A 57,671-nucleotide genomic window follows, 5' to 3' on the forward strand; every position below is an offset into this window, starting at 1 on the left:
TCTCACTCTGCTACCACATTCGCTCTCATCACTGTAATACCGATGAACAGGAGGATACAGACGAATAGTGAGAGCATGGGAGCAAAACTCATATTAAATCTATTGGGAGAGATAAATTAGTTGAAACAGAGTTAAGTTCAACCGATTTCCTCTTCATTCGACTTCGTTTGTTCTGTTTGTAATTCTTTCAATTTTATGATTTCTATAGCATTCTGAACATATTCCCGTGTCAATACCAAACGGGCCATAACACGATCCGAGCAGGGTGATGCATCATCTACAAACTCATCAATAAGGACATTAAGGAAACAAAGTGTGCAATTAAGATCCTGTTTTGACGACTCATCAATACTTTCAATTTGTCCAAAACTGGGCCAGTTGTCTTTAAGAAAGGCAAGTTTATCGGTGGTGTTCTGCAAATCAGTCTTCATCAAGCAGGTACCGGAACAAGTAGGGTCATCCATAATTATTTGTTTTTTTATTTGTGTGTATTTCCGCACGCTTTCAAAAGAAAAGCGTGGAAACTATTACCACATTACCCCTCGCTGGCTCTGGTAGGGCCGTACTCGAATAATAAGCAATAGCTCCACACCCATGAGGCATATAACATATATATATACAACAGAGACGTGGAGAATGGTTACTTATTATCTGCGAGCTTCAAATTTACCAGATTTGCGAAACAGATAATAAATACGCTATCCCCAAAATAAAAAAGCGTAGCTCCTTTGCAGAGATACGCCACAAATATAGTTATATTTTCCGATATTGAAACTTTGGTGAGTACTATTTTGCCATCTGATTTAGTTGGAATACTGCCATATCGCTATTCGTCCCTATTCTGAAAGGAGGTCCTCACAAAGATAATCCGCTGGATAAGCAGACAGCAAGTAACTCCCAACGCATAATAGAAACCGTGATTCAGCGATGGTACAAACAACTTCGTCACATCGGCTATCAACAAAGCAAAAATCATATACAAGGTAAATACCAGCCATACCGAACCGATGTGAAACATGGATTTCGACAATAGAACAGGCATATCAATGTGACGGGTCAGCATAGCGATTACCAGCGAGAACGCTACCAGCCAGTAGATGACAGACAGCAGCACCTTCATCCCCAGTGAGAAACCGGAGAGCATCTGTAAAGCACGGATAAATATGTAGACATTGCCTCCTACATAGGCAAGTATAAATATCAGGAAAAATATCCGCATAATCGTTATAAGTTAAAATGGTTATCAAATACATTATCGCCCTTCTCCGTAGTCAGGCAGTGGAGTGTCTGCATATTTTTGTGAGGTATTTGTCAGGAATCGAAGTCTATATTTGCTAAAATAAAGATTATGCAGCAGAAACACCATGTTTCTACTACATAATAATTATAATTAGGTTTATGCGAGACATTCAGCAATACTGCTATCTATTGTTGACCGCCTGCTCCAGTTGCTTCAAAGCTTTCTCCAGCGTAGCACGTGGACAAGCGATATTCAACCGCATAAATCCTTCACCCTCTTTGCCGAAAGTCGTTCCTTCATTCAAAGCTAAATGAGCATCTTCCACAAACAGGTTGTTCAGTTCTTTCTGATTCAATCCCAGTTCGCGGCAATCCAAAAAGATAAGGTAAGATGCTTGCGGACGGATCATTCTGATGGCAGGAATATGTTCCTTCAGATAATTTTCGGTAAAGTCAATATTTGCTTTTATATAAGCTATGACCTGATCCAGCCATTCAGTACCATGACTGTACGCCGCCGCTACACTGAGATAAGCAAACAAGTGTCCTTCGCTAAACTCGCCAGCTTCCATATATACCTGAAACCGGTGACGAAGCTCGTCATTCTCGATGATTGCATAAGAGCTTGCCAGTCCGGGCATATTAAATGCCTTGCTCGGAGACATAAATACAAGTGAATTCATTCGCGCTTTCTCCGAAATCAAGGCAAAGGCAGGATGCTTGTAAGGAGGTAAAGTCAAGTCGGCATGAATCTCGTCAGAAATCACCAAGGTACCGCTTTCGTAGCAGATATCAGCAATCTGTGACAATTCCTCTTTCGTCCATACCCGTCCGCCCGGATTATGGGGATTGCTTAGAATAAGCAGTTTACATCCTTGTACATCTTTACGGAAACGGTCAAAATCAATATGATATTGTCCCTCTTTCAGCACCAGCGGACTGAATACCACTTCACGTTCATTCTTCTGCGTCACCAGGAAGAAAGGATGGTACACAGGAGGCAGCACCATCACTTTATCTCCTTTCTCCGTGAAGCAATGGATAGCAAAAGCCAGTCCACGGACAATACCGGGAGTAAACGTCAGCATTTCTTCACGAATCTCCCAGCCATGCCGTTCTTTCAGCCAGTTGACAATGGATTCCGCCCACTCTTTGCAAGCAAAGGTATACCCCAACACTTCATGATCGAGACGTTTCTTTAAAGCCTCGATAACAAAAGGAGCCGTACGAAAATCCATATCGGCCACCCACATCGGAATCAAATCATTACGTCCCCAACGTCCTTGTACGGCATCCCATTTTACGGAATCCGTACCGTTACGGTCTATTATTTCATCAAAATTATAGTTCATACTGCATAAGTTTTTATGTATCTTGAAGCAAAAGTACACAAAAACTCTGAGTTTGTATCTTAAAACTCTGTAACAGACGTTTTCTATCCTGCCGGTCTGTCAAATTTGTCTCGTTTCTGATACTCCCTTACCCCTCAATCGGAAGGTCTTAAGATTCGTTTCATGTCTTACTTTGTTATGTCAAATTTCACATCATATACCGGAGCTATGCGTATCCCTTGCGAAGATAACTCTAACTTCTTTCTGACAGATGGGTCCAGATAAATATTCACTTCCGGTGCAAAGGGAATTATCTGCAATAAATATTCCTGACTGCCCTGCCGCTTCATTCTGCCGGTGTCAAACATCATAGGACCTCCCCAATAGTAATCATCGGCTATCAATGCACCTTTATTATACAGAGCTCCGGTATCTCCCGTATAGTCTATCATCAAATAGGCATTTTTCACGGAAACAGGCAACTGAGGAACACTAACCGCATAATACAATGATGAGGGGACAGGCTTGAAATTCACAAAATACTGAGGTCCCGGACAAGACTCAGGAGTTTCTTTCAATCTGTTGTCTTCAGGATAAACCGGTTGCTGCGGAACATAAGAGTCCGGGTTCTGCTCTTTCCGGCAAGAGACCTGTAAGGGAACTGCCGGAACTTCAAAACGAATGACTTGAAATTCTCCCTGCTTACGTTTCTTCACACTGATTCCCTCCCGGACTTTCCAGCGGCTGTCCGCCGGATATATCTGCATTTCAAATTGATTCCTGTCGACATTGCGAACGGTTATTTCTTCCGAAGAAGGAATGACCTGCGAAGAAGTGATACATAAGAGATCTTCATTCCCTTTCTGTATCTTCCAGCTCCTACGGGCTTGCTCCTGAGTCAGCAGCAGAATTTTAGTCTGCCTGCCATTCACTGCCGACAACACGATCAGATGTTCTTTTTCCTGTCCGCACTTCAAGAGGTATTTATCGCCTGTATTCTTTACCGGACGACCATCCATCATCACTTTCTTCAACTGACCGGCAGAGAAAACCAGCTCTGAAGCAGTGGCCGGATGAGAAAGAAACACGTAAGTCGGCACCTTGTTTTTCAGAATATAGAGTGGCTGAACCGTTGCATAATGCAGTAAATGCCCGTTAATGTCTATATTGAAAGGCATAATCAGTTGCTCGCCGGATGCGATGTTCAGTGGCGGGAAAAGCAATTCTGTACCGCCTTGCTGCTGAATACGGATACGAATATCACTTAAATCCTTCATTTCCAGCAAACGCTGATAGTTATTGATAAAAACATAACCGCTATTTCCATGACTGCTCACGCTCATTCTCAACGTTTCATTGTCACCCGGTTTCAACGGACGTTTGTCGGGGAAAGTAGTCACTGTAGTTGCCAGGTGCGGTCCGAAATCATTCAGGAAGGCATGCAGAGTTTTCAGATCGTAATATGATTCATTCAATTGCCCCCACTCACCTATCGGTGCATTAAAATCGTAATTGATAATCGGATAGTCGTTGGGGTATTTGGTTGCTTTCGATTCTTGCAGCGTGCTGTATTTGCCTATGGGATTGGAGCCGCCATGATACATATAATATCCCATCATATTAGCTCCCGAACCTACTTTGACATAACTCTGGGCTACCACATCTTTGGCAGCGATCACAGGACGGCGATGGTAAGTGATCTGATTTCCTCCTCCCATCTCGGCTGTGCTATAAGGATATTGAAGTCCTTTGGACGTCGTATTTTCCTGCTCGCCCAGCAAATCGGCGCCCACAGCAGGATCACTAGCCCAGGAACTGAACAAGTAATTTCGTGACAAAGCCAGTTCGGTGACTTTTGAACTCCAGGGAGCTTCGGGATATCCTCCCCAGACAGGAATCAGCTCGGTCTGCTTCAAATCCGACTTAGGCCAGCCGGTAGCTGTATAATAAGGAACATCCATGCCGGATTGTATGGCTATCCGCTTCAGGTTCAGCATATGATTTAACCGCGTTCTGCTATCAAAACGATATTCGTTCTCGATCTGCAAGCCGATGACGGGACCTTCATTCTTAAAGTACATTCCTTCCGCCTGTTTGCCTATTTCATTGAAAAACCGCTCCACATGTTTCAGATAAACCGGATTATCTTTACGCACTCCTCCCTCAATGCCCATCAGCCAATCGGGAAAACCACCGTAACGAACCTCACCATGACACCACGGTCCGATTCGCAGCCACACATACATGCCATGCTGATGACATAGTTCCAGAAAATGACGCAAATCCTTATTACCTTCCCAAATATACGTATTCTCCTTTTCTTCATGATAGTTCCAGAAGACGTAAGTCGCTATGACAGTTACCCCGGATGCTTTCATTTTCAGGATGGATTCTTCCCAGTCGGCACGGGGAACACGACCGTAATGAATCTCACCCATTACAGGATACCAGGGTTGCCCGTCTTTCAGATAATACAGGTTGTTCAAAGAGAAGGAATGACCGGAAGGAGAAAGGTGAGTCCCCTGTTTCAAATGTCCTTCTATCAGTGGAGATTCCTTTGGCAAAACAACTGTATAGTCTTTTTGCGACCATACATACGTACTCATTAACAAGCTTATGCAAAGCAGTAGCAATCGGGATAATCGAAAATTCATAATACGTCATTTTTAGTTACATCACAAAGGTATGCCTAAATAACTCCCCCGAAGAGGAGAAAATGAACGGATAGCAAAACAAAATGAAAAAAGACAAAAGGAAATGGACAGCCAAGGGTACTTTTCAGACAAAAGCCCATCCTTACATATTTTCCATGTATTGTCTGGGAGTTTTTCCGTATTTCTCCACAAAGCATTTGGAGAAATAAGAAGAGTCGGAAAAGCCGACCATATACATGACTTCCGAAATCATAAACTGTTTCTTGGCAAGAAGCATCGCAGCCTTTTTCATCCGTATACCTTTTATATATTCAACTGTGGTATAGCCGGTCAGTTGTTTGACACGGCGATAAATCTGTTTTGAATGATAACCTGACAGTTCTGACAGTCTGGTTACATTCAAATCGGAGTTTGAAAGATTTTGCTCAATGACCTCCGTTATGTAAGTCAGGAACTTCTCATCCGGAGATTCTGTGATTACCGTATCTGTTTCCAAAGAAATGCCTTCCTCTTTCAGTTTACGCACTAACCGGTACTTATTACGGAGAATCCTATCGATATGCGCTACCAGCTCTTTGATATCAAAAGGCTTGGAGATAAATGCCTCGATTCCCAGTGACAACAGATTATATTCGGTCTTCTTGTCATCTTTTGCCGTCAGCATGATTACAGGGATAGTAGATGTCGTCAGGTTCGCCTTCAGTTGCTTTACCATCTCTACCCCGTTCATTACAGGCATCATAATGTCCGCAATGATCACATCGGGAGAATACTGCAGAGCCATCTCCATCCCTTTCTTGCCATTGTAGGCCAACAGGCATTCGGCATTATGCAGGCTATTCTCTCCCGAGTGATGATAATAATTCTCATCTGCCACATACAGTTTTCCTTTTTGGGAAAGCAGTTTCTCTTTATTGACTACGAAAACTCCTCCGCAATAAGCTACCAGATATAAATTACTATGATTATCGCCATTGATATAGTAAGTCCAGTTTGCATTCCGGGTATGTGTAGAATCTGCTATCTGATAATTCTCAAAGGTTTCCGTCGCATAGTCAAATCTGTTTATTCCACCATCGGTGGCAATCCATAAATCCTTGTCCCAATCTTCGTAAATATGCCGGATACGATTATGACTGATGGAATATTTACCCCGGTTCATCTTGAACCATAATGATTTGTTCTTAGCCGGATTATAATAACACAACCCATTGCTTCCTCCCCACCAATAATTATCGAGGGAATCCCTGTAGATGCAATAAATATCATTGCCTTCGTCAGACCTTACCAGACTATCCCATGAGTACGTTTCCACCATATGCGAATTGTAATACAGAGAAATGCCCGATCCTGTACCCAGCCATATATTCCCATCCCTGTCCTCAAAAATATGCCATATTATATTGTTTACCAGTGATTTCGTATTCTGAGAACTATGAACCGCATGCTCATAACGATTCAAACTTTCATCATAGATATACAATCCATTGTCCGTACCCAGCCACAACAAGCCATCAGCACTGATGTGCATATTCTTAACAGGAGTATGGGGGAACGGTGTGATGCGGGTAAACTTCCCCGACGAAATATCATATTTCCACAGTCCGTTCTCCCTGCCTATCCATACCCACCGGTTAGCGGAATCGACTTCTAATGAAAGTATTAAAGAAGATTCTTCGGAAGGCACAGACAAATATTCATAAGTATCTGCGGATTCATCATAAAGGTACAGCCCTTGATAGTTGGCAATAAGGAAGCGACTTTTGTCCAGCCTGACAATCGGATTAGTAGGCAATTGAGGTATTTTATCGACGGGCTGAAACGTATTCCGCCCGGTATCATATTTAATGAGACCGTTCAATGTGCCCAACAGAATGACCGAGTCATTCATCTGCTCAATGGCTCTTATGGACATAGTGGGAGAAGAAAGCAACTGACACGTATCTGACTTCAGATCCAGCAAATAAAGTCCTTTTTCTGTTCCCAAATAAAAATGGACATCATCTTGTTTCAGCGTACAATAAATGAAAGTTCCTTTTAAAACGTCACTGCCATCCAGCACCTTGTGTCTGCATACTTTCTGACCATCAAACATACTCAATCCGTTGGAAGTCCCCATCCATATAACGCCTTTCTCGTCCTGAAAAAAACAGTGGACAAATGCTCCTCCCTTATCGAAGTTCACAAACTCACGTGTCCTTTCTATCTGGGCATAAGAAGAGATACATAGCTGCAACAGCAAGAGGGAAACCAACATGTGTTTTATCATAATATTCAAGTATATATTCGTTTTACTCCTACAAAAATAGTACATTTGTACTCAATTCAAAAAGGAATCTATGACGAAAGCTTTATTTTTTGATATAGACGGAACGCTGGTTAGTTTCGAAACACATCGTATCCCGTCTTCTACTATTGAGGCATTAGAAGCCGCCCACGCAAAAGGGCTTAAAATATTTATCGCTACCGGACGTCCGAAAGCGATTATCAACAATCTTTCCGAATTGCAGGACCGGAACCTTATCGATGGATATATAACCATGAACGGGGCCTATTGCTTTGTCGGAGAAGAGGTGATTTACAAAAGTGCCATTCCGCAGGAAGAAGTAAAGGCAATGGCTGCTTTCTGCGAAAAGAAAGGAGTACCCTGCATCTTCGTGGAGGAACACAACATCTCTGTTTGTCAGCCGAATGAGATGGTGAAGAAGATCTTTTATGACTTCCTGCATGTCAATGTCATCCCAACGGTTTCGTTTGAAGAAGCAAGCAATAAAGAAGTAATCCAGATGACTCCTTTCATCACGGAAGAAGAAGAAAAAGAGGTGCTTCCCTCTATACCGACGTGTGAAATAGGACGCTGGTATCCGGCCTTCGCGGATGTCACAGCCAAAGGCGACACCAAACAGAAAGGCATTGACGAAATAATCCGGTATTTCGGTATCAGGCTGGAAGAAACGATGTCATTCGGCGACGGAGGAAATGATATCAGCATGCTTCGTCATGCAGCTATCGGGGTTGCCATGGGACAGGCCAAAGAGAATGTAAAAGCCGCAGCTGATTATGTGACAGCCCCCATTGATGAGGACGGCATCAGTAAGGCTATGAAACATTTCGGTATTATCTAATTTTATTTATCCGGTCGGTATCTCTGCCTATCCGTCACAAGTTTTATGAGCGTAGACATTAATAACGCAGCTTTTCAGGACGCCCTGAACCTTATCCAATATACCCGCCAGTCGGTTTTCCTGACCGGAAAAGCGGGTACAGGTAAATCTACATTCCTACGTTACGTCTGCGAACATACCAGAAAGAAACATGTTGTACTCGCACCTACCGGTATTGCCGCCATCAATGCCGGAGGGAGTACAATGCACAGTTTCTTTAAACTCCCTTTCTATCCGTTACTGCCGGATGATCCGAACTTAAGTCTTCAGAGAGGACGCATCCATGAGTTCTTCAAGTATACCAAACCGCACCGGAAGCTGTTGGAACAAATAGAACTGGTCATCATAGACGAAATCTCGATGGTACGGGCGGACATCATTGATGCTATCGACCGTATTTTACGCGTATATTCTCATAACTTACGGGAACCTTTCGGCGGAAAACAGTTATTATTGGTAGGTGATGTTTTCCAGCTGGAACCTGTAGTTAAAAACGATGAGCGGGAGATTCTGAACCGTGCCTACCCTACTCCGTACTTCTTCTCTGCAAAAGTATTCAGCCAGATCGACCTGGTATCCATCGAACTTCAGAAAGTGTACCGACAGACTGACCCCGTTTTTGTCAGCGTTCTCGACCATATCCGTACCAACACTGCCGGAGCCGCTGATCTTCAGCTGCTGAACACCCGATACGGAAGTCATATAGAGGAATCGGAAGCCGATATGTACATCACACTTGCCACCCGAAGGGATACAGTCGATTCGATCAATGAAAAGAAACTGGCTGAACTTGCGGGTGATCCGATCACTTTTGAGGGAAACATTGAAGGAGATTTCCCTGAAAGCAGTCTGCCAACCTCACAAGAACTCGTCTTAAAAACGGGTGCTCAAATCATCTTTATCAAGAATGATTTCGACCGCCGATGGGTAAACGGCACTATCGGAGTGATCGCCGGTATCGACGAGGAAGAAGAAACGATATACGTCATCACCGATGACGGCAAAGAATGTGATGTAAAACGGGAATCATGGCGTAACATCCGCTATCGCTACAACGAAAAGACGAAAGAGATTGAAGAAGAAGTCCTAGGCAGTTTCACACAATACCCTATCCGGCTGGCTTGGGCCATTACCGTTCACAAGAGTCAGGGACTGACTTTCAGCCGTGTAGTCATTGACTTCACAGGAGGGGTGTTTGCCGGCGGACAGGCGTATGTAGCCCTCAGCCGCTGTACCTCACTGGATGGTATCCAGCTCAAAAAGCCTATCCACCGGGCAGATATCTTTGTACGACCGGAGATTGTAAACTTTGCCGGACGGTTCAACGACCGGCAAGCTATTGACAAGGCACTAAAACAGGCGCAAGCGGATGTTCAATACGCTGCTGCCGCACGTGCATTCGATAAAGGGGATATGGAAGAGTGCCTGGAACAATTCTTCCGCGCCATCCACTCCCGTTATGATATAGAAAAACCTGTTCCCCGCCGTTTAATCCGCCGGAAACTTGGTATTATCAATACTTTGCAGGAACAGAACAAAAAACTGAAAGAACAAATGCGGGAACAACAGGAACGTCTGCGACAATATGCACACGAATACCTGTTGATGGGAAATGAGTGTATCACCCAAGCTCACGACGCCCGTGCCGCCATAGCCAATTACGATAAGGCGCTTAGTCTCGATCCTAACTATATAGACGCCTGGATACGAAAAGGAATCACCCTGCTCAACAGCAAGGAGTATTTTGATGCGGAAAACTGTTTCAATACGGCTGTCAGCCTCCACCCGGCAAACTTTAAAGCGGTATACAACCGTGGCAAACTCAGACTAAAACTGGAAAATACCGAAGGAGCCATAGCCGATCTGGACAAGGCAACCAGCCTGAAACCTGAACATGCCGGCGCACATGAACTTTTTGGTGACGCCCTGCTGAAAACCGGAAAAGAGGTAGAAGCCGCCATACAATGGAGAATAGCGGAAGAACTCAGAAAGAAGAAGTCATAAATAAGTACAAACATCCCTTTCGGAAAAGATACAGTTCTTTCCCCACTCAAAATGCTTCAGAAGCCTTCCGATTGTGAAAGTTGCTGAATATCACTTTACATCAAAAACTTTTTATTAACTTTGCCTTCGTATGTACGTCAAACTCTTAAAAGAAAAGCAAATGAAAAAAGGTTTGAAAATCGCAGCTATCATCGTAGGAGTAATTATCATTCTGATGCTCCTCCTTCCTTTCGCCTTCCAGGGAAAGATAGCAGGTATTGTAAAAACGGAAGGCAATAAGATGCTTAATGCACAATTTGACTTTAAGAAACTTAACATTAGCCTGTTCCGTAACTTCCCACAGGCTTCTGTCACTCTCGAAGATTTTTGGCTGAAAGGTGCAGGAGAATTCGCCAATGACACGCTTGTACAAGCCGGAGAAGTAACCGCCACCATCAATCTGTTCTCTCTTTTCGGAGACAGCGGCTATGACATTTCCAAAGTATTCATAGAAGATACCCGCCTGCATGCCATCGTTCTGCCGGACGGACGTGCCAACTGGGATATCATGAAACCCGATACAGCAGCTACACAGGAAACACCTGCCACGGAAGAAGAAGCTTCTCCTTTCAAAATTAAGCTGCAACGTTTCGTTATCAAGAACATGAATCTGATCTATGATGATCAACAAGGAAAAATGTATGCTGACATCCGTGATTTCAATGCGCTTTGTGCCGGAGATTTAGGCAGTGACCGCACGACTCTGAAATTAGAGGCTGAAACTAAATCACTGACTTATAAGATGAATGGAATTCCATTCATCGCAAATGCCAATATCTCCGCCAAAATGGATGTGGATGCCGATCTTGCCAACAACAAGTATACTTTGAAAGATAATGTTATCCGCCTCAACGCTATCCAGGCAGGTATCGACGGCTGGGTAGAACTGAAAGATCCTGCGATCGACATGGATCTGAAACTGAACACGAATGACGTAGGATTCAAAGAAATTCTTTCGTTGATTCCTGCTATCTACGCAACCGAATTCTCCAGCCTGAAAACTGACGGAACCGCCACTCTTACCGCATCGGCAAAGGGTATGCTACAAGGTGACACCGTTCCTGCCTTCAACATCGATATGCAAGTCAAGAACGCCATGTTCCGTTATCCGGCATTACCGGCAGGAGTCGACCAGATCAATGTCAGTGCCAATGTTCAGAATCCGGGTGGAAACATCGATCTGACCACTATCAAGATCAATCCGTTCAGTTTCCGTCTGGCAGGCAATCCGTTCAGTTTGATTGCAGATGTGAAAACCCCGGTCAGCGATCCTGACTTCAAGGCTGAAGCAAAGGGAGTACTCGATCTGGGAATGATCAAACAAGTATATCCACTGGGGGATATGGAACTGAATGGTACCATCAATGCCGATATGCAGATGGCCGGACGCCTTTCTTATATAGAAAAAGAGCAATATGACAATATGAAAGCATCCGGAACGATCGGCCTGACCAATATGAAACTGAAAATGCAGGATATGCCGGATGTGGATATCAAGAAATCGCTCTTTACCTTCACTCCGAAGTATCTGCAGCTAAGTGAAACAACCGTCAACATCGGCAAGAATGACATTACCGCCGACAGTCGTTTCGAAAATTATATCGGCTACGTCCTGAAAGGTACTACGCTGAAAGGAACGCTGAACATTCATTCCAATTATTTTAATCTGAATGATTTCATGACGGCTTCTGCAGACAGTACTGCAACTGCCGACGCTGCAACTACAGACTCCACTACTGTTACCGGTATCGTTGAAGTTCCTAAGAACATCGATTTCCAGATGGATGCCAACCTGAAGCAAGTATTATTTGACAAGATGACATTCAACAATATGAATGGTAAACTTGTGGTGAAAGACGGAAAAGTGGACATGAAGAATCTTTCTATGAGCACTATGGGTGGCAATGTGGTGATGAACGGTTATTATTCTACCGCCAACGCCAAGAAGCCGGAAATGAAAGCCGGGTTCAAACTGACCAACCTCAGTTTCTCACAAGCTTACAAAGAACTGGACATGGTACAACAACTGGCTCCTATCTTCGAAAGCCTGAAAGGAAACTTCTCCGGAAGTATCAACGTACTGACTGATCTGGATGCCACAATGAGTCCGGTACTGGATACCATGCAAGGAGACGGCAGCCTGTCTACCCGCGACCTCAGCCTAAGCGGCGTGAAAGCGATTGACCAGATAGCCGATGCCATCAAGCAGCCGAGTCTGAAAGAGATGAAAGTGAAGGATATGACGCTGGACTTCACCATCAAAGACGGACGAGTGGAAACCCAGCCGTTCGATATCAAGATGGGCGACTACAATCTGAATCTCTCCGGTAGCACAGGACTTGACCAGACTATCGACTATACGGGTAAAATCAAACTTCCTGCCTCTGCCGGCAATATATCTAAAATGATGACCCTCGACTTAAAGATCGGTGGTTCATTCACTTCTCCTAAGGTCAGTGTCGACACCAAGAGTATGGCAAACCAAGCTGTGGAAGCCGTAGCCAACGAAGCAATCAGTAAATTAGGAGAAAAGCTGGGACTCGACTCTGCAACCACTGCAAACAAAGATTCTATCAAACAGAAGGTTACAGAAAAGGCCGCCGAGAAAGCTCTGGAACTCTTGAAGAAAATCAAATAAAAGAAAGGAGAAGAGATTATGCTTCTGAAGCTGTATGATAAAAACAACAACCCGCAAGACCTGCAACGGGTAACCGACATCCTGAACGATGGCGGACTGATCATCTATCCTACGGATACGATGTACGCCATCGGCTGTCACGGATTGAAAGAGCGTGCCATCGAACGTATTTGCCGTATCAAGGAAATCGATCCGCGCAAAAACAATCTGTCCATCATCTGCTATGACCTGAGCAGTATCAGCGAATACGCCAAAGTAGGCAACAACGAGTTCAAGCTCATGAAGCATAATCTCCCCGGTCCGTTCACCTTTATCCTGAACGGAACCAACCGGTTGCCCAAAATCTTCCGCAACCGGAAAGAGGTAGGTATCCGCATGCCGGACAATAACATCATCCGTGAGATTGCCCGGTTATTGGATGCCCCCATCATGACGACCACGCTGCCGTATGACGAAAATGAAGACCTGGAATACATGACTGACCCTGAACTCATAGACGAGAAATTCGGAGATATGGTGGATTTAGTTATCGACGGAGGAATCGGAGGGATAGAACCCTCGACAGTAGTCAAATGTACAGAAGACGAGCCGGAAATCGTCCGACAAGGAAAAGGATGGCTGGAAGAAATCTAGCATCGGGGAACAGTTAACATATAGAAAACATATAAATTAGGCACGGATGACGCGGATTTCACGGTTTTTAGAGATTAAGTTGAGTATCTAAAACCGTGTTAATCCGCGTCATCCGTGCCTAAAATCCTCTTACTTGATCAAAGATTCGGGATCTAAGTGTGTAGCCTCAATATCTTTGAAGTAACGGTAAGTACCCACTTTCAGTTCTACAGTAGCAGCATCGTCACAAACGATGATACCTTTTTCATGCATCTGCAATGCACTGATAGTCCACATCTGTGTGATAGCACCTTCTACTGCATGATACAAAGCACGGGCTTTGTTATGTCCGTTTACAATGATCATCACTTCTTTTGCAGAAAGTACCGTACCGACTCCAACTGTCAGAGAAGTCTTTGGAACCTTATTGATGTCATTGTCGAAGAAACGGGAATTAGCAATGATAGTATCCATCGTCAATGTTTTCTGACGAGTGCGGGAAGTCAGTGAGGAACCCGGTTCGTTGAAAGCGATGTGTCCGTCAGGACCGATACCACCCATGAAAAGATCAATGCCACCGTAAGACTTAATCTTTTCCTCATAACGTGCACACTCTGCATCCAAGTCAGGAGCGTTACCATTCAGAATATTTGTATTCTCCGGTTTGATATCAATATGACCAAAGAAGTTATTCCACATAAAAGAATAGTAGCTTTCCGGATGTTCCTTCGGCAAACCAACATATTCATCCATATTGAATGTTACTACATTTTGGAAAGAAACAATTCCTTTCTTATTAAGGTCGATCAAAGCTTTATACATACCCAGAGGAGAAGATCCGGTAGGGCAGCCCAATACAAATGGTTTTTCGGGGGTTGGATTGGCAGCTTTTATTTTTGCAGCAACATAATGTGCAGCCCACTGAGATACGGACTGATAGTCCGGCTGAATAATAAGTCTCATAAGTCGATTGTTTTATAGGTTAGTCAATTAATAATTATCTCACTCATCGTTTTAACGGTCTTTCTTCAAACGGTCCGCCATCGCATGCGCTAAATTCTCGCACTGGGTATAGGTAATGTCTTTCATCGCCTGCTTCATCTCTACCGGATCGCCCACCAGTTCGAACTTGCTCTTTTCCGCAAATTCAGCCATACGCTTCACAGCAGCTCCTGCCCATGTGAAGGAACCGAAGTAGCCCAGATAACGTCCCTTAAGTTCGCGAACCAGAATCTTCGATAACAACGATTCCACTTCCGGGAAAATCTGATTGCTATATGTGGGAGAACCGATAATCAAACCCTTATAACGGAAAATATCCGCAATGATATAAGAAGGATCACTTTTACTCACATTGTGCATAACGATATTTTTGATTCCCTGTGCGGAGAGTTCTTCAGCAATAGCTTCCGCCATCTGCTCCGTATTTCCATACATGCTGCCATAGGCGATCACCACCCCCTCATCCGCATCGTAGCGGCTCAAACGGTCGTAAATTCCGATCACCTTGGCTATATTTTCTGTCCATACCGGCCCATGCGTAGAACAAATGGTAGTAATAGGCAGTCCTCCCAACTTTTGCAATGCTTTCTGTACCGGACTACCGTACTTGCCTACGATATTGGAGTAGTAACGAACCATTTCCCCCCAATACTTATCTACATTGATACGGGTATCCAGAAATCCGCCGTCCACTGTACCAAAACATCCGAATCCATCACCGGAGAAAAGGATTCCGTCTGTTTCATCGAATGTCATCATAGTCTCAGGCCAGTGCACCATTGGAGTCATATAGAAACGAAGCATATGCTTGCCTAAGGCAAGGAAATCTCCGTCTTTCACCAGATACTGCTCGCCGGTCACACCATAGAATCCTTCAATCATGCCAAAGGTCTGCTTATTACCAACAATGATAATATCCGGATAGTGCTGTTTAATCAATCGGATGGAGCCCGAGTGATCCGGTTCCATATGATTTATAATCAAATAGTTAATAGGGCGTTCACCGATTACTTGCTTGATTTTGCGCAAATAGACTTCAAAATAACAAATATCCACAGTATCCACCAACGCCACCATTTCATCATCAATCAAATAAGAGTTATACGAAACTCCATAGGGTAATGGCCACAACGCCTCAAAACGGTGTTTATTACGGTCATTCACTCCCACATAGTGGACATTTCCTTTAATTCTTGTTTTCTGTTCCATTCTTCAACTTTAATTAATTTCTGCTCACCAGCTATGATTCCCTTAAAACAGAGATTTACTCTGTGGTGAAGTTATCTTCCGCAAAAATAACTCTTTTTTCTGAATCCCTGTACTTCTTACCTTGATAAGCTCCCCTTTCTTTCATTCTTTTTTGCAAACGAGTTACAAATTCATAATTCTTCAACCCCCAGTCCGGAGCAATCAGTAATTCCTTGGGAGACTGCGAGACAAAACGTTCCAGCACCAGATCCGGATGAAGATGCTCTACATAATCAATTACCAGGTCAATATATTCGTCTACTTCCCTAAACAGATGAAAGCCTGTCGGGTTTTCTTCGTATTCATGCGCCATACGAGTACCACGGATTAACTGTAACTGATGAATTTTGAGAGTAGACAGAGGAAGTTCGGAAAGCATTCCTGCCTGCGCCACCATTGTGTCATGTGTTTCTCCAGGAAGACCAAGAATGATGTGTCCGCCTGTCAATATACCACAGGCAGCAGTACGCTGAACCGCTTCTACTGTATCCGCATAAGTATGTCCGCGATTGATGCGCCGCAAAGTCTCATCACTCGCACTCTCTATGCCATATTCCACCATCAGAAAAGTATGCTTATTGAGTTCTTCCAAATAACGGAGCAGGTCTTCCGGCATACAATCCGGACGTGTACCGATCACCAGTCCTACTACCCCATCCACCTGCAATGCTTCCTCGTATTTACGCTTTAATCCCTCTAATTCCGCATAAGTATTGGTATATGCCTGGAAGTATGCCAGGTATTTCATTTCCGGATATTTATGGGCAAAGAAACACTTCCCTTCCTCCAGTTGGGTAGCGACTGACTTTTCCGTCCGACAGTAGTCCGGATTGAAAGTCTGGTTATTGCAATAAGTGCAACCTCCCCATCCTTTTGTTCCATCCCGATTAGGACAAGTAAAGCCGGCATTTAATGATATTTTCTGCACTTTGTAAGGAAAATACTTTCGCAGAAAGGTCGGAAAATCATTATATTGTATTTGATGAGACATATCTATTTAATTCATTTGTTATTTGTGTGGCAAACATAAGAAAAAACAGCGAGTTACAGAAAGATGCCCCAAAATATCTTCAATATATTAAAAAAAACATAAAGTGCATAAGATAAATTAATATTTATTGCGAAAGCAGAAAGTATTTAGTTAGTTTTGTGTGATTTTAAGCATTGACGGGAGGATACTTGTGAAAGTCTTGTGCAATTATTCCCCAATTATGATTTCATCTCACCATACCCCATGCGACTCTCGTCAATAAACTATCCTCTTTATGTTCTAAAAACAGAATGTAAAGAGGATTTTTAGCATAAGTAAGCCGGAAGGATACCTAGAAAGAGGAAAAAATAGGCAAACTTTCGTATTATCTGTTCAATGTACCGCCCGGAGTTCTTGTTTTCCATCCTTTTGCTTATTTTTGTTCGAACAAAAACACCAATATTATGAAACACATATTGTTCCTCCTTATTTCTCTTCTCAATTATTGCATACTAGTAGCCCAACCTACCTATCAAATCAAACATTATTCCGTTAATGATGGAATGTCACAAGGAATAGTCCAGACTATTATACAAGATAAAAAAGGATTTTTATGGTTCGGAACCTGGAACGGTCTGAACAAATTTGACGGGTATACATTCAAAAACTATAAAACATCCTATAAAGATGCTTATATTCTAAATACCAATCGAATCAGCCAGATAGCGGAGACTAAATATGGAGATATCTGGTGTCAAGTCTATGACGGACGTGTGTATATGTTCGATAACCAAACGGAGAAGTTTATCGATGTCCTGAGCTCTGTGGCAGAATCCATGATAGTGAACAATTATGCCGACCATATTTATACTCTCTCAAAAGGTGTTTCCTGGATCACATTTCAAAATGAATGTGTCGCCGTCCGTATTGACGATCAACTTTGCAAACAGGGGAAAGGAATTACTTTATACAGTGCTTTTAAACAAAACCTAAAAGGAGACAAAATCTATACAGTTTTTGAAGATTCCGAAGGTGATGAATGGATACTGACCAACAAAGGTATTTCTATTGTAGGGAAAAAGCAGGTAGACAGCGATTTCCCGTTTCAATATATCAAAGAAGCGGATGGAATTATTTATTTAGTTTCCCAATCGGACAAATTGGCCTCTTACAATTTTAAGAGCAGACAATTCAAATTCATAGAGATTCCTTATCATGTTTCGATGATTAACGAAGTCAAGAAATTTGACTCCAATACACTTTTGCTGGCTACAGACAACGGACTGATTATTTATAAGATAAAAGAAAAAAAATTCCAGTTAATTGATATACGCACATCAACACAACCTTCCAGCGTCGTACAGTCTGTTTATCAAGACCATTACAAGGAACTATGGATATTCCCCAAAACGACAGGAGTAATCCGTTATAATCCATCTACCGAGGAAATGCAGCATTTGTTCACACCAGCCAACGAAGTGATCAGATATGAACGGAAAAACAAGAATGTGATCTTTGAAGATCAGCAACACACGTTGTGGATTCTCCCTCCGGAAGGGAATCTGTCTTATTATGACCGTGAAAAGAAAGAACTGAAACCCATGCTGAAGGACAGCAACAATCCGAAGTCTGTTTTCAGTCCGCTCGTCCGTTTTTATACATTAGACAATCAGGGTAATTGCTGGCTGACCAGTGCACGCGGCATTTACAAATTGTCTTTCTTCCCGCATACTTATAATCTGGTGCATATTGACGATGGATTTGAGACCCGTGCTTTTTTATGCGACAGTGAAAAGAGGGTGTGGGTTTCTTCGAAGGCACAGGTCATCAGAGTGTACCAACCGGACGGACAGTTGGGAGGCTATCTGACACCACAAGGAAAAATAAGCAAAGACAAGCATAGCTTTACAAGTGTATATTGCTTTCTTGAAGACCATGAAGGCAATATCTGGATAGGAACAAAAGAAAACGGCATTTATCTGTTAAAGAAAAAGTCGCCGGATTCCTATTCCGTACAACAATTCACTCATCAACCGAATATGCCATACAGTTTGAGCGGCAACAGTGTATATTCCATTTTTCAAGATAGCCATAAACGTATCTGGATAGGCTGCTACGGTGGAGGAATCAATCTACTGACCTGCAACAAGAACGGAAAGACAGAATTTATACACAGCGATAATGAGTTGAAAAATTACCCGACCGGCTACGCTTCAAAAGTCCGCCACATATCCGAAGCACCGGGCGGTGTGCTGTTGATAGGAACAACCAACGGACTACTGACTTTCTCCAATCAATTTGAGAGACCGGAAGAAATCAAGTTTTATCGTAATTGTTGCGAGTCAGGAATAAGTACCAGCCTGAGCGGAAACGATGTGATGCATACGTACACTGACAAGCAAAAACGAACCTACATAGCCAGCTTTACAGGAGGTATCAGCCAAATCGTGTCCAAGAATCTACTCAGCAATAAGATTGAGTTCAAGACATATACAACCGATGATGGCCTTGCTTCAGACTTGGTACAGGCCATACAAGAAGACCAACAAGGTAACTTATGGATCCTTTCCGAAAATGCAATTTCCAAGTTCGACACACAAAGAGAGGCTTTTGAAAATTATGGACTGAACTCTCTACACCAGGAATTCAGTTTTTCAGAAGCAGCTCCAGTGATCAACGCACGAAATCAAATTGTATTCGGTACAGATAAAGGCTTCATTGAAATTTCTCCCAAAGAAATGCAGAAAAGTACCTATGTTCCCCCTATCGTCTTCACCGGGTTGAAAGTGCAAGGTCAATCTTCTGTCATCGCCATTGACGATCTGGAAGAATTACGCCTTAAACCTTCCCAGCGGAATGTTACTTTCCAGTTTGCAGCACTTGATTATGTCGATTCTAAAGAAATCCGCTACGCATATCGATTGAAAGGATTGGAAGAAGAATGGCATGACGGGGACAAAAACCGCTCTGCCAGCTACATCAACCTGCCGAATGGCAATTATAAACTGCAAATCAAATCTACCAACAGTGATGGCGTATGGATGAACAATATCCGCACTTTATCTATCAACGTACTGCCTACTTTCTGGGAAACGGGCTGGGCATGGCTTCTTTACCTTATTCTCTTTATTCTCTTTACAGGTACTATCGTATATGTACTCTTTTACATTTATCGTTTACGCCATCAAGTAGATATCGAGCAACAATTATCCAATATCAAGCTCCGTTTCTTTACCGACATATCTCACGAGCTTCGGACACCACTGACCCTGATCAGCAGTCCGGTCAATGAAGTACTGGAAAATGAAGATTTATCCGCCACAGCCCGTGAACATCTGGCTGTGGTACAAAAGAACGCCGAACGTATGTTACGTCTCATGAATCAGATTCTGGACTTCCGCAAAATACAGAATCAGAAGATGAAAGTGCTTGTGGAGAAGACAGACCTGATTCCACTTCTTGAAAAAGTAATGATCAACTTCCGCTTGATTGCAGAAGAAAAGAAGATTAATTTCCGGTTAGAGAGCGAACTTAAGTCAATATATGCATGGGTAGACCGTGATAAGTTCGAAAAGATATTCTTTAATCTGATATCCAACGCATTCAAATATACACCAGCTGAAAAGGCGATTATAATAGAAGTGACAAAACGGATGGATAAAGTGACGATCTCTGTTGTGGATGAGGGCATCGGGATTGAACCAACTAAACTACGTAATTTGTTTCAACGCTTTGAAACACTAGCCCAACAAAATATGCTCCAACCGTCTTCCGGCATCGGTCTGTCATTGGTAAAAGAAATGGTCGATATGCATCATGGTACAATCAAAGTAACAAGCGAACCGGAAGCAGGAAGCCGTTTCGTGGTAACTCTGCCTCTCCAAAAAGAAGTCTTCGAACAAGATAGTCAAGTGGAATTTATTCTGAATGACAGCCAAAGTCCGGCTACTCGTCCGGACAGTTGCCTCCAGACTGAGAAAAGACCAGAAGCGGAAGACAAAGAAGATATGGTAAATAATACGGTTCCGGATACGTTTACTATATTGGTGGTTGAGGACAACGAGGAACTAAAAGTTTTCTTAAAGAACATCTTATCTGAGAATTACACTGTTATCACCGCTCCGAACGGAAAAAAAGGATTGCAACACGCAGTTGATAATATACCCGATCTTATCATCAGTGACGTAATGATGCCGGTTATGGACGGTCTCGAGATGATTCGGCAAATCAAAGAAAACAACAACATCTGCCACATTCCCATTATTGTATTATCGGCAAAAGCCTCTTTGGATGACCGGATTGCCGGACTGGAGCAAGGTGTAGATGACTATATCACGAAACCTTTCAGCGCTACATATCTGAAAACACGTATCGCTTCACTGCTCCGCCAACGCAAATCCTTGCAGGAAATCTATATGGCCAAACTGACGGAAGGAAAAAAAATAGGTGTCGCAGAAGCTCTTACCCCGTCGCAACCGCAGATTACTCCTTATGACGAGCAATTCATGCAAAAGGTAATGGAGTTCATAGAAGAACAGATGGATAATGCCGAACTGACCATCGACGAATTTGCAGAGCATCTGATGCTTAGCCGTACCATCTTCTACCGAAAACTAAAGTCCATCATCGGCCTGACTCCTGTAGATTTCATACGTGAAGTACGCATCAAACGTGCAGCACAGCTAATAGACAGCGGGGAATATAATTTCTCACAGGTAGCCTATATGACCGGTTTCAATGACCCGAAGTATTTCAGTAAATGCTTCAAGAAGATAGTAGGTATTACGCCTTCCGAATATAAAGAAAAGAAATAAAAGAAGAAAGGCTTTCCGCAAAGTCCATATAAGAACAATTTCGGACTCTACAAGAATGAACTGAATTGTACGGTTATAAACTAATGTGCTATTACGGCACATTAGCCGACCATATGTATTCATTAATCATCATAATCAGTTGTTTTCTTTCGTCTCACTCAGGTGAGACGAAAGAAAACAACCAAAACCATAGAAGATTTTGACTAGCAGAATACGTATTTATCACTAATTTCCAACAAATTAGTAACAGTTCCGAATCTATTTGTTCCACTAATTTCCGGAAAGTAGCATCTTTCCAGAATCCTTTTTATATTCTTTTCCGTTAATAATGACACCTGTAGCATTTTCTATCTGTATGGCCGGAATCTCGGAATCCTCCACTTTGATATTCTCCATATTTACCTGAGAAGCCTGATTGATTACAATACCTTTCTTGGCATTAGTTACAGTCATGTTCTTGATAAGGATATTCTTTAGAGGCATTTCCGGCAGTCCGTTGAAATAGACTGCCCGGCCCGCACCTCTGCAAAGAACATTTGAAATATAAATATTCCTGAAAACAGGAGTTTCCTCATTTACATCCGGTATCGGAGTTTCCGGAGAGCCATTGACAGCATAATACAAATCCATCGTCAGAGCATCATTGGGAATATCAATCATATTGATATTATCTATGAAAATATTCTCCACTACGCCACCACGTCCGCGTGTACTCTTAAACCGCAGACCTACATCTGTGCCCACGAAAGAACAGCCCGATACATATACATTCCGAACACCACCGGACATTTCGCTGCCGATTACGAATCCGCCATGCCCATGCAAAACTGTATTATTCTTAATAATCACGTTTTCACAAGGTTCCCCCCGCCTGCGTCCATCCTCATCTTTACCCGATTTCAGACAGATAGCATCATCCCCCGCATCAAAGAAACAATTAGTGACCAGTACATTTTTACACGACTCCACATCCAACGCATCGCCATTTTGCGAATACCAGGGATTGAATACCTTCACATCGTTCAAAGTCAAAGATTCGCAGGACAAAGGATGGATACACCAGCCCGGTGAGTTCTTGAAAGTCACCCCTTCCAGCAGAATCCGTTTACTTTTTACTATACTCAGCATAACAGGACGCAACCAGCTTTTCATGTAAATCCACTCTTCATCGGTTATTTCTTTCTGTCCGCTATTTTGTCCGGTCATAAGTACAGAGGCTTTCAAAGCACCCGCATCAGGATACCATACCTTTCCATTCTCATCCACTTTACCACCCGAACTCACCAGATTTTTCCATTGCCGTTCCGTCATCTTATCTTTCTTGACCGGACGCCATCTATCTCCTGCCCCGTCGAAAACACCACTGCCGGTGATGGCTATATTCTCAGCATTCATTGCCGAAATCGGCGATTGGCAACGCTTGGTGTCCAGCCCTTCGAAAGAAGCTTCGATGATGGGATATAGAGATGTATCGCTGCTAAATACAATAAGAGCATTCTTCTCAGTATATAGATTAACGTTACTCAAAAGTACAACGGGCCCCGTCAACCATAACCCTTCGGGTATGATAACTTTCCCTCCTCCTTTGGAGCTTACCGTTTTGATTGCATTGTTTATCGCCTCTGTATTCAAGGTAACACCATCACTGAGTGCGCCGAAATCACGGATATTAACCTCATAATCGGGAAAGGAAGGTTTGCTCACTTCAGGCATCGAAAACGGAAGATTCTTGTACACATCTTCTTTCTCTTTAGTTCCATTTCCCGGATTCGAATAAGCCAGGCATGATATAAACATCAATATACCTGTCATCATAACTCTCAAATCCTTTTTCAAAAGTGTATTCATCTTTTTAAAATTTATATTATCGACAAAAATAATGGAAGTACACTACCATTAAGTTCAAATATTGATAGATAAGGAGTAAAAAATAGTCGTTCGTCATTCATTTGCTAATAATACGCATCCGAAGAATTGTCCATAAAAAAGCCATAGCAGAAAATATTATGAATATTCCCTTACTATGGCCTTTTATTTAATCCTGAAAACGCCTTTAATCTATGGTTAGAGTTTCATCATCTTGCCAATCTATAGTTCCGGCAGCACCGTTCTGGTCTGTCCAACCTTTGGTTTGTCCGAGCCAGGAGTTATTGTCCAGAATATCCTTCGATAGCCCCATCATATAATAATTAGATCTCCAGCCCATCTTAATCCATTCATTATTGTTATTCTTATCCGGTTGCGCATTGGGCTCCCCATACTGGAAGTTAGCTTCCCAAAAATCGGCAACCTTTTTAAGTTGGTCCTGAAAATCGACTGACTCAGGGTCAGCAAAAATAGTCTTACGAAGATCTGCCAATACATCTTTGCTGCCAGGTGTATATCCATCTTTTACATCTACATATTTAGCTGTACGATATTTCTCAGTCAACGGAGTTACGCCCAAGAAAGAACAAGTATTTGTAGTGCTTAACTGCATATTTTCCCCTTGTCCTCCATCATAAAGCATCCAACGCCAAATATCCCAGTACCGTTTTCCTTCAAAAGCCAACTCAACCTGACGTTCGCGTAAACAAGCAGCGAGTGCTGAAGCACGATCTGTCACATAAGTATCCAATCCATAGTTGTTATCTGACGGAATACCGACACGGGCACGCAATTTTCCAATTGTTTGTTTACATAAGTCTATCTGATTGGTCGCCGCATAACATTCGGCCAGATTCAACTGTAATTCCGCGTAACGAAAATCATAAATATGTACACCTGAAGCTTCATAGTTATTATCCGAAGCCGTATTGAGCCCACTCATCTTACGTACACACACCGGACTAGTTATATTTACGCCTTCACTATATGCAAATCCACTAGTGGTTGATTCTGAAGTTCTCCAACGATAAGCCCAAACGGTATCATTAGTCAACGCTTTATGTCCCCACTTTAAACCACTGAATGCAAATGTCTGGTAAAAACGTGGATCACGATATTCCATGAAACGTAAACTTCCATCTACCACTCTGTGACTAGCATCAGGAAGGGTTCCATCAGCCATCGGGAATACATCTATTAATTCAATAGGTACACCTTTTCCACCGCTACCTCCCTGAGAAGTCAGTCGAATAGACTTTTCCCAACGATTGTTTTTGTAACCCAACGAAGAATTACTTTCCTTTGCCAATAATCTGACAACTAACGTCTCTCTATTGGAATGTTCGTTATCATCATCAGCAAGTATCTTGCCCCAAGTTACAGCATCAGTCACACCGTTCAAGCCACTGGCAGTAATGCCCGACATAGCGTCTTGAGTGGCTTTCAATGCTTGTTGCCAACGGATATTACCAGCATCATTCCAATTTTTATTAAAAATAGGGCTGGCATAGAATAGCAAGACACGACTTTTATAAGCTAATGCACCACCCCGTGTCAACCGACCGTAGTCGTTTGTCCCCCATTCGTCCGGCAATAAAGTAGACGCCTCGGTCAAATCTTTCACTATCTGATCTATACACTGAGTTACAGAAGCTCTTGGTAGTCCTGCATCGGTCGCTTCCGCATTCAACACGGTTGTCACAATAGGTACACAACCATACATACGAACCAAATCGAACAATTGCATGGCACGCAAAAAGAGTGCCTGACCTTTGGCTTGATCTTTAGTCTCCTGCGAAACGGAGGAAGCATTTATATCACGAAGTAAAACATTACAATTACGAATGCGTGTATAGGCATTATTGGTAATGCTTGAACCTAATGCCTTTCCAAAATAACCGGCAAACAACGGATCATAACTTTTACCACTGGAAGCATCAGTCTGTGTCTTTATATCATCAATTGTCGAATATTGGGTACTCGGGTCAATCCGGCTGGTAGAAGTAATACCCCACATCTCATCTGTAAACTCATTGAAGTCCTGCGCATAAGCTGTATGCAATCCCAAGTACTGAGATGCCGGAGAAGTGTAATTCTCAAAGCAATTCTGATAAAGCCCTGCCAAATACCAGGTAATTTTGGTTTCGGAATCAAAATCATCATAAGCTCCATAATTATTCATATCCAAAAAGGAATCATTACATCCGGACATGAACATTCCCAGAGCTAAAGTTCCCGCATATAATAAGTTTTTCTTTTTCATCATTGATACAGTTTTTAAAATGTAACATTAACACCTAATGACCATGTTCTCAAAGTAGGATATTCTGTAGAAGAAGAATCATACATATTACGATAATGATCAGGGTAAGGGTTGTATAAATCCCATAAATTATTACCTGTCAGATTCACACGGACAGCCGACATCTTCAACGGAGCAATCCATTTCTTAGGGAACGAGTAGCTGACAGACAAATTACGTATATAGCAGCGGAACGTACTGATCATCCAGAAATCTGAATTGGCAATAGCTGAACTGGAGATCAAAGATTCTGCTCCTAAATTGGGATACTTGCCATACGGATTGTTTACCTCATCAAACATATCTCCCCAAAAGGAATCCGGTGCCCATATCATCGTACTCTTGTTACCCCCCATAGAAGCACGGTCAATAAAGCGTACACCACCCCATGAAGTTGCAATGTTGGCACTTATAGAAAGTCCTTTCCAACTAGCACCCAATCTAGTCGAAATATTATAGGTTTTGTTTTTCTCACATAATTTCCCATAATCCTGTTCAAGAACAATCTGTCCGTTAGGACCCTGCTGTACGCCATTCACCATTTCACCTCCTAAGTCCTGGTAAGCGACCATGCCCGGACGCAAATCATCCTTGCAGGTTTTATCAAGATACTTAGTTTGTCCTCCTTCAGGTGTCCATGATTCCAGATAATACCAATAATTATTGATATCTTCTTGTGTACGCAAAATACCATCACCCATCGAAGTACCTTTCCATACTTTAAATCCCCATACAGGCAGATAAGTAGACATTCCTTCCTCCCAACTTGAGCTGCAAGGATATTTATTATAGCGTAAACCGGGAACCCATTCTTTCACTTTACTACCACTTAAACCAAAATCCATACCAATATTGTAGTTTACTTTTCCGATTTTATCACGCCAAGTCAAAGAAAGTTCACCACCATATGTATCAACACGACCAAAATTCTCTTCCGCATACGAACCACCGGCATAAATAGGTATTCCTGGTTGGCTTGCCATAAACTGATTCAGAATGTTATCATTAATGTCATAGTAAAAATCGAATACAGCACTTAAACGACCATCAAAGAAACGAGTGTCAAAACCAAGATTGAACTTATCGGAAACATCCCATTTCACATTACGATTAGGAGATGCCTGTGGTATGAGGCTGGTACCCGGTTTACCACTCTCAGCTCCGAACTGCATACCTTTCAGATCCATCTTATATTGTTCTTTCCATTTCCACATCTTGATATTATCGCGTCCCGTACGTCCCCAGGATGCGCGTATCTTCAGAAACTCGAACCAAGGAAGTGAACGTTTGAACCATCCTTCTTCGGAAAGAATCCAACCGGCAGAAATACCGGGAAAAAATCCCCAATAGTTTTCAGGAGCAAACTTCGTAGAAGCATCCGAACGGAAAATAAACTGTAACATATAACGGTCGGCATACGAATAGGCGATACGTCCCAGATAAGAAAGAGAACCTGATTCTCCTTTCAATGTTACTGTATTATCAGAAGTCAATGCAGATTTGCCATCTGTTCCTACGATAGAAGGTCCCCCTACCCCCAAATAAGTATCAGAAATATCGTGCGCCAGATCAGCATATTCAATATCACGGGAATCATAGAATGATTCGTAACGTTCAATAGACGCCATTGCCGAAATGCTATGTAATCCAAACGTACGGTCATAATTTACATAAAAGTTCATTTGCCGTCTGTCCGATTGTTTATCTTTGAATGATAAGGTACTGTTTTTATCGAAAACCGATTGTTTAAAAGAACTGTTCGGAATGGTATATACCAAATGTTGATTAGCAGGCATTCTGCCACCTACATAAGCTAATTCATACGGAAAACTGGCTTGTTCTGTAGCTTCGCTTGAATGTGAAGATGAATATGTGGCGCGGAGTGACAGTCCCTTCACAAATGGAACCTCATAAGTCAATGAAATATCAGCATTCCAGCTATTGGTCCTGTTCTTACTGAATGAGCCACTGTTGCTCAATGCGAAATAATTCCAGGAAGTAACATAGTCACGATTAAAGTTCGGACTAGTATAAGTATTCTCTATCGGTCCCAGCCAATATTCCTGATCGACCCCGTTCTCATCCGGCAACATCACACTCCAAGGCATATGATTCGGCATATGATGCAAGGCACTATAGTCCGATTTTTCTGTACTTCCACTCATTCCGTACAGTTTAAAACGCGCTCCTTTTGTATATATCTGGTCAGACTTTCCTTCATTACCGGCAACAGTGGCAGACAATTTGATGTCATTCGTCAAACGCACATCAACACCGGCACGATAAGTATAACGCTTGTAGCTTTGTTCCCCCAGATTCGCTCCTTGGTCATAATAAGTAGCACCTGCATAATAAGTAGCACGTTCACTGCCACCATTAACGTTCAGTGTGTGTGTCTGTTGAAAAGCGGACGACCAACCGGCCTTATCCAGCCAGTCATAATTCAGGTTATCCATTTCAGCCAATTCCATATCACTGTAAAGTACATCCAAATCGTCATATCCACTCGCCTTGTTGGAACCGATTGCCAAAGCATTATAGAAACGTCCGTAATCAGAACCTTTCAACACCTTAGAGTGGCTGACTGCGTCATTTACCGCAAATTTCCCGGAATAAGAAATAACTGGTATTCCCTTTTTACCTCTTTTGGTTTTTACCAGAATTGCACCATTGGCAGCACGCGAACCATAAATTGCCGCACTCGCATCACGTAAGACGGTAATGCTCTCCACTTCCGAAGGATCAAGCATATTGAATTGTTCCATGCTCGGCTGCCCATTAGTACCCAGCTGAATGACGTCATCGATAATAATCAGAGGAGTCGAGTTACCACCGTCTTTGGAAATACCGGTAAAAGTACGATTCTGACGAATATAAACTTCATTAGCATTCGTACCCGGACGACTGGAACCCAATTCTACTGTTAAACCGTTAACCATTCCTTGCAATGCTTCCGAAAGATTGGATACAGGAAGGTCTTCCAACTCTTCAGCAGAAATGGTCGAAACAGAACCGGTTATATTCTTCTGTTTCATACTACCATAACCAACCACAACCACTTCATCCAGTTTTTGGTTATCCTCCTGAAGAACTATATTTAATGTATTACTTTTAGGAACAAAAGTTTGCTTAATATAGCCTATATAAGAAACTACAACCTTTTTCCCTTCAGGAACATCCAGAGAGAAATGACCGTCAATATCAGTGATAGTACCCGTCGGAGAATCTTGCAACCTTATAGTGGCACCAATAATCGGTTGACCACTTTCATCCAATATCTGCCCCGTTACTTTCCGGGGTTGTGCGTTAACAGATAATGCAAATGCGATGAAGCATAACAGCATACCTATCTTTTTAACGGATGAAGAACTTATGTACTTCATAAATATAACGTATTTATACATATTATTTCCTTTATTAAATGCGCAGTTCATCTTCTCCATTCGGGAGCTCCCACGCTAGAACAACCTTCAAATAATTCATTCAGTTTAAAATTGTTATTAGCCGGATCGGTAAACAAACCAGTTGTCGACATTTTAGAATCACTCAGCCCAAGACTGCCCTTAGTTGATGAATGATCACTTGTCTGAAAACTGTTAACCGGACTAAAGCGATAACTTCCCGTATAGTCATCCTGACCACCAGAACCCAGTTCATTAAACTTCGGAATATTATTGTCTATTTTCATAGAGCCACCAAAAACGCAATTCTCTATTTTAATGGGAATATTTGCAGCTACTCGGAATAAAAATGCATTTTCCATAGGGGCATAGCAGAATGTCGTGTTCGTAATTGATATATTTTTACCACTATCCGTATTACGCAAATCGGCAATAGCACAAATATTAGTTATGGTACATCCATCAAAAGAAACATCATTTACATAATTTCCTTTTTTTCCATCTGTAGAAACAATACCTTGATTACCTATTGCATTGATTGTACATTCTTTAAATAAAATTGCTTCAACACTTCCGCCTGCTTGTTTCGAACGAACAATAGCACGGAAATTCTCGATATAACAATTGGTAAAATCGACCGTATTGATCAAGAAGACTTTAGATTCCGGACAGATCACCTGTTTGCCGCTCAAACTATTGTTAGTCATTTCCGACAAAGGTTTTGCAGCCTTTAGATTGATGCGTTTGAACGTTATCTTATCTATCATACCATCTTCTACCACACGAAAAGCATTATCAAAGCTAAAAGTAGGATACTCCTCCAATGTTTGCGGAGTTACAAAATTAACAGAATGAGCAAATTCAATAATCGATTCACCACTATTCAACACATATGTTTTTCCTGCCGGAAGAATAAAAGTGGTGCCTTCTGCTATAGAATTCCAATCGAGACTGTTGAAATAATTCGGGTCAAACGGTTCGTTACGCAAGTCTACACGATTTGCCGTTCCATAATCCGCATCCAAATTCTCTGTAGTTTCTGTTGTTACTTCGATACGTGCCTGATAAGTTTCAGAGGTCTGCTCAGCCCCTGAATACAGACTGACACGATAAGATGTTTCAGGAGTCAGATCACCTATAATTTTCGAACCAGCCATGTACTCTTCCGAAGAAACCTGATATACCTTCATTTCCTGTGAATCGTCTTCTGCTCCGACCGGAACTGCGGTCAAAGCCGTAATAACAACCGTATCATTGGGGGACCATGAGATAAGAGCCTGCGTATCAATCGTACGAGTTTCCTTCAACTCAATAGACAAAGGACGATAAAGAATCCCTGTCACCTCCGTCTCCCAATAACCGGACAATCTTCCATTACCTATACATTTTACCTTAAATTTGTAATTTTCTTCCCAATCCAAAACAATAACACAGGAAGATTGGTCAGTTGATACTGTTTCTGTTTTATAGAGCTCTTCCTCCTTATTGGTCACCTTATATACTTCGACGACATATTCAGTCGCCCCTTCTACACTCTTCCAACTAATATAGGCTTTGTTTTGTACGACCTCCATCGTTGCCACAGGCCGTAATAGAACTTTAGCACCTGAATCGTCATTGTCCGAACAGCCTGTCACCAGAAACAAGAAGCTACTCAACAGGAGGCCTACCATCATTAATTTCATTAAATTCATAGTATTTAATTTTAATATTAACATTTCATTGATCTTACTTCTTGAAGTTGTATGAGATGCTTTCATTCACCAAACTATTGATATATACTTCTAAAGCAGTATACCCAATATCCGTAGTTTTGTTGCGATCTTCCGAATTAGTCGGATCCAATCCTACTTTCTTTTCCCAAGCATCATCCATACCATCTTTATCTGCATCTGTAATAACTCCGGATGTATTATATGTCAACCCTTCAAATCCTTCTGCTTCTTCCGGACTATTGATTATCCCAGGAAGAGGCCCACTTTTATCATCACCGGCTCCCGTATAGGTGCAACTTCCCCCCTTCACGTCTTTAATGATACGTGCATCCACTTTATCCCGTGGAAAGGCACCAGCGCCATTATCACCGATTACCGACTGGAAAGCCTTTTCGGCAGATTCGTAATTCTCAGACAAGGTATATGCTTCCCAATCAAACCAATATTGTTCGTAATTATCTTTACCAGAAGATACAATAAAAGAAGAAGCTTTCATTTCATCAAGACTATAAGGGTAGTTACCATCTGTATATATACCCTTCCAGTTGTCAGAAGTGAGATCAGAATTCCCTTCCATTACATTTCCATCAAAAAACCACTTGGATGCAGCACGCAAAGGAGCCTTTTCCGGATCACGTGCACTTGATTGACGGAAGAATTTCGGTTCCTTCACACGAGCCGTTGTAGCAGGTCCCGGTTTATAGTAGTTATTCACAAAGTTACATGACCATCCATGATGTTCCGAATCTTGTGACTCGTCCATTCCTCCATAAGTAGCCATTTGGCTCCCCCAATTATAGTTCACATTATTAATATATTCCATATATACATTGATATCCTGTCCGGGGTCTTTGCCTCTCGCGCCATTCATCAATGGAGTACGGCTATTACAATGAGCAAACAAATTATGGTGGTAAGTAGAAGAGGTACCACCCCATGCACCGCCATAGCCACGGGAACCTTTCTTATTTACAGAATAATAAAGTCCTTCACTGGAGATGCACCATTGTACTGTAGAAAAATGGGTATCAATAAAATCCGTGTTTTCTTCACTTGCCCAACTAAATGAACAATGGTCAATGATAAAGTTATTAGCATTTTCCACACGGAGGCATGCAGCATTATGATCTTTTCCACTCGCATCCTTATCCCCTACACGGAAACGCACATGGCGAATAATAAAATTTTCAGAACCTCCAAAATTCACTTCATTCTTTATCACACAAATTCCACCTCCCGGAGCAGTCTGTCCGGCTATTGTGAAATTCTTTGCTTTACAACGTATCTCCGACTTCAATTCTATTTTACCGGAAACGGTAAAAACAATCGTAGTAGCCTCATTCTCTGAACATTGTTTCAATGCCCACCGAAAAGATCCTTCGCCATCATCATTGGTGTTTGTTACTTTAACTACGACTCCGTTACGACCCCCTGTCGCATTTTTCCCAAAGCCTTCGGCAGTAGGAAAAGCTTTCAATACTTCCGGTGCTTTCGCGTAAGGGCCCAAGTCCATATTAGTGAATCCTTTGACATCAGTACATGCTCCTAAAATCGTAGTACAACCTACAAAAAACAGACACTTAGTAAAATAATACATAACACCTTCATGCTGTGTTTTCCATTTTTCAATTAATGCATAATTTCTCATCCATCTTAATTTAAAGTTAATACATCTTACTATATACTTTTCACAAAACATCTGTTAGGCACAAATCAGAGTTGAATGTTACTCACTTTTTCACCTATTAACAGAAAGGTTTTACGCAAAGTAAGTTATATCAAATACAAAGAGAGGGGACTTTTTGAGCATTTAGGTGCACTATTTTATCACAGAAATATCATGTACAAGATTTTAGGATTAAAATACCAAAAATTCCATATTTTACTTTACACTACTATTTTAGAAATTATTCCCTGCTAGTACTCAATACCCTATCTGGGTATAAGTCTGACCTGCTTCAGTAGGTACATCATATTGATATGTCTTCATCAAACTGATACCTTTCAATGTAGCCTTCTCACTTACCAACGGACGGGCAATGTGTTGCTTGGCAAACAAAGGATTCGGATTGTCGTTTTTGGATTCAGAGTAATCTTTGCCATCCACTTTCAACATATTATGAGTCCGTAAACGTAAATTTCCTCCAATAGTAGATTTTACAACCACTGATTCTATTTTTCCGTCTTTCCATTTCAAAGAAACAATTTCAAATCCTCCACGCGTTCGAAGTCCTTTCACTTCCCCATTCCTCCATGCATCAGGCAGAGCCGGCAATAGATGGACAGCATCGTCATGGCTCTGTACAAGCATCTCGGCAATACCGGCAGTACAACCAAAGTTTCCATCGATCTGAAAAGGAGGATGTGCATCAAATAAATTAGGATAGGTTCCTCCTCCCTGCCCTTTCTGCACTAATGGAGATACCAGGTTCAACTGATTTGTAATGAGCTTCAATGCATGATTCCCATCCAGACATCTTGCCCAAAAACAAACTTTCCACCCCATGGACCAACCAGTAGACGGATCACCTCTCTGCATCAGTGTATTCCGGGTAGCCTCGAAAAGTATGGGAGATGAATAAGGTGAAATCTGAAAACCAGGGAAAAGTCCCCATAAATGAGAAAGGTGCCGATGATGATCGTTTGGATTATCCCAATCTTCGAACCATTCCTGCAATTGTCCATATTGTCCGACCTGCATAGGAGGAAGTTGTTTTTTCAAAGAGCGGATAGTATCGCAGAACTGTTCGTCTTTTCCATTTAAAATATGTGCAGCAGCTTCCGTATTTGTAAAAAGATCAAATACTAACTGATTATCCATCGTAATGCCGGCAAACAAGTTAGCTTTTCCTTTCCACTGACGAGGAGCATTCTCGGGAGAATTACTAGGAGTTACCACCATATATCCTGTATTAGGATCCCTGACAAGGAAATCCACAAAAAATTCCGAAGCACTTTTCATTATAGGATATACACTAGCCAAAAAATCTTTATCACCTGAATAAAGATAACGTTCCCACAAATGATGACACAACCATGCATTGCAAGTAGGCCAAGTACCACAATATGCTTTATCAACGGCACCGTTCATCCGCCACAAATCAGTATTATGGTGCAGTACCCATCCACGGCAACCATACATTTCACGGGCTGCCTCTTGTCCATTCTCATACAATTCCCTTATCATCTGTAAAAATGGCTCATGCATTTCACTCAAATTGGTAACCTCTGCAGGCCAATAATTCATTTCTGCGTTGACATTCGTTGTGTACCGGCATTTCCACACCGGATTCAACTTATCATTCCAGATCCCCTGTAAATTCGCAGGCTGCCTTCCAGGCTGTGAAGAAGATATGAGCAGATAACGACCATACTGGAAATAAAGTGATATTAACTGCGGATCATCAGAAACAGCAAATTCTTTTACTCTTACATCTGTCGGTTTATCAGCCTGAGAAGTATATCCTAAGTCTAACGATACACGATGATAATATTTCTGATATGCTGCGATATGCTCCTGAAGTGCTTTCGAATAGTTCTTTCCAGCATTTCTAAGATAAACCTGATTCCGTTTTACAGCATCAGCAGAAATGTCTTTATAGTTAACAAAATTAGTCGCCATAGCAATGTAAAGCACAGCACTATCGGCATTACTAACTGATAATACTGAGTCTTGTGCTATACTTTTTCCTCCTTGTAGTTCAAGCTTCAAATCAGCAGCAAATCGTATCGCTCCTTCAGTGAATTGATCGCCTTTAGTAATGCCACTCATCTTTATAGTATTTTTGCCGGAAACAGAAACTTCTACTGCTTGCGGACAAGTCAATGCTGCAGTAAAGGTCAACATACCAGGCTTGGAAGCAGTAAGGCGAACAATCACCAACTGATCCGTAAAAGAAGTAAAGGTTTCACGTTTATACTCAACGCCGTTCACTCGATATGTAGTTATAGCAAGGGCTTTATCTATATCCAACTCACGACGATAATCCGTATGGTTCTCCTGCCCTTGAAAATGCAAACGCAGACTCCCGACTGTTTGATAAGGCATTCCAAAGCCATTTTTAGAAAGAATCTTTTCACCGGCCATTAATTGCGCCTCGGCATAATTTCCATCAAAAATCAGTTTCCGAATAGCTGGAAGAGCTTCTTTAGCTTCTGAATTATAGTTTTTATAAGGAGAGCCTGCAGAAACTGTTTCTTCATTCAATTGAATTTCTTCATTGACCGGATCTCCATATACCATTGCACCTAAACGACCATTCCCCAAAGGTAGCGCCTCCTCCCAATGTTGAGCAGGACTATCATACCATAGGATAGCCTTTTGTTGTGATTGAACCGTCATCCCGGTACACATAACCAATACAAGACAAAGGGAACATTTTCTAAATAAATTATAAGCCATATATATACAATTTGAGTTAACAAACGATGATATGGCAAAGTTAAGGCAGAGAAATCTTCTTATAGAGTAAAATTTGGTAAGATTGGAGGAAAAAACGCCCATGAGGCAGTTTGTATTTATATGAATTTAAATGCAAACCGCCTCATCAATACCTCAAAAACAGCTGACTAGGGTAAAAATCAATCATTTGTATTATCAAACAGCCGTTTCTTATATTCCTAACCGTTCCTTCAATAATCGATAACCGGAGAGGCTTACCCGAAGTTTAACCCCGTTCTTCAATAAAAGCTGATACGTTTCTTTTCCAAACAATTCTACACGGGAGATTTGCGTAACGTTGACAATTGTAGAACGATGAACACGAACAAAAGTGTCGGAAGGCAGATGAGTTTCAAAATACTTCATAGTCTGTTCTTTCAGATATTCTCCCGAGGGAGTAATCAGCATAACATAATCTCCGCATGCCTGTATGTAAGTTAATTCATCTGTTTTAATCAAATGAATTTTCGAACCGTCTTTCACTGTTATACGGTCAATCTGCTCAATCCGCGGTTCTTCCGGCAAACTAACCGATTGACGCATTGCCAACTCTTTTTCCAGTTCTTGATTCAGCGCATCTTCTTTGGCAACAATCAAACGATACCAAAGTATGATCGCGACCCAGGTCGGAATGCCAAACAACAGACGAAAAGGAATAGTAGATGCAAAAGCGATATATGGTATACCTACTATTCTTGTCATGATATCATTAACCATAAAGCTGCCGGCTATCCAGATCAATATCCCTGTCACCAGAATAATGACTTCCGTCTGAAAGATAGACACCACTCCAACAACGAACCAAGCCAAATAACCTAATGCCATCAACCAACCGATTGTTGCTATTCCATCTATGACAGCAGGTACATAATCCGCGCCCGTGTATACACTCATTATCGCCACCTGAGCTGCTACCAACACCAGTGCTACCACCAACATCGGGACCCAGCGATAAGGATAATCTATAATCGGATGTGTTTTCATACGTTAGTCTTTAACCTCCAGTCCCCCAAAAGAAAGCCTTCCCCGAATGACTAACACCCTTTCCTTATCAATATTCCCATTTTGCCAACGTTTATCATCGCATCCGCCAAAGAAAGCATTACATTTAAATACTACTTTCCAATCAGAAGGGACGTATATCTCAATTCCTCCCCAGCTGCAATCCAGGTCGATATACGTTTCCCCTGGTGCGATATGGGTATGTCGCAGGTCAATTGTTGTCCCTCCGCATGAAGTACGGACAACTCCTCCTTTGAATAGTTCGTCAAGTACTACATGACGAGCGGCTCCAAAGGTGTTATCAGAACGCAGAAAACCATCTTCCGATTCGTATTTTTGCTGTTCGTCAGTAAAGTTCATCCCTGCCTGACTGCACCGTCCGCGCTGCATCCATTCCTTATGGTGACGAAACATACGCTGTTTGTCATCCCATGGTCCTCTGCGACGAGGCTTGAAGAAAAATAAGACTCCGACTATGATCAGGGCAAATGGCCAAACCATTGCCTGAGAATTCTCAGGCAACCACGAAAGACCTCCTATCAGGAAATAAACACCTATTAATAAAAGGATAATTCCACCAATATAATGACAGCGTATCATCGAATAAATTCCTAATACAATCAGTAAGGAATGCCATGATACTATCATACTGAACAATTCATCAGTCATCCACCCCATATTGCGGGCGAATAACAGAATTCCTGAAAGGATAAACAATAAAGCTATCAGAAATTTTCCTGAAAAGCATGTAGCAGATGAGAATTTAGATTTCTGTTCCATCGTTTCTATGATTAATGATTGATGGTTCAAAGATACGTCATTTCTTTGTGCCCTCAGAGGCTTTTCTGTTGATTTCCGGTCAGAAAACCGATGAATACCGGATAAAAATCGGTAAATAAAGCACATTTAATTATGCTCAAACCGAATCTAATAACAAAAAATACAATGTGAAAAACAAATATTGCACACCTGGATATTTTCTTCGTTATACATTTGCCCCATAAAATGAACACAATATGTGAATACAACCCTATGAATAAAAAGACTAATGCCATGAATAAACTATTATTAGGTGCTTTCCTTGCATCCATTTTCCTCTCACTCACAGCCTGTTCGGAAGAGAATCCGGAGCAAGACACCAATCCTCCGGCAGAACAGCCAGGAGATTCTACCGATCCGGGGGATTCGGGAGATGATCCATTACCAGAATATCCAGCTCCGGACCGTTCGACAATCGCAGCTTTTCCCGGTGCCGAAGGGGCAGGAAAACTTACTACCGGTGGAGCCGGGGGGACAGTGTACACAGTAACCTCTCTCAAAGACGATGGTTCAGAAGGGACTCTTCGCTGGGCGATAGAGAAATCGGGTAAAAGAACAATCGTATTTGCTGTAGGCGGGACTATCTCCCTGACAAAACAACTGCAAATAAAGAATGACGATATAACCATTGCCGGTCAGACCGCCCCCCAACCGGGTATATGCCTGAAAGACTATACGCTGCGCGTTAATGCAAACAATGTCATTATCCGTTTTATCCGGTCACGTATGGGAGATGAATGCAAAACGGAAGATGATGCTATGAACGGATATCAAAGTTCATACCCCGGCAAAAAGAATATTATAATCGATCATTGTTCTATGAGTTGGAGTACAGACGAATGTGCTTCATTTTATGGAAATACGGACTTCACTATGCAATGGTGCATCATCAGCGAAAGTCTGACCAATTCAATACATACTAAACAGCAACACGGATATGGTGGAATATGGGGAGGCAGTCCCGCCACCTTCCATCATAATCTGCTGGCTCATCACAGCAACCGCACCCCACGCCTATGTGGGAGTCGTTACTCCAATAGAGCAGATATGGAACAAGTAGATCTTTGTAACAATGTTATCTATAATTGGACCGGCGAAGGAGCGTACGGAGCACAAGGAGGAAGTTATAACATTATAAACAACTATTATAAGCCAGGTCCTGTTAATGCAGCGAAAAAGACTCATTGCCGTATTTTCACAGCTTATGTAGATGATGGTAAAAATCAACAGGCCAAAGGAGTATATGGCAAATTCTATGTAAACGGGAACTATTTTGAGACATACGATAAGTTGTCTGCCTCACAAAAGACGGAAGCAGCCAATGCAAACGCAGACAATACATCCTCTACTGCCTTTGTCGTAAAAAACAACGAAATATCCAGCCAAAATTTGCTTGTATCTTCACGTTTTCCTATCTTAGATGATTATTCGTTCGTTCAAACGGCACAAAATGCTTACAAAGCTATATTACAGTATGCAGGTGCTTCTAATATACGCGATAATATAGACAAGCGTATTGTAGATGAGACGGAAAAAGGAACATTTACATATACAGGCTCAAGTGGTGGAGCCAATGGGCTGATTGATACACAAACTGATGTGGAAGGCTGGAGTGAATACGTATCCGCTGCCACCACCCAACAGGATAGTGACAAAGACGGCATACCTGATGAATGGGAAACAGCAAACGGACTGAATCCCAACGATGGCAATGACGGAAACAAATATAACTTAAACAAAGAATATACCAATCTGGAAGTGTATCTGAATAGTTTGGTAAATTCCTTATATCCAACCAATAACTAAGTAGCTATGAACAAAAAAATCTTAGTAGGCCTATGTGCTTTATTTATTCTTCCTTCCATGGCTGGTGCTGTGGGACTGGCTACACCGTCAAAAGAGTATTCTACTCCCGACCGTTCTCAAGTTCCTGCTTTTCCGGGTGCTGATGGTGCAGGGAAATATGCAACAGGAGGTGCCGGTGGAACTGTATACACTGTAACCTCACTGGCAGATGATGGTTCGGAAGGAACTTTCCGCTGGGCCATCAATAAAAAAGGGGCACGTACCATCATTTTTGCAGTCAGCGGCATCATTGAATTACAGAAACCTTTAAAGCTCAACAATGGAGATGTGACAATCGCAGGTCAAACAGCTCCCGGAGACGGTATCTGTCTGAAGAATTATACATTCTCCATTCAAGCAGACAATGTGATTGTCCGCTTTATCCGTTCACGCATGGGAGCGGACATCAAGCAAAAAGGTGATGATGCAATGAATGGTATTAAAGGAAACAGCAACATTATCATAGACCATTGCTCCTTGAGCTGGTGTACGGATGAATGTGCTACCTTCTATGACAACCGTAACTTCACCCTCCAATGGTGTATCATCAGTGAAAGTCTCGCTAACTCTATTCACGAAAAGGGAGCACACGGCTATGGTGGTATCTGGGGTGGACAGAAAGCTTCTTTCCATCATAATCTGCTTGCACATCACACCAATCGTACTCCACGACTTTGCGGCAGCCGCTACACCGGCAAACCGGAAGAAGAAAAAGTGGAACTATTTAATAATGTAATCTACAATTATGGCAGCGATGGAGCTTATGCCGGCGAAGGCGGGTCGTACAACTTTCTCAATAATTACTATAAACCAGGCCCCTATAGTGCCATCAAAGGTTCATACCGACGTTTATTCACTGCTTATGCAGACGATGGCAAAAATCAAAATGAAGCAGGTGTATACGGAATATTCCATTTCAAAGGAAACTTTATGGACGCCACCTGTCCCAGCCTGACGGATAAACAAAAAGAAGCGCTTTATAAAGTCAATATGGATAACACATTTGGGTTAGTTGTCAAAAACGACTTCGCACCGGAAAAGAATTTATTATCCAAGAAAGCATTTGACATAGCAGAACACACTTCATTGCAACCGGCAAAGAAAGCCTATAAAGATGTACTTCAATTTGCCGGAGCCTCTCACCGCCGTGATGTTGTAGACCAGCGAATCGTAGAAGAAACCCGCAAAGGAAACTATACTTATGAAGGTTCTCATGGAAGTACCAATGGAATGGTTGACCAACCAATAGACGTAGGAGGCTGGCCTGAATATAAATCCGAACCGGCCCCACTCGATACTGACGGAGATGGCATACCGGACGAATGGGAAAAAAAGCACAATCTGAACCCGGACGATCCGAATGACGGTGCTCAATACAGTCTGAACAAAGAATACACCAATCTTGAGGTATATTTGAATGAACTGGTGAACCATCTGTATCCTGCGGATTCTAAAAAATAAAATTAAAAGCCCGAATAAACAGTTATAAAAGATTAAGACGAGAGTACATTCTCCTATAAACCCTCGTCTTAATTTATTTTCTGCCGGAAAAACAAAAAATACTATCGTAAAAACAAATATTACACATCCCACAAGCCTCAAAAACATAATTTTGCACCAGTGAGAACTCTAAGAGTGGATACACTCGAATATTAATAATCTAATATAAAAGAACAAAAGATGCCTAAAGGAATGAAAAACATGCGCACTTTGCTGCTAATGATTTTCGCAGCATTATCGCTCAGCGTATCAGCGCAGACTATTACCTTAAATGGTAATGTGAAAGACACAACCGGAGAGCCGATTATCGGTGCTTCCATCGTAGAAAAAGGAAATACTACCAATGGTACAATCACCAACCTGGACGGTAATTTCTCTCTAAAGGTTCCTGCTAACGCAACTGTCGTCATTTCATATATTGGTATGAAAACGCAGGAAATCGCAATCAAAGGAAAAAGCAAAATTGACGTTACACTATCAGACGATGCGAAAGCATTGGATGAAGTTGTCGTTATCGGTTACGGTACCGCCAAACGTAAAGACATTACAGGATCAGTAGCATCAGTCAATTCAGAAACTTTAGCAGCTATTCCTGTTGCATCTGCCACGGAAGCATTGCAAGGGAAAATGGCTGGTGTACAAATTACAACTACAGAAGGTTCTCCTGATGCACAGATGAGTATTCGTGTACGCGGAGGCGGTTCAATCACTCAAAGTAATGAGCCTTTATTTATTGTAGACGGATTTCCTGTAGAAAGTATCTCAGATATTCCACCTACAGATATTGAATCAATCGATGTATTGAAAGACGCTTCTTCAACTGCTATCTACGGTGCACGTGGTGCTAATGGTGTAATTATTGTTACTACCAAGAGTGGTAAAGAAGGAAAAGTCAGTGTTAGTTACAATGCTTATTATGCGTGGAAAAAAGTAGCAAAAACATTAGATGTACTTTCCGCAAGCGATTATACCAAATGGCAGTATGAACTGGCTCAACTAACAAATAAGAATGATGATTATATCAAGTATTTTGGGAATTATCAAGACCTTGACATGTATGACAACGTAGCTACCAATGACTGGCAGGATTTAACTTTCGGACGTACCGGACATTCATTTAATCACAATCTCAGCATCAACGGTGGTAGCGATAAGTTCAAATATTCGTTCAGTTACTCTCATATTGACGATAAAGCTATCATGCAAATGTCTGACTATGCACGTGATAACCTCAATTTAAAGTTGAATCATAAGCCTCTGAAGAACGTTTCTTTAGATTTCTCAGCACGCTTTTCCAAAACAAAAATCAATGGTGGAGGTTCCAATGACGCCAACAGTTCATTGAACACGGACAAACGCCTGAAATATTCTTTGTTGTATACTCCATATCCTGTACCTGGTATCTCTGATGCACTCAATGCAGACGAAGAAGATGCCAATTCTCTATTGATAAATCCGTTAATCTCCCTAAGAGATAATGACACCCGCAAAGAACGTATCAACTATAACCTTGCCGGCTCTATCACTTGGGAAATAATCAAAGATTTAAAACTAAAAGCAGAAGTTGGTTATGACGATTATCGAAATAATGCAGACCGCTATTATGGTGTGACTACTTACTATGTAAGAAATAACGTAGACGATGAAGATAAGAGTAAACCTGCTATTTCTTTTACTCGTGGTACAAGAACTGCCTTCCGCAGTACAAACACCTTAAGTTATGACTTCAAGAAGTTCTTTAAGAATAACAAAAACCATTTAAACCTGCTGGCTGGTCAAGAATATATTGTTACCAGAGAGAGAGAATTAAGAAACGTTGTACATGGCTTCCCGACTGAATATACGGCAGACGACTGCATCAACTATTCCACAAAAGGAAACCCATATGAAGTGACCAATTATGGTTATCCGGATGATGTGTTGTTCTCATTCTTCGGACGTGCAAACTATGACTTTGACAGCAAATACTTGTTTAGCGCCACTTTCCGTGCCGATGGTTCTTCGAAGTTTGCCAAAGGTAACCAATGGGGATTCTTCCCTTCTGCCGCTGTCGCATGGCGTATATCTTCTGAATCATTCATGGAGAATACCAAAAATTGGTTGGATGACCTGAAGCTCCGCTTTAGCTATGGTACAGCCGGAAACAATAATATTCCTTCGGGACAGATCTCTCAATTATATGAGTTAAATAAAACTCCATGGATCAATGGTGTCAATTCCTACATTGCTCCAAGCAAATATATGGCAAACAGCGATCTCACCTGGGAAACAACCATTACAAGAAATGTCGGTTTGGATTTCACTACTTTAGGAGGCAGATTAAGCGGAACAATTGAAGGCTACTGGAATAATACAAAAGACCTGTTAATTATGTTCCCGACATCCGGAACTGGTTATAACTACCAATACCGTAACATGGGCGAGACTGAAAACAAAGGTCTTGAAGCCAGCGTCAACTGGGTAGCCGTTGATAAAAAGAATTTCGGTCTGAGCATTGGTGCCAATATCAGTTTTAATAAAAACAAGATCAAATCTCTCGGTTCTTTACAGAAGCTAACTAACGAACAAGCACAATCTTATTGGGCTTCAACAGAGATAGGTCAGGATTTCTTGCCGGAAGTAGGTGGTTCTGTTGGAAAAATGTATGGTTATGTAAGTGCCGGACGTTATGAAGTTTCTGATTTTGAAAGTTATGATGCAACAACCGACACCTGGACTCTAAAGAAAGATATCAACAAATCTTCTGCCGTAGGAACTGCGCGCCCGGGTATGATGAAACTAAAAGATTTGGATAATAGTGGAGATGCGAATGGTGAAAAAGATAAAACGATCATTGGCGATGCCAATCCCCTGCATACAGGCGGGTTCAATATCAATGCCCGCTTATATGGTTTCGACTTGGCAGCCAACTTTACATGGAGTTATGGTAACGATATCTATAACGCCAATAAGATCGAAACCACTTCTACTTCCAAGTACTTATATAGAAACATGACTTCTGAAATGTCCGCAGCAAAACGTTGGACTAATATTGACGGAAACGGCAATTTGGTAACAGACATGAACCAATTGGCGCAAATGAACGAGAACACCACCATGTGGTCACCTTACATGAGCAAATTCGTATTCTCGGATTGGGCTGTTGAAGACGGTTCTTACCTTCGTCTGAGCACTTTGACATTGGGATACACTCTGCCTGTCCATCTAACCAAGAAAGTTGGAATCAACAACCTCCGTTTCTATGTAACGGGATACAATCTGTTCTGTATCACGGGATATAGCGGTTACGATCCGGAAGTTTCTACTTGCCGCAGAAATGGCAGCCAACTGACTCCGGGTGTAGACTATTCAGCATATCCTAAGAGCCGTCAGTTTGTAATCGGTTTGAACCTTAATTTTTAATCAGTAAAACTAGTAAGTAATGAAAAAAATATTATATACCGCATTAGCAGCATCACTATTTGCTTTTTCTTCTTGTGATGACATATTAGATACTTCCAAAAAGTCATCTATGGAAAAGACAGAAGTTTTTTCTAACGAGGCTTTGGTCAATGATGTAGTGATGGGATTGCACCAGTCATTCGGTGAAACAAACTCTTATCGCGGACGTTATATTGCCTACTTCGGAGTCAATAGCGACTGTGAAATTTGGAACAATACGGGTAAAAAAGGAGCTTTCACTGATAAAGAAGGAGCCTTGGTAACATATAATGCCACTACCGATAATCAATACATGAATACGGACAACAACGTTTGGGCCAAACTTTATGAAGCCATAGAACGCGCAAACAGCGCTATAACCGGTATGGACGAGTACAGCGATATGAGCAGCACCAATATGCGCCAATTTTACGGTGAACTATTGACCTTAAGAGCTTTTATCTATTTCGATCTGATTAAAGCGTTCGGTGATGTCCCTGCCCGTTTTGAGCCCAACACCACAGAAACGATCGACTTGCCTAAAACCGACCGTATGGTTATCATGAGAAGACTGTTGGACGACTTACTTACAGCACAAGACTACGTAGGCTGGCCTAACGAGAACAGTTTTACTAAATCAACAGAACGAGTGAGCCAAACCTTCACTAAAGGATTACGCGCGCGGATTGCATTATTTGCGGCTGGTTACTCACAACATCCGGATGGAATCCGTTACAATACAGAGGATGCAACAGAAAGACAGGAACTCTATACAATTGCAAAAAACGAATGTCTGGACATCATCAGCAAAGGGTATAACACATTAGGTACGTTTGAAGCTAACTTTAAAGCACTATGTGCTGAAGGAACAATTGCAGGAGCAGAGTCTATTTTTGAGATTCCATTTTCGGCATCCCGTGGACGTGTCATCTACACTTGGGGAGTGAAGCATGAAAAGAAAGACCAATGGACAAAACTTGCAAAAGGAGGTATAAACGGCCCTATTCCAACTTTGTTTTATGATTATGATGTAGAAGATATTCGTCGTGATATCACTTGTGTACCTTTCAAATGGACAAGTGACAACGATGGAGACATTGCCTGGAAAGCACCCAATAAATGCTGGGGTGGATGGAGTTTTGGTAAAGTTCGTTTCGAATGGATGAACCGTGTAGTTGACTCTTCAAATGATGATGGTATGAACTGGCAAGTGATGCGTATGGCTGATATTTATTTAATGGCAGCAGAAGCTATCAATGAACTGGAAGGTCCTAAAGGATCATCTGATGCAGGAAAATATTTGAAAGCAATCCTCGACCGTTCATATCCGGCCGAAAAAGCAAGCGCTATATTAACGAAGGCAAAAGCCAGTCAGGATGCATTCTTTAACGTAATTGTAGACGAGCGTAAGTTTGAATTTGCAGGAGAAGCAATACGCAAAGTCGACCTGATCCGTTGGAATCTTCTAGGAAGTAAAATGAATGAAGCCAAAGAGAAAATGACACGATTATATAACCGTGAAGGTGAATACGCTGATCTTCCTTTGAAAATCTATTATAATGAGGGTTTGGATGGAACAGATGCAACTTCCTACAAAATGTATGGATTAAACCATGGAGATACAGATGAAATAGGACAAACATTAGGCTACTCTAAAAGTAAGGAATGGATTGTACCGAAAGAATCTGCAGATCAGGCTGCTGCTTTGCTGCTTATCGACCAATTGTATGATAACAATCCCGATACCAAGCAATTCTGGCCTATCTGGAAAGTATTTATAGACGGAAGTAACGGTGTGCTAACAAACGATTATGACTATTAATGATGAATGAATTATGAAAAAGAATTATATATATACAGTATTATTTAGCCTGATTCTGTCTGCCTTTACAGTAAGCTGTTCAGAACCGGATGACGAAGTCACGACGGGAATATTTGACCGATTATTCTCACCGACAAATGTAGAAGCTGTTATCCAGAAAAAAACAAATGTAAAGTTTAAATGGACAGCAGTGACAAATGCCACATCATATACGATCGAGCTTTATGAAAATCAAGATATGACTTTCGAAGGTACTCCGAAAACATATGAAGGGATTACGGACAACACATATACTGTAGAAGGACTATTGGGTGAAACTCAATATACAGCAAGAATCAGAGCCTTGAGTGAAGAGATCAATGAATCAAAATGGTCGGCTGTTTCCTTCATGACAGAAGCTGAGAATATCTTCAATTCTGTGAAAGACGAAAATATAGAAGCACATGCAGTAACGCTTACATGGGATGCTATTGATGCAACGGCAACCAAAATCGTGCTGAGTGCAGATGGAAAAGCAGACATAACATATACTCTGAAAAGTACAGATATAGCCAACAAAAAGGCTTATATAGACGGACTGGAAGAAAGCACATCGTATACAGCCAAGTTATACAATGTAGATAAGCTCCGTGGTACCGTTACATTTAAAACAGCCATTGACTTTCAGGGAAAGACTCCTGTATATGAAGGTGATGATCTTGTTACCGTACTCGAAGGAGCAGCAGATGGTGCAAACATCGTTCTTGTCTCAGGCTCGTTTGTTTTGGGAGATTATGCACTAAACAAATCTGTTATCATCAGTGGTTATGACAAGGCCAATATGCCTACCATCTATGGTCGTCTACAACCCGAGGCCGGAGCTTCTTCCATAGAAATCAATAATATAATTTTCCGAGGTGACACTCCGGGAGCAGAAGAGTTGGTTTCTAATTTCATAGAGTTGCAAAGTGGAGCTAATATTTCGACTTTAACAGTCAGCGGTTGCGAAATCAGAAACTATAAGAATCAGATTCTTTACTGTAATGCAACGGCAACTTTAGGAGCGGCCTTATTTGAGAACTGTTGGGCAGATAATATTACAGGTTCCGGTGGTGACGGCTTCGACCTTCGCGCCAATACGACATTGGGAACATTGACGATCCAAAACTCAACCTTTAGTAATGGTATACGTACATTCTTACGTTGTAATATGACATCAGCCACTGTAAGCGTCACCAATTGCACTTTCTACAAAGTATGCTCTTATGATGGCGGCAGCAATAATAATGGATTGTTCTTAATGGATAAGGTTTCTACTTCTACAGGCAAACTAACTGTTGAAAAATGCGTATTCTCACAAATCGGTGTCGGAACATTAGGATACTGGGCAAAGAAGGGAAAGATGAAAGCTCAAGCTAGCTATTCAAAAAATTACTACCATGACAGTGCAAACCTATGGGATGCAACCAATGGACTTTATACAGATCCGTCAGCATGTAACGCTACAGAAATAGATCCTAAATTCACAAATCCTGAAAGTGGAGATTTCACTGTTGGAGCAGAAGATATTAAAGATTCCAAAGCTGGTGACCCTAGATGGATTAAAGAATAGTTCTGATAATCAATAAACCCCAAGTGTCTAAAACAGACACTGCATTATAAAAAAGATAGCGATGCCCGTATTCAGTATCGCTATCTTTTTTTATGACGCTAAGGCAGTTAGAAGTACCTCATTCAAACACATCTTGTACATCTCCCCTTCGGTTCTTGTACATCTTTTCCTCCAACCTCCTACATCTTTGAGTCCACTCTAGTACATCATCATGGCAACTCTTGTACTTCTCTCGGTTAACTCTAGTACAAACTTAGATAGCAAGCCTACTTTACACCTCATACACGAAACCATCAACCATCTACTAAATAAAGTAAGATTCAGAGCATTCAGTCCTTTCAGTTATCTCTGCAAAGCCCTGACAGAAGGAGATACAGCTGAAAGCAGTGGTTCCAAATGGTGACTTTCAGCATTCAGCTCTTTCAGTTTCAAAAACAGAGCTGGCATTTACTCCAATCAGAGGCTCTATTTACTACAAGTAAAAGGTCTGTTTTAATCAAGTAGAGGCTCTATTTATCTCCCCCCTTGTCGCTATCATTCTCACCCCGTATGTCAGCAGAGCTTAGCCCGGACGTCAGCAAGGGTAAGCCCGGACGTCAGCAAGCCTGAGCTCGGACACTAGTGAGCCCAAGCCTACATGTTAACTAGCCTTTGCTGCCAAATAGAATATATAGTCATCAACCATCAAAGAAAAAAATCCGAAACTACCAATCTGAAAGAACTGAAACCACCCCTCCCCTCTCAGAGTACACTCACGCAAGGGTACAAAATTGTGCCTTCAGCCGCTATCGCCTTCTGACAGGGCATTTCCGAAGAAGACTGAAACAACTGAACACCGATTATCCAATAAAACTTCTCTGGTACTAAAAGTGCCCAAAAACTCCTGTCACCGTCCCACTTTTTCCCGATACTCCGTCGGAGTCATACCGACCTGTGCCTTAAAGCATTTACTGAAATAACGCGGATCATTAATACCGACCATATAAGAAATCTGAGTCATATTAAACTCTCCTGTTTCAATTAACTGTGCAGCACGCTTGATGCGCATTTCCTTTATGAACTCGATAGGGGCCAGTCCCGTAAGCGTTTTCAACTTCTTGAAGAACACCGAACGACTGACAGCCAACTCACGAACCAAATCATCCACCACCAATTCTCCGTTATCCATATTCTGCTCCATCAGTTCAACCAGCTTATCCATAAACTTACGATCGTTAGGAGACATTTCCGGCATTACAGACTCTTCTGCCACACCACTCTCCGACTCCGACCCGGTAACTTCATGACCGGATAAAACCTCTTCCTGAACACCCGGAACTTCAGATACCATCACATGCGTCAGACTATCACGATAGAAATTCTGAAGTTTCTTGCGCTGTATCAGCAAGTTCTCCACACGGGCCTGAAGATAAGTAGCACTAAAAGGCTTGGTTATATAATCATCCGCTCCATATTCCAGCCCTTCCAGCTTACTTTCTATGGTTGTCTTGGCAGTCAGCAAAATAATAGGGATGTGGCTGGTCGTCATATCCGCACGGAGCTCACGCGTCATTTCGATGCCATCTTTCTCCGGCATCATCACGTCACTGATGATAATGTCCGGCAGATACTTCAAAGCCTTATTCCATCCTTCCATACCGTCAGAAGCCTCTACCACCCGATAGGTTGAAGCAAAAATACTACGTAAGAAAGAACGTAATTCCTGATTATCCTCCACCAGCAACATGAGTTCTTTCGAACTGCTTTCCTCAGCCTCTTCTTCAGCGACAGATATCTCCAAACCAGGTGCATCTACGATAGCAGCTTCTGTCTGAAGCGAAGAATTAGCGATATCCACAATACGTTCCATACTCAGCGGAACAGCCGAATCGTCGAGAATAAACTCTACTGCACTATTATAATGCTCTTTTCCCTTCAGAAAATCAACTTTGAAACAACTCCCTTCCCCCAAACGGCTATCAACGGAAATCGTAGCCTTGTGCATTTCTACCAGTTCCTTCACCAAAGAAAGACCGATTCCGGAACTTGCCTGATTGAATATATTCTTATCTACCAAATTCTCAAAGCGTACAAAGAGAGACTTACGTTTGTTTTCGGCAATACCAATTCCCTGATCTTGCACTCCAACCGATACCGTGCCCTCATCTTCGCGGATAAAAACGGTAATCATTTTCCCGTTAGGCGTATATTTAAAGGCGTTGGACAGAAGATTAAATACAATCTTTTCAAACTTATCAGCGTCTACCCAAAGGTTCAAAGCCTCCTTCTCCGTCTGGAAGAGGAAATCGATATGATGCTCCTCCGCCACTGATTCAAAATTGTCCATAATCTTACGGACAAAGGCTACTACATTCAACTGTTGCACCTGCATCTTCATCTTCTTATTCTGAATCTTACGGAAGTCCAGAATCTGATTCACAAGGCGAAGCATACGATTGGTATTCCGTTCCACCACTACCAGCTGCTCCCGTGCATCAGCCGGCAACTTATCATTCTTCAGCACTTGTTCTACCGGCCCCGCAATCAACGTCAGAGGAGTACGGAGCTCGTGAGATATATTCGTAAAGAAACGTAGCTTAATATCAGAAATCTGTTGTTCTACAGACACTTCGTGCTTCAAACGATAAATGGTAAACAGGATATAAACCGCAACGAAAATAATCAATAATACAAAGCAGACATACAGCACATACGCTAAAGGTGTCTCCCAGAAAGAAGGGAGAATCGTGATATTCAAAATGCGCTCATTGTCCACCCACACCCCGTCACTATTGGTAGAACGGACACGAAATACATAATCTCCCTTCGGCAAGTTGGTATAAGTCACACTTCTTTGCCGGTCGGCAAAAGTCCACTGCTTCTCGAAACCATCGAGAATGTACGCGTACTGTATATTCTGCGGATTCGTGTAATCGAGCGCAGCATACTGAACTGAAAAGATATTCTCATCATGAGAAAGCACCAGTTCGTGTGTATCATCCAAATCGACTTTCAATATGGATTTCTCTCCCGGAATCACATCTTCATTCGCCACCATCAGCTTGGAAAAGACGACAGGAGGCACATAACTGCTCTTCCGTATAGAATCCGGACTAAACATGAATAATCCGTTACTGGTTCCAAACAACATATCCCCACCGGATGTCAGCGTAGAGGCCGCCTCGCTGAAACGTACCCGGAAACTGATACTGCGTTCATCGTAATTCTCAAAACGCTCGCCGGATGGGACAAACTTACAGATTCCATTTTCTGTACTGATCCAGAGATTCTGCTTATGATCTTCACGGATAGAAAGCAGGACGTCCGAAGAAAGTCCGTCGAGCACTGAATAGGATTTAAATTCACCGTGACCGTCTTCGCTGATAGAAATCAGTTTATTCAGTCCCCCACCGAAAGTTGCCAGATAAAGTTCCTTCTGCCGGGTAGCGATGATCCAGTGCACATCATTATTGCTCAGACTCTTCGTGTCGTTCGGGACACGGGAGAAATGGTGGAACTGAATATCTTCCGGCTTCTTGAAGTTCTCGTCAAAAGCAACGGCTCCCGTGGTAGTACCTACCCAAAGTCGTCCGTTATTATCTGAAGTGATAAAACGCGTTTTGTAACAGACATCAATGGGATATCCTTTCAGATTATTCCGGTGATTGATAAAGATTGTCTCTCCTTTTTCTCCCTGGGCAATATAGTTGATGCCACCTGCAAAAGTTGCTGCCCAGATGCGGCCATGATGATCTTCGTAAACACAATATACATTGTTATCACTCAGACTGTATATATCGTTGGCGTCATGCTGATAACGAGTCAGTTTGTAAGACATACCCGTAGCAGAAGCCTGTTCGGCACGCACCAATCCGTTTCCTTTGGTAGCAATCCAGATAATTCCTTTCGAGTCCTGCAAAATAAAATAGGCAGTGCCTTCCATAGGCGCACCTGTGAGCGAAACGGTTCCATTTCCTGTCAGATGTCCTATATACTTCCGGTTCGAATCATACAGGCGGATCATGCCGTCTTTCAGTCCGACCCATAAATTTCCCAGCTTATCTTCGCAAACCGACCGTACTTCATTACTCAAAGATTCGTATTCATGCGGAACTGGAGTCAGCATTGAAAACGGTACATTGCGGAATGTGACTTTCTCCAGCCCTTTGGAATGGGTACAAAGCCACAAATTGCCTTGTTTATCAGAAAAAGCCGCATGTATTTTGTTAGAGAAGCGCCAGTTATTGCTCCCCAAATCATCGTAGAAAGGAACGAGACAATTCCGTTCGCGGTCAAAATAGGAGAATCCTCCGCCATAAGGATGCACCCATACATGTCCGTGTATATCTTCATGAATATGGAAAGCAGGACGCGAACGGTCAGCGTTACTATATTCCACCCGCATTTGCTCACGCTTTACCACCCCGGTAGCAGGGTTAAAATGAACAACGACTCCCGGCTCTTCCTGTTCGAACCAAACTTCCGATGTACGGTCTACATAAGCCGAAAGAATCGGCTGGTCCGACAACTCCTTGCAGGTCACAGGGGAATAGTGTATATGCTTGTTGGTTTTCAGGTTAGAGAGAAAGAATCCGTCCGAGTCGGTTGTAACGACGGTATTGTCATTGCCCACAGCATGTATGGAAGTTATACGGGCTTTTGTGGGAAGTTCGTGCAGACGAAACTCCCCGCTCTTTTTCTGATAGCACCAGATTCTTCCCCGATCGGAAGTAAAGCAGATATCGTCTTCACATTCTCTGACTGCATAAAATGCCTGGTTCATGCCGTCTTGTTTTCCCTGCGTCTCCACAAAGTAGTTCACAGGTTGCCACTCACCGGGACGTATCATTCCCAGCCCATTATCAGTCAGCAGCCAGTTATTGCCGGCTCTATCCTGATAGACCTGATAAAAGTGATCGGCAGGAAACAAACCGGACTTAGTGGAATAAATCTCCGGTTTCGTCGTATAGTTTTTCTCAGGAAGCGTCACAACACGGATAGCTCCGTCATTCTCCGTCAGCAGCCAGACTGTACCATCAAGCAACACCTGAATAGAATGAATATTGTAGGTGCTTCCCTCTTCACCCGCAGCCGGGACTTGCTCAAACGTCTCCGTTTTCGGATCGAAACGATGGACACGGTTGTCATAAGTCAACAACCATAGAAAACCGTACCGGTCTTCATACATCCGGTCGGCACGGTTATTGGTCAGACTGATGTAATTGCCCTGACGTGCTTTATAAGTTTTAAAGTTATAGCCATCAAAACGATTGATTCCATCCCAAGTGGCAAACCAGAGGTTGTCTTTGTGATCCTGTAATATGCTCATTACTGTGTTTTGAGACAACCCATCCTCGGTAGAATAATGGGTGAAAAAGCTGTGTTGTTGTGCCTGCACCACATGCACAGTCAGGCACAAAAGAATTAGATATAAGATTCTTTTTATCATTATTACACACATATTGAATGGTGTAAAGATAATAATTAAGCTGAACTTACATCTATATTCAGTGTTTATTTAACAGAATCTCTCTTTTATTTCTGATCAAATAATGTTACTTTTTGATTGGGTCAGCGTTTTACTTCCACCATCCGGTTTCCGTTCTTTACCGGATTCCAGCCGTCTTCACCTGCCAGAACCGTTTCTATTTCGTAGCCTTTCAGATTCTTCAACTGATGGGAAAAAGCCGCGCGGGCTTTCGGATTGGCTCCCTCGCCACGACTAGCGTATTCGGCATAAAACACTGTTTTCTCCGCCTCTTTCTTTCCCCAGTTGTTCCAGCCTTCCGGAAGGATATGCTTACCCAGCTCACAACGAATAAACACAGCCTGAGCATACGGACGCCACGGACGGGACAGATATACTTTGGCAACTTCCGGATCAGCGGTCAGTTGGCAATCATAAAAGACATAGCCAAACTTTTTACCCTGATCTGTAGAAGGGGCCGTCACGTAACCATCACGTTTACTATGGATATGACAACGATTGAAGACAGCGACAGACCATCCGAAAATAAAGTCAACCGTTCCTTCAATATAGCAATCTTCATAGTATTGGCGGCTCTGCTTACCATACGTATAAAGTGTATCCTGATAACCCAGAAAGCGGCAATTCTTAAAGAATGCACGGTCAGCAGATACAAAACAAGCTACCGCCTGCCCTACCGGCCCTGCCGAATTTTCAAAAGTGATGTTCTCTGCATAGAAATCCGGAGCATAGATGTAGCAGCTTGACGATCCCGAAGTTCCCATATTCTCACCAAATACATTCTTCTTGTTGGCAAAATCATCGTTTGTCAGCACCGCACCGTCCTCTCCTATCAGGGAGATGTTTATTTTGGATTCCGGAATAATGATCTTCTCTTTGTACGTCCCTTTACGGACTAATATAGTAGTACGCACATTCTTGCGAAAATCGGGCACTGCATTTATCGCTTCCTGCACCGTGAAGAAATCACCCGTTCCGTCTTGTGCCACTACGTAATCATAATGACGAACATATTTTCCCAATTCCGGTATTTGTCCGGCAATCGCATCTACTGTCAGCCCGGCAATGGTCCGTGCTCCGTATATATTTAAGTGAGTATTGTCTTCCCGTCCTTTCGGGAAAGCCGGGATTTTACCGGGCTCGACAAACATATAAAGTTTCTTCGACTCTACCGGTCCCAGTCCCTGTACCAAGTCATGAGTAATTTTATTCATATCGATAAATACAACTCCCATCTCCTTTGCAACATTACGCGGAGAATCTAAATAAGCACCATGTGTATCGAACAATACACTTCCTTCTTTGGGTAATTCCTGCTCGCCCGGAGTCTGACGGGCATCTTTCGCAATCGACGCATCTTTCGGCTGAACGAAATTACGGCGGACAATCGAATTGAATAACACAGGGATACCTCCCTTGGCACGAGTTTCATTTACAAAACGGCGAAGGTTGTCATCAAAGGTCGTTCCCGGATCGGTATGGCGTGCAGAATCGGTCTTTTCGTCATTGTGCCCGAACTGGATAAAGACGTAATCTCCCTTCTTCACCTGAGAAATCACTTTCTCCCATCTGCCCTCAGTAATGAAACTCTTCGAGCTGCGTCCATTGGCAGCATGATTGTCAACACGGATATCTTCTGAAAAGAATCCGGGAAGCATCATTCCCCAACCACGTTCGGGATTTCCACCGTCCAGTTTTTTGTTGGCCATCGTAGAATCACCTATCGTAAAAATCGTTATGAAAGGCTTGTCCGCACGGAATGCGGAGAAAAGGATAAAAGCTGTTACTAACAATAATAGCGGTCTGTTTCTATGTATCTTCATATCTGTATTGATCTTGTGGCTTCTTGTTTTAATACAACATTTATTTATAAGGATACCAGTTACTGCATTCCTTAAATATATTCTGCGGAGTATATTGCACTGCTTCTTTATCAGTCAGTTGTTTAGCCCACTTCACACGTCCGGAAGTATCCGCACCTTCACCCGTATTTTTAAACTCTGCATAGCGGGCAGTCTTTTCATTTTCCGGATTCTTCCAGTTGTGCCAGCCCTCCGAACGGATATGTCCGCCAAACTCACAATTAATAAAAGCCGTAGCGGCATAAGGTCTCCAAGGACGACCCAAATAGACTTTCTTTATACCGGGAGCAGCTGTCAGCCTGCAGTTCTTGAAAACATATCCGAACTCCACCCCTTTCGGAGTAGAAGCTGCGGTGATGTATGAATCGCGTTTACTATGCAGCTCGCAGTATTCGAAAAGAGCGGTAGAAGGCCCGAAGATAAAGTCTGTAGTTCCTTCGATATAGCAGTTGGTAAACAACAAGCGACTGCCCTCCGAACCTGTATAAATAGTATCCTGATTTCCCAGAAAACGGCAGCCGACAAACATCAGCCGGTCTCCTTCGGTATGGAGCGCCACTGCCTGTCCCAAAGGAGCGGCATTATTCTCAATCGTCAGATTTTTAAACGTAATGTCACTACCTTCTACTTTTACTGTGTAAGTACGGAAAGTGCCCATTTTATTGATATTAGCATGGTCATCATACGTAATAATTGTATTTTCGGCCTCTTCACCCACCAGTTGCACGTTCTTCACCCACGAAGGAATCACCAGTTTTTCTTTGTATATGCCTTTCTTTATGTAGATAGTCACCGTATAGTCCATAAAGGCACGTACTGCCTCCACGGCTTCCTGAATATCACGATACTTTCCTGTTCCATCACGTGACACGACCAATGTGTCTTGCTTTTGCTGTTGCGCACAGGCCAAGGTTCCTCCCGAACAGAATAGAAGAAACAATGCCATTCCTCTTAAAATACTCCTTTTCATCGGTAGAAATTACTTTTGCAAACGTTCATATTCCAGACTTGCCATTATAAATGGTCCTACTGCTTTCGGATCGTTATTACGGATCGTTTCATTAATATAATAGTCATAATCACCGGAACGATAGACCTTTCCTCCCAGCCCTGCTACCGCACAAGCCTTCGTAATAGTCACCACTCCCTCTTTATCTACTTCAATGAAATTCTTCAGAAAACCCTCATAACCTTTCAATGCCACGTCCAGATAAGACTGATCAATATATCCCATACGCACTGCTTTAAACAGGCTGTAAATGAACATGGCAGAGCAGGATGATTCGAGATAGTTACCCTTATCACCGCTTCTGTCCATCACCTGATACCATCCGCCGGTTTTCGGCTCCTGCAATTTCTTGACCTGAACGGCTACATTATTCAAAATGGCAAGCAAGGAATCTCTCCCTGCCTCATGCTTCGGGATAAAATCCAGTGCATCTACCAACGCCATCGCATACCAGCCTAACGCACGTCCCCAGCAATGTTTTGACTGCCCTGTCACTGGGTCTGCCCAACGCTCCGTGCGACTTACATCACACGCATGGCGATAAAGACCGTTCTTCGGATCGTAAGTATGACGGGCGCAAGTGATAAACTGATTGATAACGTCCGCATAATCCTGCGGGCGATTATTACGATATGCATATTCCGCATAAAAAGGAGCTCCCATATAAAGCCCGTCCAGCCACATCTGATGCGGATATATTTTCTTATGCCAGAATCCCCCATCTTCATTTCGAGGCTGTCCGGCAAACTGGCTATAAAGTAAGTCTAATGCTTTCTTATACTTTTCATCTTTTGTCTGTTCATAGATACGAAACAGAATCTTCCCGGAATTGATACGGTCCAGACTATAATCTGTCAACTTGTATGCAGTGATACTTCCATCCTCATGCACCATCGTATCTGCATAAGCAATTGCATAATCACGTATTTTCTTGTCTCCATAAGCATCATATACATCAAGCATCGCCCCCAGTTCCAGCCCGTGACAATAATCCCATTTCAGTTTTGGCTGGAAATCGAGCTGCCAGGATTCCGGGCAACGGATCATCTCCGATTCAGTCATCCGCACCGACCAAGGCAGTTTTTCATCCACCTGCTGTGCCGACAGTGAAATGGGGCTTGACATTATTATTACTAATATCAAAAAATTATAAAAAGAGCTTCGTCTCATGGTTTATTGTTTTAAGGATTATACATGCTATTTTTTCATGCTACGAAAGTAGTGTATTTCTTCCAAACAGAGTGGGACTTTTTAGTTAAGAAGGTGTATTTTTTGTTTTTCGTGCACGGAAACGACCAATTTTGTGCACGTAAACGTCAAAAATGTCCATTTTTGATGCAATAACTGATAAATTAAGAGTTTCGTTTTGGAATAAAGCGGAAAAGGTCGTACTTTTGGCACGGTTTACAACTAATACCCTCTGGGGAAACACAGTAATTTATCATTAAAAACAGAGAAAAAATAGAACAGAATGGAAGAAGTATTCAAGTACATTATCGGTCTGGGAGCGGCAGTGATGATGCCGATCATTTTCACAATCTTAGGAGTATGTATCGGTATTAAACTCCCTAAAGCACTTAAAAGTGGCTTATTGGTGGGAGTCGGTTTCGTTGGTTTATCTGTAGTCACAGCCCTGTTGACCAGTAGTCTTGGTCCGGCTTTAAGTAAAATGGTAGAAATCTATGGATTGGAGCTAGGTATTTTCGACATGGGATGGCCTTCTGCGGCAGCGGTAGCCTATAACACCTCAGTCGGAGCCTTCATCATCCCTGTCTGTCTGGGAGTCAACCTGTTGATGCTACTGACCAAAACCACCCGTACTGTAAATATTGACCTCTGGAACTACTGGCATTTCGCATTTATCGGAGCTATCGTATACTTCGCTTCCGATAGT

Annotated in this window: 31 protein-coding genes (1 of these 31 running past the window's edge); 11 read left to right on the forward strand and 20 right to left on the reverse strand. The window is 42.3% G+C overall.

Features of this window, described 5'->3' with window-relative positions; translation table 11 throughout:
- Nucleotides 1-137: 137 nt before the first annotated feature.
- The 5 genes from HMPREF2794_RS20650 to HMPREF2794_RS30000 form a co-directional block, all read right to left on the reverse strand.
- Nucleotides 138-464, reverse strand: coding sequence for a hypothetical protein (locus HMPREF2794_RS20650; RefSeq protein ID WP_010536727.1), 327 nt, complete (start codon nt 462-464; stop codon nt 138-140).
- 362 nt (nt 465-826) lie between these two features.
- Nucleotides 827-1,219, reverse strand: coding sequence for a hypothetical protein (locus HMPREF2794_RS20655; protein ID WP_240052952.1), 393 nt, complete (start codon nt 1,217-1,219; stop codon nt 827-829).
- A 202-nt stretch (nt 1,220-1,421) separates the two neighbouring features.
- Nucleotides 1,422-2,591 (reverse strand): MalY/PatB family protein, encoded by a 1,170-nt coding sequence (locus tag HMPREF2794_RS20660; RefSeq protein WP_055268624.1) that lies wholly within the window; start codon nt 2,589-2,591, stop codon nt 1,422-1,424.
- 167 nt (nt 2,592-2,758) lie between these two features.
- A complete protein-coding gene (locus HMPREF2794_RS20665) occupies nt 2,759-5,224 on the reverse strand; it encodes a beta-galactosidase (RefSeq protein ID WP_240052953.1) in 2,466 nt (821 codons plus the stop codon).
- A 142-nt stretch (nt 5,225-5,366) separates the two neighbouring features.
- Nucleotides 5,367-7,493, reverse strand: a complete 2,127-nt coding sequence (locus HMPREF2794_RS30000) for a hybrid sensor histidine kinase/response regulator transcription factor (RefSeq protein ID WP_168166621.1) — start codon at nt 7,491-7,493, stop codon at nt 5,367-5,369.
- A 70-nt stretch (nt 7,494-7,563) separates the two neighbouring features.
- Here HMPREF2794_RS30000 and HMPREF2794_RS20675 point away from each other — a divergent pair, with 70 nt between their 5' ends.
- From HMPREF2794_RS20675 to HMPREF2794_RS20690, 4 genes are all read left to right on the forward strand, one after another.
- Nucleotides 7,564-8,349 (forward strand): Cof-type HAD-IIB family hydrolase, encoded by a 786-nt coding sequence (locus HMPREF2794_RS20675; RefSeq protein ID WP_070752520.1) that lies wholly within the window; start codon nt 7,564-7,566, stop codon nt 8,347-8,349.
- Between the two features lie 45 nt (nt 8,350-8,394).
- A complete protein-coding gene (locus HMPREF2794_RS20680; RefSeq protein WP_070752522.1) occupies nt 8,395-10,392 on the forward strand; it encodes a tetratricopeptide repeat protein in 1,998 nt (665 codons plus the stop codon).
- A gap of 160 nt (nt 10,393-10,552) precedes the next feature.
- Nucleotides 10,553-13,069 (forward strand): AsmA family protein, encoded by a 2,517-nt coding sequence (locus tag HMPREF2794_RS20685; RefSeq protein WP_055268614.1) that lies wholly within the window; start codon nt 10,553-10,555, stop codon nt 13,067-13,069.
- 18 nt (nt 13,070-13,087) lie between these two features.
- The gene (locus HMPREF2794_RS20690) at nt 13,088-13,702 is read left to right on the forward strand and encodes an L-threonylcarbamoyladenylate synthase (protein ID WP_010536718.1); all 615 of its coding nucleotides are present in this window, start codon (nt 13,088-13,090) and stop codon (nt 13,700-13,702) included.
- A 129-nt stretch (nt 13,703-13,831) separates the two neighbouring features.
- Here HMPREF2794_RS20690 and nagB read toward each other — a convergent pair whose 3' ends face one another.
- The 3 genes from nagB to HMPREF2794_RS20705 are packed head-to-tail and all read right to left on the reverse strand — an operon-like array spanning nt 13,832 to nt 16,922.
- The gene (gene nagB / locus HMPREF2794_RS20695; protein WP_010536717.1) at nt 13,832-14,644 is read right to left on the reverse strand and encodes a glucosamine-6-phosphate deaminase; all 813 of its coding nucleotides are present in this window, start codon (nt 14,642-14,644) and stop codon (nt 13,832-13,834) included.
- A gap of 51 nt (nt 14,645-14,695) precedes the next feature.
- Nucleotides 14,696-15,892, reverse strand: coding sequence for an FprA family A-type flavoprotein (locus tag HMPREF2794_RS20700; protein ID WP_010536716.1), 1,197 nt, complete (start codon nt 15,890-15,892; stop codon nt 14,696-14,698).
- A 55-nt stretch (nt 15,893-15,947) separates the two neighbouring features.
- On the reverse strand, nt 15,948-16,922 hold the full coding sequence (locus tag HMPREF2794_RS20705; RefSeq protein WP_070752525.1) for a tRNA modification radical SAM protein MnmL/YtqA: 975 nt from the start codon (nt 16,920-16,922) through the stop codon (nt 15,948-15,950).
- Between the two features lie 443 nt (nt 16,923-17,365).
- Here HMPREF2794_RS20705 and HMPREF2794_RS20710 point away from each other — a divergent pair, with 443 nt between their 5' ends.
- On the forward strand, nt 17,366-21,715 hold the full coding sequence (locus HMPREF2794_RS20710) for a hybrid sensor histidine kinase/response regulator transcription factor (protein WP_070752527.1): 4,350 nt from the start codon (nt 17,366-17,368) through the stop codon (nt 21,713-21,715).
- A gap of 270 nt (nt 21,716-21,985) precedes the next feature.
- Here HMPREF2794_RS20710 and HMPREF2794_RS20715 read toward each other — a convergent pair whose 3' ends face one another.
- The 8 genes from HMPREF2794_RS20715 to HMPREF2794_RS20750 form a co-directional block, all read right to left on the reverse strand.
- On the reverse strand, nt 21,986-23,563 hold the full coding sequence (locus HMPREF2794_RS20715) for a glycoside hydrolase family 28 protein (RefSeq protein WP_070752529.1): 1,578 nt from the start codon (nt 23,561-23,563) through the stop codon (nt 21,986-21,988).
- 205 nt (nt 23,564-23,768) lie between these two features.
- A complete protein-coding gene (locus HMPREF2794_RS20720) occupies nt 23,769-25,847 on the reverse strand; it encodes a RagB/SusD family nutrient uptake outer membrane protein (protein WP_227034094.1) in 2,079 nt (692 codons plus the stop codon).
- Nucleotides 25,848-25,858: 11 nt separating this feature from the next.
- Complete coding sequence (locus tag HMPREF2794_RS20725; RefSeq protein WP_240052955.1) at nt 25,859-29,266, reverse strand: SusC/RagA family TonB-linked outer membrane protein; 3,408 nt, start codon at nt 29,264-29,266, stop codon at nt 25,859-25,861.
- A 47-nt stretch (nt 29,267-29,313) separates the two neighbouring features.
- Nucleotides 29,314-30,978, reverse strand: coding sequence for a hypothetical protein (locus HMPREF2794_RS20730; RefSeq protein WP_070752534.1), 1,665 nt, complete (start codon nt 30,976-30,978; stop codon nt 29,314-29,316).
- Between the two features lie 34 nt (nt 30,979-31,012).
- Nucleotides 31,013-32,647, reverse strand: a complete 1,635-nt coding sequence (locus HMPREF2794_RS20735; protein WP_070752537.1) for a pectate lyase family protein — start codon at nt 32,645-32,647, stop codon at nt 31,013-31,015.
- A 276-nt stretch (nt 32,648-32,923) separates the two neighbouring features.
- Nucleotides 32,924-35,353, reverse strand: coding sequence for a glycoside hydrolase family 95 protein (locus HMPREF2794_RS20740; RefSeq protein WP_229035538.1), 2,430 nt, complete (start codon nt 35,351-35,353; stop codon nt 32,924-32,926).
- Between the two features lie 258 nt (nt 35,354-35,611).
- The gene (locus tag HMPREF2794_RS20745; RefSeq protein WP_070752540.1) at nt 35,612-36,424 is read right to left on the reverse strand and encodes a LytTR family DNA-binding domain-containing protein; all 813 of its coding nucleotides are present in this window, start codon (nt 36,422-36,424) and stop codon (nt 35,612-35,614) included.
- Between the two features lie 3 nt (nt 36,425-36,427).
- Complete coding sequence (locus tag HMPREF2794_RS20750; RefSeq protein ID WP_010536706.1) at nt 36,428-37,222, reverse strand: LiaF transmembrane domain-containing protein; 795 nt, start codon at nt 37,220-37,222, stop codon at nt 36,428-36,430.
- A gap of 273 nt (nt 37,223-37,495) precedes the next feature.
- Between HMPREF2794_RS20750 and HMPREF2794_RS20760 the strand changes: the two genes are divergently transcribed.
- The 5 genes from HMPREF2794_RS20760 to HMPREF2794_RS20780 all read left to right on the forward strand — a co-directional run bounded on the left by HMPREF2794_RS20760 (nt 37,496) and on the right by HMPREF2794_RS20780 (nt 47,439).
- The gene (locus HMPREF2794_RS20760) at nt 37,496-39,067 is read left to right on the forward strand and encodes a pectate lyase family protein (protein WP_010536704.1); all 1,572 of its coding nucleotides are present in this window, start codon (nt 37,496-37,498) and stop codon (nt 39,065-39,067) included.
- 6 nt (nt 39,068-39,073) lie between these two features.
- Nucleotides 39,074-40,567, forward strand: coding sequence for a pectate lyase (locus HMPREF2794_RS20765; protein WP_070752543.1), 1,494 nt, complete (start codon nt 39,074-39,076; stop codon nt 40,565-40,567).
- Nucleotides 40,568-40,786: 219 nt separating this feature from the next.
- Complete coding sequence (locus tag HMPREF2794_RS20770) at nt 40,787-44,008, forward strand: SusC/RagA family TonB-linked outer membrane protein (RefSeq protein ID WP_010536702.1); 3,222 nt, start codon at nt 40,787-40,789, stop codon at nt 44,006-44,008.
- A 19-nt stretch (nt 44,009-44,027) separates the two neighbouring features.
- On the forward strand, nt 44,028-45,848 hold the full coding sequence (locus HMPREF2794_RS20775) for a RagB/SusD family nutrient uptake outer membrane protein (protein WP_070752545.1): 1,821 nt from the start codon (nt 44,028-44,030) through the stop codon (nt 45,846-45,848).
- A gap of 13 nt (nt 45,849-45,861) precedes the next feature.
- Nucleotides 45,862-47,439 (forward strand): DUF5123 domain-containing protein, encoded by a 1,578-nt coding sequence (locus tag HMPREF2794_RS20780; protein ID WP_010536700.1) that lies wholly within the window; start codon nt 45,862-45,864, stop codon nt 47,437-47,439.
- Between the two features lie 886 nt (nt 47,440-48,325).
- Here HMPREF2794_RS20780 and HMPREF2794_RS20785 read toward each other — a convergent pair.
- From HMPREF2794_RS20785 to HMPREF2794_RS20800, 4 genes are all read right to left on the reverse strand, one after another.
- The gene (locus HMPREF2794_RS20785) at nt 48,326-52,867 is read right to left on the reverse strand and encodes a hybrid sensor histidine kinase/response regulator transcription factor (protein WP_070752548.1); all 4,542 of its coding nucleotides are present in this window, start codon (nt 52,865-52,867) and stop codon (nt 48,326-48,328) included.
- A gap of 122 nt (nt 52,868-52,989) precedes the next feature.
- A complete protein-coding gene (locus HMPREF2794_RS20790) occupies nt 52,990-54,729 on the reverse strand; it encodes a pectinesterase family protein (RefSeq protein WP_055268600.1) in 1,740 nt (579 codons plus the stop codon).
- A gap of 40 nt (nt 54,730-54,769) precedes the next feature.
- Nucleotides 54,770-55,738 (reverse strand): pectinesterase family protein, encoded by a 969-nt coding sequence (locus tag HMPREF2794_RS20795; RefSeq protein ID WP_070752550.1) that lies wholly within the window; start codon nt 55,736-55,738, stop codon nt 54,770-54,772.
- Between the two features lie 9 nt (nt 55,739-55,747).
- The gene (locus HMPREF2794_RS20800; protein WP_029425305.1) at nt 55,748-56,947 is read right to left on the reverse strand and encodes a glycoside hydrolase family 88/105 protein; all 1,200 of its coding nucleotides are present in this window, start codon (nt 56,945-56,947) and stop codon (nt 55,748-55,750) included.
- 301 nt (nt 56,948-57,248) lie between these two features.
- Between HMPREF2794_RS20800 and HMPREF2794_RS20805 the strand changes: the two genes are divergently transcribed.
- On the forward strand, nt 57,249-57,671 hold the 5' end (the start) of the coding sequence (locus tag HMPREF2794_RS20805) for a PTS galactitol transporter subunit IIC (RefSeq protein ID WP_010536695.1). It continues 975 nt past the right edge of the window; only the first 423 of its 1,398 coding nucleotides appear in the window; its start codon is at nt 57,249-57,251; the stop codon falls past the right edge of the window.

The sequence above is a fragment of the Bacteroides sp. HMSC067B03 genome (genome assembly GCF_001811315.1).
GTDB classification, from domain to species: domain Bacteria; phylum Bacteroidota; class Bacteroidia; order Bacteroidales; family Bacteroidaceae; genus Bacteroides; species Bacteroides faecis.

Bases quoted from the DNA above. Each gene is read 5' to 3' on its own strand.
- HMPREF2794_RS20650 (WP_010536727.1), bottom strand. From the start codon at position 464: ATGGATGACCCTACTTGTTCCGGTACCTGCTTGATGAAGACTGATTTG.
- HMPREF2794_RS20655 (WP_240052952.1), bottom strand. From the start codon at position 1,219: ATGCGGATATTTTTCCTGATATTTATACTTGCCTATGTAGGAGGCAAT.
- HMPREF2794_RS20660 (WP_055268624.1), bottom strand. From the start codon at position 2,591: ATGAACTATAATTTTGATGAAATAATAGACCGTAACGGTACGGATTCC.
- HMPREF2794_RS20665 (WP_240052953.1), bottom strand. From the start codon at position 5,224: ATGAATTTTCGATTATCCCGATTGCTACTGCTTTGCATAAGCTTGTTA.
- HMPREF2794_RS30000 (WP_168166621.1), bottom strand. From the start codon at position 7,493: ATGATAAAACACATGTTGGTTTCCCTCTTGCTGTTGCAGCTATGTATC.
- HMPREF2794_RS20675 (WP_070752520.1), top strand. From the start codon at position 7,564: ATGACGAAAGCTTTATTTTTTGATATAGACGGAACGCTGGTTAGTTTC.
- HMPREF2794_RS20680 (WP_070752522.1), top strand. From the start codon at position 8,395: ATGAGCGTAGACATTAATAACGCAGCTTTTCAGGACGCCCTGAACCTT.
- HMPREF2794_RS20685 (WP_055268614.1), top strand. From the start codon at position 10,553: ATGAAAAAAGGTTTGAAAATCGCAGCTATCATCGTAGGAGTAATTATC.
- HMPREF2794_RS20690 (WP_010536718.1), top strand. From the start codon at position 13,088: ATGCTTCTGAAGCTGTATGATAAAAACAACAACCCGCAAGACCTGCAA.
- nagB (WP_010536717.1), bottom strand. From the start codon at position 14,644: ATGAGACTTATTATTCAGCCGGACTATCAGTCCGTATCTCAGTGGGCT.
- HMPREF2794_RS20700 (WP_010536716.1), bottom strand. From the start codon at position 15,892: ATGGAACAGAAAACAAGAATTAAAGGAAATGTCCACTATGTGGGAGTG.
- HMPREF2794_RS20705 (WP_070752525.1), bottom strand. From the start codon at position 16,922: ATGTCTCATCAAATACAATATAATGATTTTCCGACCTTTCTGCGAAAG.
- HMPREF2794_RS20710 (WP_070752527.1), top strand. From the start codon at position 17,366: ATGAAACACATATTGTTCCTCCTTATTTCTCTTCTCAATTATTGCATA.
- HMPREF2794_RS20715 (WP_070752529.1), bottom strand. From the start codon at position 23,563: ATGAATACACTTTTGAAAAAGGATTTGAGAGTTATGATGACAGGTATA.
- HMPREF2794_RS20720 (WP_227034094.1), bottom strand. From the start codon at position 25,847: ATGATGAAAAAGAAAAACTTATTATATGCGGGAACTTTAGCTCTGGGA.
- HMPREF2794_RS20725 (WP_240052955.1), bottom strand. From the start codon at position 29,266: ATGAAGTACATAAGTTCTTCATCCGTTAAAAAGATAGGTATGCTGTTA.
- HMPREF2794_RS20730 (WP_070752534.1), bottom strand. From the start codon at position 30,978: ATGAATTTAATGAAATTAATGATGGTAGGCCTCCTGTTGAGTAGCTTC.
- HMPREF2794_RS20735 (WP_070752537.1), bottom strand. From the start codon at position 32,647: ATGAGAAATTATGCATTAATTGAAAAATGGAAAACACAGCATGAAGGT.
- HMPREF2794_RS20740 (WP_229035538.1), bottom strand. From the start codon at position 35,353: ATGTGTACCGGGATGACGGTTCAATCACAACAAAAGGCTATCCTATGG.
- HMPREF2794_RS20745 (WP_070752540.1), bottom strand. From the start codon at position 36,424: ATGAAAACACATCCGATTATAGATTATCCTTATCGCTGGGTCCCGATG.
- HMPREF2794_RS20750 (WP_010536706.1), bottom strand. From the start codon at position 37,222: ATGGAACAGAAATCTAAATTCTCATCTGCTACATGCTTTTCAGGAAAA.
- HMPREF2794_RS20760 (WP_010536704.1), top strand. From the start codon at position 37,496: ATGAATAAACTATTATTAGGTGCTTTCCTTGCATCCATTTTCCTCTCA.
- HMPREF2794_RS20765 (WP_070752543.1), top strand. From the start codon at position 39,074: ATGAACAAAAAAATCTTAGTAGGCCTATGTGCTTTATTTATTCTTCCT.
- HMPREF2794_RS20770 (WP_010536702.1), top strand. From the start codon at position 40,787: ATGCCTAAAGGAATGAAAAACATGCGCACTTTGCTGCTAATGATTTTC.
- HMPREF2794_RS20775 (WP_070752545.1), top strand. From the start codon at position 44,028: ATGAAAAAAATATTATATACCGCATTAGCAGCATCACTATTTGCTTTT.
- HMPREF2794_RS20780 (WP_010536700.1), top strand. From the start codon at position 45,862: ATGAAAAAGAATTATATATATACAGTATTATTTAGCCTGATTCTGTCT.
- HMPREF2794_RS20785 (WP_070752548.1), bottom strand. From the start codon at position 52,867: ATGATAAAAAGAATCTTATATCTAATTCTTTTGTGCCTGACTGTGCAT.
- HMPREF2794_RS20790 (WP_055268600.1), bottom strand. From the start codon at position 54,729: ATGAAGATACATAGAAACAGACCGCTATTATTGTTAGTAACAGCTTTT.
- HMPREF2794_RS20795 (WP_070752550.1), bottom strand. From the start codon at position 55,738: ATGAAAAGGAGTATTTTAAGAGGAATGGCATTGTTTCTTCTATTCTGT.
- HMPREF2794_RS20800 (WP_029425305.1), bottom strand. From the start codon at position 56,947: ATGAGACGAAGCTCTTTTTATAATTTTTTGATATTAGTAATAATAATG.